Source organism: Pseudomonas sp. StFLB209, assembly GCF_000829415.1.
GTDB lineage: Bacteria > Pseudomonadota > Gammaproteobacteria > Pseudomonadales > Pseudomonadaceae > Aquipseudomonas.
On record NZ_AP014637.1, the window covers coordinates 5,845,785 to 5,902,820 of the forward strand.

Consider the following 57,036-nt stretch of genomic DNA (forward strand, 5'->3'; position numbering starts at 1 on the left):
CGGTGCTGCCCTCATGGGACACCTCGGCCTCGGCGGCCGGTACGTGACCGGTCGCGGTGAATAGCCGTGGGTCCGGGTGATCCGCCTGGGCCTGGTCGACGACAAACACTGCCGCGTTGTTGGGGCCATTGACCGACTCGCCAATCACCGGCTCCAGCCAGTCGGCGCTGAGGTTGCGCCAAGCGTAATGGACCTGCAGATCGACATGCACCTCCAGGCGGTACTCGTGAATCAGTTCACCGGCCCCCTCGCACGGCGCGCAGCGCACCTGGCCCTGGTCGCACGCCGTGCAGCGCACCACGCCACGGGCATTGCAGTCCGGGCATGGCGTGGTGCGCTGGCCGTGGCATTTGTGGCAGCGATCGGCAGGCAGCAGCCCGCCCTGACAACTGCAACGGTGATTGCCGTACTGGCCGGTCCCGCCACAGTAACCACAGCGACGCCGCTCGGGCTCATGGCCGGTGCCGGAGCAATAGTGGCAATGCAGATGACAGCCGCCCCGGCAACGAGCGCAACGCACTTCGGCATGCCCGGCGCAGGCGCTGCAGTGCACCACGCCGTGGCCGTTGCAGTCAGTGCACTGCTCACGGGTGCAGAAACGCTCGGCATCGACCGTCAACAGGACTTGGCCTGGCCTGCGGTAGTGGTCGACGTCGTTGCTCAGATGCTGGTAGATCAGCGGCCGGAAATGGCCCGGGTTAGCCAGCAACCGTTCACGCCGGGCCTGCAGCACCTGGTCCAGATAATCACGGTTGCAGTGTTCGCCGGTCAGTTGCCGAACCCGCCGCGAGGCCACCTGGCAACTGAGGGTCGAGGTGACGGTGTAGGTGACATCGGCCCTGTGTGGCCGGACCGCTGCGACCGTGAAAGGGGCCGCTGGCGCGACCCCGAAAGCATCCTGCGCCCTGGCGCGCAGCGCTGCGGCAATGGCATTGTCCGTGATGACCTGCATATTCATCCTTGATCCCGGTTGACGGCCGCACACCTTCGGTACGCAATCCGGACGCTTTGTCACTTGGGCGTAGAAAAAATTCCCCGCAAGAGTGCCGACTGCTTCACATAACTGCCGGTCAGCCAGGCTTGCGCTCGCTCTGTTCAGCGTTCAGTGCCGCCAGCGCGACCCGGCCTGCGGCCAGATCCCAGGCACCGGTTCCGACACTCTTGAACACCGCCGGGCGGGTAACGGCTTGCGGGCTGCGCAACGCCGCAGCCAATGAAATGACGGCTGACCAGTCGACCCCCGCGCGCAGCAAATCACCTGCCTCGACATGCGCCCCTGCCGGCTCATCAACATAGATCGCACTGCCATCGAGCGTGAGCTTGCCGATTTCGGCCATTTCCGGCTTGAACGCCCCTACGCCAATGACCAACCGGCCAGCGCGGGCCACCTGGTTGTAGATCGGCTCCAGGCTGGTGGTCAGCGTAATCACGACCTGCACCTGGTCCGGTACATCGGCCGGGCAAGGCTCAAGGTTGGCGCCCTCACTGCAGAAGGCAAGGACCTGCCGGGCGTCACGCCCTTTAACCCGGATTCGCGCATCGGGATATACGGCATTGAGGGCTTGAACGTGATAGCGCGCCTGCACGCCGGTGCCGTACAGCAGAATATCGGTGGGCGGATCAGGCAACAGGGTACGGATCGCCAACAGGCTGACTGCCGCCGTGCGCCGCCCGGTGACCTCCGGGCCGTCGAGCAGGCAGCGGATACGCCCGGTCGCGGCGTCACACACACTCACCGTGCCATGAATCGACGGCAGTTGCTGCTGCGCGTTATTGGGGTGCACATTAACCAGTTTGTGAATACCGATATCGGCCGCCGTGGCCGGCATGCTCAGCATCACCCCGCTGCCCATCGGCACCACCAGACGTTCGGGGCTGAGAATCTGACCGGCCTCCAGATGCTGCGCAGCCTGCGCAATGGCCTGGACCAATGCCGGGAAGGCCAGCAGTTGCGCCGTGCGCTCGCGGTCACAAACGATGACCGCGTTGCCATCGTCAGTTGCAGTTGCCGGGTTGCTCATCGAAATCCTCGTCGTCTGTGCCAATGGGGTGCCGATTACCGAAACCGGCCTTCAGGGTGCCAGCCACTCCTTGCGCCAGCCCCGCGCCAGCCGGCTGAACCGGGCGCGCTGGTGATAGCTGCCGGAAAGATCCAGCCACTCTACCCGGTCCACACTCACCGTCACGATACAGAAATGCTCGTCGCTGTCAGACTCTGGCTCTTCGCTCCAGGCTTCGGCGGGATCGTCCAGCACCGTGCCCGGCGGGCAAAAACGATTGAACAACTGTTTGCTCTGCGGCTTGAGGGTGTTCCAGATTTCGCGTTTGCGTTGCGGGTCAAACTGCACGCTGGCCCGGCCTTCCAGACGCAATTGCACATTGCGCTGGCCGTCGAAGGCCGATAACGCCACGAACGGATTGCGTAACAGCTCCTGGAATTTGTTCGAGCGGCGATCAATCCAGAACACCAGGGTTGCATTTTGACCGTCGGCTTCACGCAAGATGATGCTGCGCGAGCGGGGGCAGCCATCCACCCCCAGGGTCGCCAGTTGCAACAGCCGAAACGGCTGAGCACCCGCCTCCATGGGGGTGCTCAGTTCGCCCCAGATGCGATGTAGCAGGTCATAGAGCATCCATGGCCTCCACTGCGGGGGGTGGGCAGCCGCCACCCCGAGAAATTCAAATGCTGCGCATCAGCCCGCCATCCACCCGCAGGCTTTGTGCGGTGATATAGGCTGCACCCTCACTGGCCAGAAATGCAACGGTTGCGGCCACTTCTTCGCTTTTGCCGTAGCGTTGAAGGGGGACAGCGTCACGGCGTTCGTCGGTTTGCGGCAGGCTGTCGATCCAGCCCGGCAACACGTTGTTGATGCGAATATTGTCTTTGGCGTAGGTGTCGGCAAACAGCTTGGTGAACGCCGCAAGCCCTGCGCGCGCCACCGCCGATGTCGGGAACATCAACGCCGGCTCATCGACCCAGGCCGTGGAGATATTGATGATCGCGCCGTTGTGCTGTTGCTGCATGATCGGCGTCACTAGGCGAATGGCCCGCACGGCGTTGAGCAGATACACATCGACCCCCTTGTGCCAGTCCTCGTCGCTGATTTCCAGCAGCGGCGCGCGTGGGCCGTGGCCAGCGCTGTTAACCAGCACATCGATACGCCCCCACTGCTGCATCACCCGATCCACCAGGCGCTGCATGTCGGCGCTGGACTGGTTGCTGCCGGTCACGCCAACCCCGCCCAGCTCTTGCGCCAGCGCCTCGCCCTTGCCGGACGACGAGAGAATGCCGACCTTGAAACCATCGGCCGCCAGACGTCTGGCCGATGCCGCTCCCATACCGCTGCCGCCGGCCATTATGATTGCCACTTTCTGTTCAGTCATGCTGTCGCTCTCCGGATAGTCATCAAACTCTGAGCGTCAGCCTAGCACCGCGCCTTGCCGGCAGAGAGTCAGCAGAACACGCACAACCCGATAGTTTATCTACTGCCTTATCGCCCTGGCCTGCTCGCGCAACCAGGCCAGTACGGTCAGCAAGGTAGCGGGCTCACGCGCATGGCGCGGCCAGACCAGATAAAAACCAGTGTCCATCGGCAGGCTCTGTTCGAGCACCTGCACCAGCCGCCCGGCATCCAGATCATCCTGAATGAACGCCCGGGTCACCAATGCCAGGCCCTGCCCGGCCAGCGCAGCATCCACTGCCAGCGAAGTGCTATTGAAGCGCAGGTTCTTCGCCGCGCCTTGCAGCGGCTGGGCAAACACATGGGCAATAAACTGCGGCCACAGGTTATGGCCGTCATGCAGCCACAGGTAACGCTGCAACTGCGCCAGGTCTGCCGGCTGGCCCAGTTTGTCGAGCAACGCCGGGCTGCCGACCACGATAATGCTCTGTGCCACCAGTAATTCGGTATTGAGCCCTGGCCCGAACGGTGGGCGTCCGTAACGCACCGCCACATCGACGCCATCAGTGTGAAAGCGCGACAACCGCTCGGTGGCCAGCACCCGCAGGTCGATATCCGGATACGCTTCGGTAAACAACGCAATGCGCGGGATCAGCCAGCGCGAAGCAAAGCTCGGTGGCACGCTGACGGTGAGGTGGGCGGTGTCCGGGCGCAGCGCGTGCGTGGCTTCGACAATCAGTTCCAGGGCGCGGCGAATACTGGCGCCATAGCGCAGTCCGCCATCGGTCAACGCCAGGCCACGCGGCAACCGGTCGAACAGTTTCACACCCAGGCTGGTTTCCAGACCACGAATCTGCTGCGCCACCGCCGCCTGGGTTACCCCCAGCTCATCGGCGGCCAGACGAAAATTCAAGTGCCGCGCCGCCACTTCGAAGGCACGCAGGGCATTGAGCGATGGTAGCGAGGACAAAGCATCCGACATGGTAGAAAAACGTTCTGCAGGGCGACTGCTGACACGCTACCACAACAGCCCGCCAGCGGAGTCTCTGGCCTTTGATTACATCCGTGTAGCCAAAGGCTTACACGCGCTGGCGAATAATTGCTATTTGCCTGCCAGCGTGATGAGCCTATATTTGGATCCAACCACTGGCGAACAGGATGCTCGCCAGGATCAGGGAGGATCGACCGTGAAAGGATACTGCCGACAGGGAGTTGGAATGGTCTGGGACAAAAAACCCGCTTCGGCGGGTTTTTTATTGCCCGCAGAAAAGTGCCTGAAACAATCTGGCACTCCACCGCCATCGTTAATTATTCCACCTGACGCAATAAAGAACTGCCCACAACGCCTATTCCGCTAAAAACCCCGGTATTCCACACTGACCACACGGCTCGGGACTCTCCCCGCCCCGCTCACTCAGGAACCGGACCATGAAAATCTATCACCACCCGCTGTCAGGCCATGCGCACCGCGCCGTATTGTTCGCCGCGCTGCTGGGCGTGCCCCACGAACTGGTCGAGGTCGATATCAAGGCTGGCGGCCTGCAGCATCCCGACTTCCTCGCCTTGAACCCGTTCGGCCAGATCCCGGTGCTGGTGGATGGCGAACGGGTGATTGCCGACTCCAATGCCATTCTGGTTTATCTCGCCAAGAAGGCCGGGCGCAGCGACTGGCTGCCGGAAGATGCGCTGGGCGCGGCGCGGGTGCAGCGCTGGCTGTCGGTGGCCGCCGGCGAGCTGGCCTACGGACCCTGTGCAGCGCGGCTGATCACGGTGTTTGGCGCCGCCTTCAATACCGAAGAGGTCATCAACCGCGCCCATGTGTTGCTCAAGCGCCTGGAACAGCATCTGGCGACCCGCGACTGGCTGGCCGCCGAGCATCCGACCATTGCTGACGTTGCGATCTACAGTTATCTGGCCGGCGCACCGGAAGGCAACGTCGACCTGTCGGGCTACCCCGCCGTTGGTCGTCTGTTGCAGCGTATCGAAGCGTTGCCGGGCTTCGTGCCATTCACGCAAAGCCCGATCGGGCTGCGCGCCAACGTTTGACCCTGCCTGCTGCGCCTATCGGAGACGCGATCATGACCACCACACCCACCTTGCCGACCTGGCACGCGGGCGAAAAACTCATCCAGCAGCAGCTGGGTGTCGCTGAACGCATGGAAGAAGTGGGACGTCGTGTGGTGCGCGACTTCATGCCGGACCAGCATCGCGCCTTCTATGCGCAGTTGCCCTTCGTGGTGCTGGGCAGCGTGGATGCTCAGGGCAATGCCTGGGCCACGATGCTGGAAGGTCAGCCGGGCTTCATGGGCTCACCGTCCGCCAGCACACTGAACATCGCCGCACAACCCGCCGCCGCCGACCCGGCCGGCCAGGGCATGACCGACGGCGCAGCGGTGGGCCTGCTGGGCATTGAGCTGCACACGCGGCGGCGCAACCGGCTCAATGGCGTGCTCGGCACCACTGCTGCCGGCTTTCAACTGACGGTCGGCCAGAGCTTTGGTAACTGCCCGCGCTACATCCAGCTGCGCGATTTCAGCTTTGACCGTGATCCGGCAGCCGCCGATAGCGCTCAGGCCCAGCGGCTGACCGAACTGGACGTGGCGGCGCGCGCATTGATCGAGAATGCCGATACTTTTTTTGTCGCCTCCTACGCCGACCAGGACGGTCAACGCCAGGTCGATGTCTCGCACCGGGGTGGCAAGCCAGGCTTCGTGCACCTGGACGCTGACGGGAAGCTGACCATCCCGGACTTCAACGGCAACCTGTTTTTCTCCACCCTCGGTAACCTGTTGCTCAACCGCCAGGCCGGGCTGTTGTTCGTCGACTTTGCCAGCGGTGATGTGTTGCAAATGACCGGCGAGGCCGAGGTGATCTTCGACTCACCCCGGATTGCGGCCTTTCAGGGCGCCGAGCGGTTATGGACCTTTCGCCCCCGGCAGATCGTGCGCAGGGCCGCGGGCCTGGCGCTGCGCTGGAGGTTGCAGGATGACGCCTGGGCTGAGAGTTCGTTGCTGACCGGCGATTGGCAACAGACCGAACAACGCCTGCGCGCCGCCGAATACGCGACCCGCTGGCGAGCGCTGCGGGTGACGCGGGTGACTGACGAGAGCGCGTCGATCCGCTCGTTCGAGTTGCAACCGCTGGACGGTGGCGGGCTGTTGCCGCACCTGGCCGGCCAGTACCTGCCGATCCGGGTGCAGATACCGGGCACTGACGCACCGTTGATCCGCACCTATACCCTGTCGGTCGCGCCGTCGGACGGCCATTATCGGATCAGCGTCAAGCGCGATGGCCGGGTGTCGGGCTACCTGCATGATCATCTGCGCGAGGGCGACACCCTTGAAGCCCGCGCACCGGCTGGCGACTTCACGCTTGATCCAGCCAGCGAACAACCGCTGGTGCTGCTGGCCGCCGGGGTCGGTATCACGCCGATGCTGGCCATGCTCCGCCACCTGGTCTATGACGGGCTGCGTCGCCAGCGATTGCGCCCGGTCACGCTGCTCTATGCGGCGCGCAGCAAACACGATCGCGCCTTTGACCGCGAGCTGGCCGAATTGACCCACGCCGCGAAAGGCTCGGTAAAGCTGATCCGGGTGCTGAGCGATACCGGTGCTGCCCAAGCCGGCATCGACTATGAAGCCTATGGACGCATCGACATGGCGCTGCTCAGCCAGGTGTTGCCGTTCGGCGATTACCAGTTCTACCTGTGCGGCCCTGCCGGCTTTAGCCAGGCGCTGTATGACGGGCTGCGCGGCTATGGCATCGAGGATGAGCGCATCCATGCCGAAGCGTTCGGCCCCGGCTCGCTGCAGCGCAGCACACAGCAGTCTGCCAACGTCCCTGCCCGGCTGCCGCCTGCAACCACGTCGGTCAAGGTGATGTTCATGAACTCACAAAAAGAAGCGCGCTGGCAGCCCGACTCCGGGACCTTGCTGGAGTTGGCCGAGGCACGTGGCCTGGCACCCGAGTTCAGTTGCCGTGAGGGGCATTGCGGGACCTGCCGCACCCGTGTGCTCAAGGGTGATGTCACGTACCTCAAGGAGCCTCAAGCAACACTCAAGGACGATGAAGTGCTGATCTGCTGTGCGGTTCCGGCAGATCAACACACCCCAATCCAGCTTGCGCTATGACCTGTTCCATCCCATCAGGAGTTCAACCATGTCCCGTCCACCGCTGCCACCGTTCAACGAACAGACCGCCATCGAGAAAGTCCGCCTGGCCGAAGATGGCTGGAACAGCCGCGACGCCGCCAAGGTCGCGCAGGCCTATACCCTCGACACCCGCTGGCGCAACCGCGTCGAGTTCGTCAGCAACCGCAGCGACGCCGAAGCCTTTCTGACCCGCAAGTGGAATCGCGAGCTGGAGTACCGGCTGATCAAGGAACTCTGGGCCTTCAGCGGCAACCGCATCGCGGTGCGCTATGCCTATGAGTACCGCGACGACAGCGGCCAATGGTTCCGCGCCTACGGCAACGAAAACTGGGAATTTGCCGAAGACGGTCTGATGCGCGAGCGCCATGCGAGCATCAACGAACAACCGATCAGCGAAGCCGAACGCAAATTCCGCTGGCCACTGGGACGCCGCCCGGACGATCATCAAGGTTTGAGCAGCTTTGGTTTCTGAGCCTGCTCGCCTCCCTGAGCTGCGATAAGGAAGACCGATGGACCGTTGGCAAGCGATGCGCGTTTTTGTCAAAGTGGCGGAAACTCAAAGCTTCGCCAAGGCCGCCCGCCTGGTGCACATGAGTGCACCGGCGGTGACCCGCAGTGTTGCGGCGCTGGAAGAACTGATTGGCGCCCGGTTGTTCGTGCGCACCACCCGCTCGGTGAAAACCACCGAAGCGGGCCAGCGCTACCTGGACGATTGCCGCAGGATTCTCAGCGAGATTGCCGAAGCCGAGGCATCGGCCGCCGGGCACTACGCCGAACCTTCCGGCACCCTGGCAATCACTGCACCGGTGATGTTCGGCCAGATGCACGTATTGCCCATCGTGACCGCCTACCTCGATACCTATCCCGGCATGCGCGCCAGAACCTTCTTCATCGACCGCCCGGTCAACATCGTCGATGAGGGCATGGACGTGGCGATCCGCATCGGCCACTTGCCCGACTCAGGCTTCACCGCGATCCAGGTCGGCACCATGCGCCGGGTCATCTGCGCGTCGCCCGCTTATCTGCAGCGCCACGGCACCCCGCTGACGCCTGCCGATCTGAAGGAGCACCGAATCGTCGTCTCCGACAGTGCCTGGTCGTCACCGGAATGGCGCTTCGCATCCGCACAGCGTCTGCTAGTCACGCCCGCCTTGCAATGCAACACCAACGAAGCAGCGATTGCCACGGCCAGGGCCGGCTGGGGCCTGACCAAGATCCTGCACTACCAGATCGGCCCGGCGCTGCGCGAAGGCAGCCTGGAGATCGTGCTGAGCGACTTCGAAGAACCGCCAGTGCCGGTCTATGTCCTTTACGCACAAGGCCGCCACGCACCGGCCAAGGTGCGGGCGTTCGTGGACATGGCGGTGGCGCAGTTGCGAGGTCATCCACTGTTCAACTGACTCTGCCAGGATCGCAAGACCGTGGCTGACAAACGGATAGCCAAAGGCTTACACGCGGCAGAGAACAATTGCCATTTGCTCCGCCCGACGACAAGCCTATATTTGGATCCAACCACTGGTGAACAGGGAGCTCACCAGGATCAAGGACGATCGACCGTGAAAGGATACTGCCGACAGGGAGTTGGAATGGTCTGGGACAAAAAACCCGCTTCGGCGGGTTTTTTATTGCCTGCATGATGGCGCGCAAGGCCATCCAAGAGGATCATCGGGCGCTGCGAGCAATAGGCTCGTCCGTCCGAATTGAAGTTGCCGGCCAGCCGATGTCCTCTAATGAGAGCCAGCAAGAAACGTGCTCATGTCCTGCGTCCCTTGTGCGATGTTCAGTCACGGCCTGCTAACTCTTCAGCAACTCAGACAGTGTTTTTAAATCACTGCATGTTTATCGATGTACGAAATTTCATACACATCGCTCAAAAAGCCCCTACATCACAGCGCGTCTCGCCCCCCTTTGCAGCGGCGTCGCTACCCAAAAAAATCGAACGTGCAGCACACCGCTGCCCAATGGAGGAAAACCACATACTTTCTATCCGGGAGGGTACGTCATGAACTACAGTGCATTCGCAGCGACCTCTCTGCCGTCTTTTGTGATTACCCGTGCGTTCCCTTTGCTCGGTATTTCCACACTTTTCTCGCTGATTGCTTATACCGCCCCCGACGCGCTGGCGATCGTTTCTTACACGATTGCATTTTTTTCTATTATTGCTGCGACGATACCGGTGCTGCTATCCACAGTCAGCAACACCGTAGCAAGGATCAAAATAGACGCTGAAAAAATGGATGAGTTTTTCTCAGGCGGTTTTACCCTTTCGCTGGCGTTGGGCTTCATCGCTTGTTTGCTGTGCACCATTGCCTTGGCGATCGTTCTTCAGCTGCCGAGCGCCGAGATTCTAGGCAGTGCAACCCTGGTAAATCTATCGATCATTTATATTCCGGCCGCCACGCTTCTGCCAATCAACATCTTCTTACAGTCATTTTCCGAGGCGACCGGCAAAGCTCAACAATCGGCCAAATTGAAAACCCTGATCACGATAACCGGCATCATTTATCTGACCGCATCATTTTCTTGCTGCCCGCCAGAGCATTTTAAATACTACGCACTCGCTTACTTTCTAGTTACAGAAACGCTGTCACTCATCAGCTTTTTGAGCATCAACAAGGGCTATCGTCGCTTTTCAGTAAGCAACGCAGCCTGTGTGGCCTCCCCATTACTAAAAAAAGGGGCGGCCATTGCCGGAGGAATGATCGGGCAAAAAATATATTTCTTTCTAGTCGTGGAGCGGCTTGCAGCTACAAACTTAAGCCTCAACAAAGAGCTATCCGTCACGATGAGCATCATCACTCTGCTGACCATTCCGTCTCTGGCATTCAGTCAGGTGCATAGCATTTACACAAGCTCAGAGCTTTCAGAGAAAAAAAGCAACTACCGTCACGGACTGATCTGGACCGCCGCGCTTAGCACGACAATCACAGCCATAATCATTTTTACCGGCGAAAAAATCTTCAGCCTCTACAGTAACAACTCCGTCATCTATGATAAAAGCCTTGCATGGAGCCTCATAACCTTCACGAACTGCAGCGCTTTCCTGGCACTTGCAACAGGACACTTAAGAGCATTGAACCGCACCACCGCTCCACAATTAATAATCAACGCTCTTATGCTGGGAATGTTGATACCCATCGTCTACGCCATTAACTGGGATTATGAAAAAATAACATTACTTCTTCACCTACAGGCCTCAACGCTGGCACTGGCTTTTTTCATCCTGCACAGCCGAATCATTTCATTACAGAAGGCTAAACCTGTCATTGCTCCAGTTCGCCCCCCTCAACGGACAGTCCCGTGATGCTCCCAACCATCCAGGCAAGAAGGCATTGGCTGGCGTGTTTTCATTGATTGCCCTGACATCTCTCCCGCCCGAATCCATGGGGCGGGAAAGACTCAAGGTGATAGTGCAATGTCAGAGGTACTTCAACCAGGCAATATCCCGGCGTCGCGCCTTGAGCGTCGCGAACCAGCGCACCGCCGGGAACAGCGCCACGGCCAGCAGCACTGAGGCCAGCCACACCGCGCCCATGCCGTCGAAACCGAAGTACTTGCCCTGATTGGTGCCCCATAGCGCCACGGCCATCAGGTAGAGGACTTTCAGCACGTACAGGTGCAGCAGGTAGAAGAACATGGGTGCCGCGCCAAAGATCACCAACGGCTTGAGCCAGGCGCGCTGCTGCCAGCGTTCGAAGGCGATCAGGATCAGCAGACCGATGCCCAGGGTCAGGCTGATGAACAATAGCGACGGCGGGTATTTGGTGATGTTGAAGAAGCTCATCAGCGTCTGCACGCCGGTTTCGCCAACGCTCCAGGGTTTCTCGCCATAACCGTTGAGCAGACGCAGCAGTACAAACACCGTCAACAGGCCCAGGCCTGAGAACAGCAGCTTGCTGCGCCGGCTGGCGGCGTCTGCCTGGCTGGCAAACCACGGGCCGGCGGCGTAGCCCAGCGCGATAACGCCAATCCACGGCAACACCGGATACGAGGTTCTCAGACGCAGGTCTTGGGCGACTTCGATCCAGCCACGATCATGCAGGATTGCCCACGGTACATGCAGGGCCGACTCGATACCGAAGTGCAGGCCGTCGAGCAGGTTGTGACCCGCGACAATCAGTACCCCGAGGCCGATCAGCGCGGCACGCGGCAGGTAGACCAGCGCTGACAGGGCAATCATGCTCAGGCCGATGGCCCAGATCACCTGCAGGTAGATGACCGAAAACGGGAACTGGAAGGTCCAGGCGAAGTTGACCAGGGTGAACTCCAGCACCACCAGAAACAGACCGCGCTTGAACAGAAACGCCGACACATCACCGCGCCCGCTGTATTTTTCACCGAACAGAAACGCTGACAGGCCGGTCAGAAACACAAACAACGGCGCACACAGGTGCGCCAGAGTCCGACTGAAGAACAGCTCCGGAGCGGTGTTGGCGACGTCCATCGGGTCGCCGACCTGGCGATGCAGAAAGAAGGTTTCGCGCACGTGGTCCAGAAGCATGAAGAGAATGATCAACCCGCGCAGGGCGTCGATCGAGCGCAGTCTTGAAGCTGGCTTGGGGGCAACAACGGTGGTCATGAAGCGGTGATGTCCGTGGTAAGGGGTGGTGTGTGATGCCGTGTGGTTTACCCAGGAGCAGCCGGGCGGCGTGAAGTTCTCGCGGCTCAAGCCGCAGCTACAAATGATCGCGCTGATGCCGCTCGCGCAGCTCCTGGCGCTCTTTAGCCTCAATGCACAAACTGGCCGTGGGACGCAGCAGCAGGCGTTTCAGACCGATCGGTTCGCCGGTCTCGGCGCACCAGCCGAACTCGCCACGCACAAGCCGCTCCAGTGCCTCGTCTATCTTGTCGAGCAGTTTCTTCTCGCGTTCCAGCACCCGCAGTTGCCACTGGCGCTGCTCTTCGGCGGCGCCAATGTCGGCCAGGTCGCTGGCGGGTTGGTATTCTCGCAGGTCGATGAACTCGCTGGAAATCCGTGTTTGCAGTTCAGTGCGCTGGCTCATCAGCAGCTCACGAAAGAACGCCTGTTGAGTGCCATCCATGTAGCGCTCGGCCGGCTGGGCCAGCAGTTCCTGTTCAGTCATGGCAATGCCCCTGAGTCATCAGAATTCGTTTTGCAGCGCCTTGTAGCCGCGCACCAGGTCGATATTGGTCCGCGCTACGTCCTCCGAGAACTCCGAGGCCGACACGCTGACCGGCGGAAATTGACTCAGGTCGGTGGCCGGGCCGATCCGCGTGGTGGACGGCACGTAGAAACTGACCGGCAGGTCGCGGCCATCGACCACCGAGTTGTGGCGCACCACACTGCCGTCGCCGACCTTGCAGTTAAACAGCACGCTGTTGAAGCCAATGAACACCCGGTCGCCGACTTCACAGGGGCCGTGAACAATCGAGCGATGGGCGATGGAGCTGTATTGGCCGACGGTCACCGCCGCCCCGGACTTGGAGTGGATCACCACGCCGTCCTGAATATTGGAATTGGCACCGATGACGATCGGCTCCATATCGCCACTGGCATCCACCTCGTCGGCGCGGATGACCGCGTAAGGGCCGACGAACACGTTGTCCTGGATGATGACCTTGCCGCAGATGATCGCGGTCTTGTCGATGTAGGCTGACTCGGCAATGACCGGCAGGTGGCCGGACGGGTTCTTGCGGATCACGCGATTATCCTCAGGTCAGGTAGTTGGAGGTCTGGGCCACCGCATCGTGGGGATGCAGGCTTTCCAGGTGGCGCACGCTGACGCTGGAGGCCGCAAAGCGCCCTTCCAGGGCCTGCTGGATCTTGCGCGCGGCGTCTTCGACGTACATCAGGTTCTGCCCGTTGAGGCGCGCAAAGGCCTGCTCGTCGGCCCGTTTGACCGCGGTCTGCACCGGGGTACCGAGGGCACGCTCGGTGGTGTCGATCAGTTCCATCAGGCGCAGGCCGTCAGCCTGCTCGGGAATACGCACCTGCACCCGCGCCACACTGCGCTGGCTGTGCGGGGTGGCGTGGGAGCCGTTCTCGCGCAGCCATACCGCCACCTCGCCCGGGTCCAGCGCGGCCTGGTCGGCAAAGCGGGTGCGAAACGCCTCTTCGAGCAACTGCCGCGACAGCGCCGCCGAGCACGGGCAGGTCGATGAATAGCTCACCTCTACGGTCACGTCCAATTGCAGACGGCCTTTGCTCCAGACCGCTTCGAGCGTGGCCGGATAGGACTTCCAGCCGCTCAGGCCCGCTGTCACCAGCGCCGGGCGACGGCACAGCAGGCTGAAGGCCAGCCGCAACCGGGCGCGGCTGGAGCGACAGTCGGCATGACTCTCGACCATCGCTTCGAGCAGCGCGTACACGCTTTGCACCGTCAGGGTCTGTTGCTCGGCAAAGCCATCGAGCAAGCGATACAAGCGCGACATGTGAATGCCTTTGACGCTCGGATCGGCAAGCTCGACCTGCACGTCGGCACTGGCATGCAGTGGGTACTTCTGGCCGGGTTCATCCAGGCGCAGGGGCAGTTCGATGCCCTGCATGCCGACCCAGTCCAGAGGCATCAGAGCGGCGGAGATTTCAGTGAGGGCTACGTCGGGGAGGGAGCTGGTCATGATGGCGTACGTCTCGTTCAGGCCAGAGTTTACTCGGGCATCGGCCTGGGCCTGGCAAATTTGAAACAATATAACATCAAATTTAACAACCAAGTCACGCACTATCTTTTTCGCCTTTTCCTGCTCTCGTTCGCAAACGACCGGGTTAGACAGGTGCGCTGCGAATCACAGCCCGGCATACTGCCCGCCCTCAGTGCCTGAAACTCATCAGAAGGAACCGTGCCGTGGCCGTTATCCAGGCGATCCTGCCCATTTTCCTGTTGATCGTACTCGGCTACGGGCTGGGCCTGCGCAAGGTGATCGCCGGTGAAAATGCCAAGGCGCTGAGTACCCTGGCGTTCAAGCTGTTCATGCCCATGGTGCTGTTTACCGGGATGATCAAGGCACCGCTGCACGAGGGGCTGGACCTCAGCGTGCTGGCTGGGTATTTCGTACCGGCGCTGCTGATCTTCATCCTGATCAATCTGCTGAGCCACCGCTGGAGCCAGCGCCCCACGCCATTCGGCCTGACCGCGAGCTTTTCCAACAACATCCTGATCGGCATTCCGTTGGTAGGCTCGCTGTTCGGCCCGCCGGGGCTGTTGCTGCTGTTCACGGTAATCTCGATCCACAGCCTGCTGCTGTTCAGCTTCCACAGCCTCTACGAAACCGTTACCGGCTCGGCGGCGTTCAACGCACGCTCGCTAATTGCCAGCCTGGCCAACCCGATCATCATCGGCCTGTTGGCCGGCATGGCGGTCAATCTGTCGGGTTTGCATCTGCCGCTGTGGGCCGATCAGTTGAGCAACTGGCTGGCCCAGGCCGCCCTGCCCTGCTCGTTGCTGGTGCTGGGCGCCAACCTGTCCGGCTACCGCCTGACCCCGACCCGTGAGGCGCTGAGCATCACCTTCGCCAAACTGGTGCTGATGCCGCTGCTGGTGCTGTTGGCCTGCGTAGTGCTTGGTATCACGGGCATGCCGCGTGCGGTGTTGGTACTGATGGCCGCAGGACCCAGCGGGGTGAATGTGCTGGCCTTCGCCACGACCCAGCAAGACCGCCAGAAGACCAGCTCGGCGATTGCCCTGACCACACTGCTGTCGGTGGTGACCTTACCGCTGTGGATGGGGCTGGCGCACGCGCTGTAAGGAGCCAGCTAGTGGCTCTGCATACAGATTCCGACCGGCTGAACGCGACCGCCGCAGGAGCTGCTTTAGCAGCGAAGATATGTAGAGCGACACATATGTTCGGCTGATATAGGTCAATTCGCGGCTAAAGCCGCTCCTACGGGCACCGTGATCAGTCCGTCAAAATCACCGTGCAGAGCCAGCTAGTGCGCAAGGTAGCCGATCAACCGGGCAACGCTGTCGTGCAGCGCCCCGGAATTATCCAATAACCGCACATCCGGCGCTTCGGCCAGCAACTCGACGGCAAAGCGCGCATTGCGCTGCAAGCGCGCTTCGATTTCGGCCAGCGGCTCGCGGCCTCGGGCCAGCAGGCGCTGGCGCAGGATGTCAGGATCGACGGTAAGCAGGATCGCCAACAGATCGGGGTAGCGTTGCCGGGTGGCGTGCAGGTGGCCGCGTGAGCCATTGACCAGTACATCGTTGCCGGCCGCCAGCCACTGGTCTATTTCGATGGGGATGCCGTAATGCAGCCCATTGGCTTGCCAATCCAGGGCAAACGCGCCTTGGGCCTTGAGGTGCTGGAACTGCTCGACACTGACTGCCTCGGCGGCCTCGCCCACCGCTTCGGCAGAACGGGTGATGACCCGGCGTACTACCTTACAGCCGCGTGCTGCCAGGCTATCGCGGGCGGCATCGAGCAAACTGTCCTTGCCGGAGCCGGACGGCCCGATGAGATAGATCAACCTGCCCGGCATGCCCTGTCCTCTTGTACGATGATTCAAACGCGGCGAATGATAATCGCTGCGCAGCAGAATCCATAGTGCCCTGCTACTGAAGGTCACGGCCCGCTTTGCTTGCCAGGCACACTGATACGATCCTGCAAACGGGCCAGCTCAGCGTCGATGGCGCGCAATCGGGCTTTTTTCTGATCAACGCTCAGCGTGCTGGCCGCCACTTCAGTGCGCTGCTTGAACAACAGCAACTGGCGGATCGGTAGCAACTGATCGTTGTCCGAGGCAATGAACGAGGTTTGCTGCAGCCCTTTGAGCACCGCTTTTTCATGCTCGTTAGCGCCATAGCTCAGCAGGAAGCTGCGAATTTTTGCTCGGCTCGGCTGGCTCAGCGACGTGCGCCACAGGACCGGGTCCGAAGGGATCAACCGGGATTTCCAGATGATCTTCAACTGGCTCAGTTGCTCGGGATGGGTCAGTTGCAGGCGGTCCCAGTTTTCGCTGTTGAAGCTTGCGGCATCAAGTTTACCGTTGGCAACATCCAGCGCATTGGCTTCGTGACTCTGATTGACGGTGCGCTTGAACGCCTTGGCCGGGTCAACCTGCTGGCGAGCGAAAACGTAGTAACCGGGCACCAGATAACCTGAAGTCGAATTCAGGTCGCCGTTACCAAAGGTCAGTTGCGGTGCAAGGCGCAGCAAGTCGCCGACGTTATTGACCGGGCTGTCTTTACGCGCGATCAGCAGACCGTAATAACCAGGCATACCGTGTTCCATGGCGGTCTGGGCGAAAACCTCGGCACCGGAATGATCCACCGCCTCCACCGCAGCCATGTTCCCCAACCAGGCAACATCGATGCGCTGCGCCCGCATGCCTTCGATCAAGTGGGCGTAGTCACTGGCAAACACCGCCTCCACCGGCAAGCCCGTCTGGCGCGTCATGTCGTCGAGCAACGGCTGCCAGATGGCGTGCAGGTTTTCTCTGGACTCGGTGGACAGCAGGCCGAAGCGGATGGCTTGCTCCTGGCCGTGAGCGCTGGTCAGCAGACACAATGCCAGGCTAACGACAGACACCAGCAGACGCACTAGGCGGTGCAACATGCAGAGGCTCCCAAAATGACCAGCAGACTTGATGCCGAGCAGCCTGGCGGATGACAGGCTGCGGCCGCGCGGTGCAACGCAGTGTACCGCACCGCGCTTGTATCACAATTTGTTGCCAATTCAATGACATGCGCCTGCGATCAGCAATCGTTCAGGCGCTGCGGTTCAGATGCGGAACGAGCCTACCAACTGCTGCAAACGACGGGTCTGCTGCTCCAGCGAGTTGCAGGCCTGCAAGGTCAGCTTGAGGTTATCAACGCCTTGCTGGTTGAGGCTGTTGATATGGCTGATGTCCATGTTGATCGACTCGACCACCGCCGTCTGTTGTTCTGTGGCGGCGGCCACCGACTGGTTCATCTCATTGATCTCGTCGATTCGCTGAGTCACGCTGCCCAGACGTTCACCGGCGCGGTTGGTGATGTCGACACTGGACTCGCTGTGACGCTGGCTCGCCAGCATGGTCGTTACCGCGTCCCGGGCACCGGTCTGCAGTTCTTCGATCATGCCCTGCACTTGCTGCGCCGAGTCCTGGGTGCGGTGCGCCAGGTTGCGCACTTCATCGGCGACCACAGCAAAACCACGCCCGGCTTCACCGGCCCGCGCCGCTTCGATGGCGGCGTTGAGCGCCAGCAGGTTGGTCTGCTGGGAAATACCGGTGATCACTTCGAGAATCTGACCGATATTGGCGGTCTTGCCGTTAAGCGCCTCGATGCGCGCGCAGGACTCACTGATCTTGGCTGATAGCTCGTTCATCGCGCCAATCGATTGCTGCACCACCTGACGGCCGTCACCGGCCAGTTGGCTGGCGTCGCCAGACTTCTGCGAGGTCTGCGCCGCATTGCGGGCGATTTCCTGGGCGGCAGCCCCCAGTTCATTGATTGCCGCCGCCACGCTTTCGGTACGGTGCGCCTGCTCGTCGGAACTGCCAATCGATGAGTTGGAAGCCTGGACCACCTGATTGGCCACATCGCCCAGTTGCGCGGCGGTCGACGCCACTTCCCGGATCGAGGTGTGGATCCGCTCGACGAACTGGTTGAACGAACGCGCCAGCTCGCCGAATTCATCCTGGGAGGTGATATTCAGGCGCTTGGTCAGGTCGCCCTCGCCCGCCGCAATGTCACGCATCGCACTGCCCATCTGGTGCAACGGCTGCATCAGCACGCGGATCAGCAGCCCCAGAATCAAGATCACCGCCAGCACCACCACCAGCATCGCAGTGATGGCTGAGCTGCGGAATTCGCCGAGCATCGCATAGGCCGCGTCACGCTCCAGCACCAAGGCCACATACCAGCGGCTCGATGTCGGCCCTTCGACCGGGGTAAAAGCAATGATCTCGGCCTTGTCGGCCGACTCGATTTCGCTGACACCTGCCGCGACCTTCGGGGTGTTGTCCGGGTAGACCTCGCTGAGCGGTTTGAGCACCCGATTGGCGTCCGGGTGAATCAGGATCTTGCCGTCGGCGCTGACAATAAACGCATAACCATGACCGCCAAAGTTCAGCGAATTGATGGTCTTGCTGATGCTCTCCAGGCTGATGTCGGCCGCTGCAACACCGATCATTTGCCCTTGCTGGCTGACCGGGGTCGCAACGGTGACTACCAGTTTTCCGCTGGAGCTGGCGATGTAGGGTTCGGTCACGATGGTCTTGCCCGCGCCTTGCGCCGCCTTGTACCAACCCCGCGCACGTGGGTCATAGTCGGCCGGGCGGTTACCGGCGGGGATGGAGAACATCACGCCATCAGCGCCACCGAAGTAGCTCAACAGGAAGTTCTCGGTGTAGGCCGGCAGGTTGATTGCCCGGCGCAACTGCGCTTGTTCCTTGCCGTCAGCAGCGATCTGCTGGCCCATCGACTGCACCAGTTGGCCACGCCCCTCCAGCCAGGTCTGGATATTCTGGGTGGTCAATGTCCCCAACTGCTGCAATTCGCCCAGCACGTTGGTCTTCAATGTCTGCCGTTGCCGGTAGTCATTGACCACGATAAATACGGTAAACGCCACGCCCACGGTCAGTGCCGCCGCCAGCAGGATCTTCTTGCTGAAACCCAGACTTCTCATCATGTTGACTCTTTCCACAGGGCTGCATCAGGGAGGCAGGCACTTTTTTAAACAGGGGTGTTACCCGGCCAATCCTGCGGCACACAAGGTATAGGTATAACCGGTATAGAGCCCATAACGGCCTCTTGATATCACAGCAACGGCTGTATTTCATGACAAAACGTCCATCGGTCATGAAAAAGCCGCATGGCCTGCCAGCGCGTATGTTGCCTACCGGATGTTATCGGCATTGAAGCTGGGTTCTGCACCCGCGTGTGGATTGTTTCTCAACCTGACGCACGACCCGTGCAAGCCTGGAAATACTGACTATCGTTGCAATCATCCCGACGTGATGAGGATGCGCCCCATGGAGATTGAAAAACTGTTTGCCGACCTGCAGAGCCTGCCCAGCATCCCCAAGGTTGCCCAGGATCTGTTGCTGCAATTCGACAATCCTTCGTCCAACCTGGAAAGTGTTTCACGCAATATCGAAAAAGACCCGGTGATCTCCGCGAAGATCCTGCGGCTGGCCAACTCGGCACGGTTTCGCGGGTCGCGAGAATCGTCGAGCGTCGAAGATGCTGCCATGCGCCTGGGCTTCAATACCCTGCGTACACTGGTGCTGGCTTCAGCGGTAACCGGCGCGTTCAAGGCAGTGCCCAACTTCGATCTCAAAGGTTTCTGGCTGACCAGCTTTCAGGTCGCGGGCGTGGCCCGGCTGCTGGCCAAGCAAAGCGGCGCCGACGCCGAAATAGCCTTCACGTGCGGGGTGATGCACAACATCGGCGAGCTGCTGATCCAGACCGGCGCTCCGGCGGTGGCTGAACGTCTGAACAGCGCTGCAAGATCCGGATCGTCCGGCCGGGTGGCCAACGAGACCCTGCAACTGGGCTTCGGCTATCCGGAGGTGGGCGCAGAGTTGGCCAAGCGCTGGAACCTGCCCAAGGTGATTCAACAAGCCATCGCTTTTCAGGCCCGGCCCATGCAGGCACCCGACAACGCCCCGCTGCCACGGATCATCGCCCAGTCCATCGTGATTTCCGATGCCCTGAACGAACATGGCGGCCCGACCCCGCAAGCCCGCGAAGCGATCAGCGGCCCACTGTTCGAAGGCGTCGATCTGGACCGGTTGTTCGACAGCCTGCCGGCTGTGCTGGAGGCAGACAAGGCATTCGAGCAGTTGTTGAGCTGAGGCGCCGCTGAAGGAGCAGCCGGGCGGCGATCCGCAAAAGGGTTCCCGGCTGAAGCCGGTCGTAGAGCTATCAGATTCAGGCCCCTGCGGTCGGAACATGGCCATCAATCGATGCACCAACGTATAGACTGTGACGAATGTAGTGAGCAGTTCTCATTCGCAGGAGGCTATGGATGGCGACTCGCAGAGCCGTATTGGGTGGCATGGCGGTATTAGGGGCGGGTTTTCTGGTCAGCGGTGCCGGGCGCTTTGCGACGCCGCTCAATCCACCGTTGAGCGGTGCCCCGCCGCAGACCCGCGCTGTCCCGTCCAGCGCCGAGCCGTTGCCGGTGATCGGCATGGGCACCTCGGGCAGTTTCGATGTCGGCACCAGCCAGGCTGAACGCGATCCGCTGCGTGAAGTGCTGAAGACCTTTTTCTCCGGCGGCTCGACCCTGATCGACACGGCGCCCGGCTATGGCCGCGCCGAAACAGTGCTGGGTGACCTGCTTGCCGAGCTGGGCCTGCGTGACAAGGCGTTTCTGGCCACCAAACTGGCCGCGCACGGCCGCCAGGCAGGGCTGGCGCAGTTTCAGCGCTCTCTGGACGCGCTGCGCACCGACAAGGTTGAGCTACTTCAGGTGCACACGCTGCAGGACTGGCAGACCCAACTGGCGCTGATCAATGACCTCAAGGCCGAGGGCAAGACCCGCTACAGCGGAGTGACCCACTATCTGGAACACGGCCATGCAGAACTGGCAGCCGTGCTGCGCCAGAGCCGTCCGGATTTTGTTCAGGTCAATTATTCAGTGTCGACTCGCGGCGCGGAAAAAACCGTATTTCCGGTCGCCCGCGAGCTGGGCGTCGCGGTGCTGGTCAATCGGGCCTTCGATGATGGCAAGTTGTTCGCCCGCGTGCAGAACAAACCGCTGCCAGGCTGGGCCGCCGATGTGGGCATCATGTCCTGGGCCCAGGCGTTTCTGCGCTTTGCCCTGAGCGACCCGGCAGTCACTGCGGTGATTCCCGCCACTGGCCGACCGACTCGCCAGCGCGACAATTTGCTCGCCGGGTTTGGCGAGCCACTCAATGCTGCGCAGCGCCAGTCGCTCATTGACCTGATCGGCTGACCCATGCCCATTGCACTCGCTGCTCGTCTGCGCCGGCTATTGAATGTCAGACCCGGTGAAGAACGAGTCGTCAGTCTGGGCCTGGCCATGTTCATGCTGCTGTTCACCGGCTATTTCATGTTGCGCCCAGTGCGCGAAGTGATGGGGCTGGCCGGCGGGGTCGATAACCTGCAATGGCTGTTTACCGCCACCTTCATTGCCACCCTGGCCGCCCTGCCGCTGTTCGGCCTGCTGGCTTCACGATTGAGCCGCAGGTCGCTGCTCAGTGCGGTATTCGGGTTTTTCGTCCTCAACCTGCTGGCCTTTGCCCTGCTCATCCAACGCGATCCAGATAACGTCTGGACCGGGCGAACGTTCTATGTGTGGCTGTCGGTGTTCAACCTGCTGAGTATCTCGCTGGCCTGGAGCGTGCTGGCCGATGTGTTCAGCAGCGCGCAGGCCAGGCGGGTATTTGCCCTGATGGCCGGTGGCGCCAGTTTCGGCGGCCTGCTCGGGCCGCTGCTGGGCACTGTGCTGGTGGCGCCGCTGGGGCATGCCGGGTTATTGCTGCTGGCCGCCCTGCTCCTGGCTGGTAGCCTGCTGGCGGCCTTGAGCCTGCTGCGCTGGCGTGAGCGTGAGCCGTTGAACGAACAGCGCGCTGAGCAACGCGACAAACCGCTGGGCGGCAATCCGTTTGCCGGTGCCACGGCGGTGCTTCGCTCGCCGTTTCTGCTCGGCATTGCCCTGTTCGTGATCCTGCTGGCCAGCGCCAGCACCTTTCTGTACTTCGAGCAGGCGCGTATCGTTGCCAGCCATTTTCCTGACCGCACTACCCAGACCCAGGTGTTCGGCCTGCTCGACACGCTGGTGCAAAGCCTGGCGATCTTTACCCAGCTGTTTGTCACCGGGCGTATCGCCCAGAAGCTGGGGGTGACCGTCCTGCTGGTGGCGGTACCACTGCTGATCGCTGCCGGGTTCGTGCTGTTGGCGCTGTCGCCGGTGTTTGCGGTGTTCGCAGTGGTGATGGTGGTGCGCCGTGCCGGCGAGTACGCGCTGGTCAGGCCGGGCCGGGAAATGCTCTACACCGTGGTGTCTGCCGAGCAGAAGTACAAGGCCAAGAACTTCATCGACACCGTGGTCTACCGCGGCGGCGACGCGCTCAGTGGCTGGCTCAAGCGTGGCCTGGACCTGCTCGGTGAGCATCCGGCGCTGGCGATGTACATCGGCGCCGGGCTGGCATTGCTCTGGGCATGGGTCGGGTTGCGCCTGGGTCAGGCCCAGCGTCAGCGCGAAGGCAGCAGCATCAGCTACGCACCGCGCGATACAAAGCCCGAATCAGATCCGACTGGGTGATGATGCCCACCAGGCGCTGCTTGTCGTCGATGATCGGAATGTGCCGGTGACCGTTGTCGGAGAACACCGGCACCAGATCCAGCAGCAGCCGGTCGCTGCTCGACACCCGCACGGTGCGGGTCATGATCTGCCCCACGGTACGGACCTCATCGTGCTTTTTCGGCCGCACCAGGGTGCGCAGGCGCCAGGCGATGCCATCGTGCACGTCCAGGTCGATCTGGCCCATGAAATCGGCAACCGTGACAATGCCCAGCAAATGCTGCTGACGGTCGATGACCGGCAAGGCCTTGATACGTCGTTCCCGCATCAACGCCCAGGCTTCGCGCAGCGAGGTTTCCTGGCCGACGCTCAGCGGGTTCTGGGTCATGACATCGCGGCACCGCAGATCACCGACCGAGCGCTGAAAGTTCAGCGCTTCGACCTGCTCAAGGAGCACTTCCAGATCGTCGCGGCTGACGTCGAGGATCTGGTTGTAGCGGTCCAGCACCGCATCCAGATCAGCGCGATGCAAATGGGTCGGCGCCGCCTTGGCCGGCAGCGGCAGATGCGGCCAACTGCGCCCGGTGAGGTTGTTGTAGACCAGCCCGGCCAGCACCATCAGCAACGAGTCGATCAGCACCGGGCTGAAGGCGAACTCAAAGCGGTCGCACCCCATCAGCACCATCAGCAAGGCCGAGGCGCCACCGGGCGGGTGCAGGCAGCGCATCAACAACATCACGGCGATTGCCAGCCCCACAGCCAGCGCCGCGGCCAGGCTGGCATCGGGAATCCACTTGCAGCAGGCAATGCCGACCAGCGCCGACAGGGTATTGCCGCCCACCACCGACCAAGGCTGCGCCAATGGGCTGGCGGGCACGGCAAACACCAGCACCGCACTGGCGCCCAACGGGGCGACCAGCGCCAGAGCCAGCAGGCCGTGTTCATGGGCGGCGTTGCCGTTGAGCCAGAACGCGGCACACACAGCAGCCAGCAGGATACCCAGCGCCGCACCGGTGCTGGCGCGCAGTCGTTCAAGGGCATCAATGGCATGGGGTGCAGGCCAGAATGCACGCAAAAAAGCGCTCAGACGGGCACGCAAACGGGGCTCGGAGGGTGTGGTTTCGGACATTGGGCTCGGCAGTCTGCAAAGTCGGAAAACAGCCGCCAGTGGACCTGGCGGTCAGAATTTGAGCATCCGATGGTAACGCGGATTGCCTGTGAGGGCGAATGGCAAGGGGAAATTCAATTCAAGTTGTGTAGCCCGCGCATTCGCTGGCAACCGGAGCGCCGGTTGCCGACGAATGCAGCACAGGCAGTTATTTCAACTGCAGCCCGGTCAGCAGGGCCTTGTGAAAGCGCTCTGGCTCTTCCATCTGCGGGGCATGGCCCAGGCCCTTGAATTCGACCAGTTCGGCATCGGGAATCAGTTTGGCCACATCCTTGCCCAGTTGCTCATACTTGCCAATCTTCGCCTTGACCTCAGGCGGCGCGATATCGCTACCGATGGCGGTGGTGTCGCGGTCGCCAATCATCAGCACGGTCGGCACCTTGAGGTTGGCAAACTCGTGGTACACCGGCTGGGTGTAGATCATGTCGTAGATCAGTGCCGAGTTCCACGCCACGGCCTGCTTGCCAGGGCCGTTGAACAGCCCGGCGAGCATGTCTACCCACTTGTCGTACTCCGGCTTCCAGCGCCCGTCGTAGTAGGTTTTCTGCTCGTACTGGCGAATGCCTTCGGCACTGACTTTCAATTCCCGCTCATACCACTGGTCTACGCTGCGGTACGGCACGCCGACGGCCTTCCAGTCTTCCAGGCCGATGGGGTTGACCATCACCAGTTTGTCGGTCTGCTCTGGATACATCAGGGCAAAGCGGGTGGCGAGCATGCCGCCGGTGGAGTGACCGACCAGCGCCACCTTGTCGATGCCCAGCTGATCGAGCAAGGCGCGGGTATTGAGCGCCAGTTGCTGAAAGCTGTACTGATAATGGCCAGGCTTGCTGGAGGTGCAGAAACCGATCTGGTCCGGGGCGATGACCCGATAACCGGCCTCGCTCAGGGTTTTGATGGTCGCCTCCCAGGTCGCGCCGCAGAAATTCTTGCCATGCATCAGCACTGCCGTGCGGCCATTGGCTTTGGCGCTCGGCGCGACGTCCATGTAGCCCATTTCCAGTTTCTGGTTCTGCGACTCAAAGGCAAACTGCTTGAGCGGGTACGGGTAGCTGAAGCCTTCCAGACGTTCGCCGTAGCTTGGGGTGGCGGCCTGCACCACGCCGGGCAAGATGATGGCGGCCGCCAGGGCGGCGATCTTTGCAACCTGCATCGGACAACTCCTTTTTCTGGGCCTGGCGTTTGAGCGAAACCCGCACGCCAGACAGGTAGGTGAACCCGGCAATGTACCGGAGCAGGTCTGCACTGCGGCGGCAAAATGCCCTGCCATGCCGAAAAGTCCATTACAAAAGATTAATGCCCGATGCGGGCAGCCGCTGGACGCCGGGGCGGGTGGCTTCTTAGACTTGGCGGCGACTGACCGGCGTGTTGGGTCCGGCTGAAGGAATCCTCTCGATGAATCGTAACGAGCTGCGCAAGGCGGATATCAACCTGATGGTGGTATTCGAAACCCTGATGCAGGAACGCAATGTGACCCGTGCCGCCGAAAAGCTGTTTCTCGGCCAGCCGACGATCAGTGCCGCGCTCAACCGGCTGCGCAATCTGTTGGGCGACCCGCTGTTTGTCAGGGTCGGCCACCGTATGGAACCCACCGCCCGTGCCCACGAGATCCTCCGCCACCTGACCCCGGCACTGGACGCGATGTCCATGGCCTTGAGCCTGACCCGTGAGTTCGAGCCGGCGCAAAGCACCATGACCTTTCGTATCGGCCTGTCGGACGATGTGGAGTTCGGTCTGCTGCCTGCCCTGCTCCGCGCCCTGCGCCAGGAAGCGCCAAACGTCGTGCTGGTGGTCAAGCACGCTGACTACTGGAATATCTCCGAGCTGTTGATGTCCGGCGAAATCACCGTAGGCGTCTGCCTGACCCGCGATCTGCCGGCCAATGCCAAACGCAAGCGCCTGCGCAACTGCCAGCCAAGGGTGGTGCGCGCCGACTATTCGACCACGCCGATGAGCCTGGACGAGTACTGTTCACGGCCACACGTGGTGGTCTCGCATGTAGCCAGTGTCAGCAGCTTCGCCGATGAGTGGCTGGAAGCCATCGGCCGCAAGCGCCGGGTGGTGATGTCGGTACCACGTTTTACCAGCCTGCCCGCACTGCTGGCCGGCACTGACCTGATTGCCAACCTGTCGGACTTTACCGCCACGGCGATGAGTGAACTGGGCTTGCTGCGGGATGAGGCGCTGCCCTTCGAGACACCAGGGCTGGACCTGTCGATGAGCTGGCTGAGCGTGATGGACAACGACCCGGCCGAACGCTGGCTGCGCGAGCGGATCGAGGCGTTTATGGGGGAGCGGGGATAAAAGCTTCGCGTAGAAATGCTTCGCGGCTGAAGCCGCTCCTACGGGGTCAACCCGTGTAGGAGCGGCTTCAGCCGCGAATAGGTACAGCGCTAATGACGCGATGAATCAGCCGAAGCGACCGGTGATGTAGTCTTCAGTCTGACTCTTGCTCGGCTTGGTGAACATGGTGTCGGTGTCGCCATGCTCGATCAGTTCACCCAGGAACATGAACGCGGTGTAGTCCGAGCAACGTGCTGCCTGTTGCATGTTGTGAGTCACGATGATCACGGTGAACTGCTCTTTGAGTTCGGTGATCAACTGCTCGATACGACCGGTAGAGATCGGGTCCAGCGCCGAGGTCGGTTCGTCCAGCAACAGCACCTGCGGACGCAGGGCGATGGTCCGGGCGATGCACAAACGCTGCTGCTGACCGCCGGACAAACCGGTGGCGCTCTGCTTGAGCTTGTCCTTGACCTCATCCCACAGCGCGGCGCCGCGCAGTGCCTGTTCCACCCGCTCTTCCATCTCGCGACGCGAGAGTTTCTCGTGGTGGCGGATGGCGTAGGCGATGTTGTCAAAGATCGACATCGGGAACGGCACCGGCTTCTGGAACACCATGCCGACGTGGCTGCGCAGGCGGTTCATCGAGTAGCCAGGGTCGAGGATGTTCTCACCGTTGAGCAAGACTTCGCCACGCGCTTCCTGCTTGGGGTACATCGAGTAGATACGGTTGAACACGCGCAACAGGGTCGACTTGCCGCAGCCGGACGGGCCGATGATCGAGGTGATGCGCTTCTCGGGGATCACCATGTCGATGGACTTGAGCGACTTGTGATCGTTGTAGAAGAATTCCAGGCCACGTACCTGAATCTTGGTTTTTTCGTTCGCAAGAGAAAGAGTGTTCATCAGGACGCCTTATTGCGCAGAAGAATTAAGCGAGAAGCGAGGCTCAGCAGCAGCACGAACAGGGTCATGATCAATGCGCCAGCCCAGGCCAGGGAGTGCCAGTCGTCGTACGGGCTCATCGCGTACTGGAAGACCACCACCGGAACGCTGGCGATCGGTTTGAGCAGGTCGCTGCTCCAGAACTGGTTACCGAACGCGGTGAACAGCAGCGGCGCGGTTTCACCGGTGATCCGCGCCAGCGCCAGCAGCACACCGGTGACCACACCGGCCTTAGCGGCACGCAGCACGATCTGCAGGGTCAGCTTCCATTGCGGCACACCCAGCGCCAGCGCGGCTTCACGCATGGTGGTCGGTTGCAGTTGCATCATTTCGTCGGTGGTCCGTACCACCACCGGGATCACCAGCAGCGCCAGGGCAATAGCACCGGCGATGGCCGAGAAACCGACGGTGTGGCCGCTGAATTTGTTGAGCGGCAGGATCACCACGGTGTAGACGAACAGGCCCAGAACGATCGACGGCGCCGACAACAGAATGTCGTTGATAAAGCGCACCGCGTTGCCCAGTTTGGAGTAACGGGCGAACTCGGCCAGCCAGACACCGGCCATCAGACCGATCGGAGTACCAATGACCAGGCCGATCAGCGACATCAGGATGCTGCCGTAGAAGGCGTTGGCCAGACCGCCTTCGACACCCGGCGGCGGGGTCATGCTGGTGAACAGTTGCAGGTTCAGAGCACTGACACCTTCAACGATGGTGGTAATCAGGATCCATACCAGCCACAGCAGGCCGAAGCCGGTCGCGGCGCAGCTGAGCACCATGGCGATGTTGTTCTTGAGCGCGCGAACCCGGTACAGGTTCTCGTTGGCTTTCTTGTCGCTCATAGGCCCTCCTTGCGCGACAGGCGAGACAGCATCAAGCGGGCCAGAGCCAGCACGATAAAGGTCACAACGAAGAGCAAAAAGCCCAGCGCGATCAGCGCCGAACGGTGCAGGTCGGTGTAGGACTCGTTGAATTCGTTGGCGATGACCGAAGCAATCGAGCTGCTTGGCATCATCAGCGATGGGGAGAACTGGATCGCGTTACCCAGTACAAAGGTTACCGCCATGGTTTCACCCAATGCGCGGCCCAGACCGAGGAACACGCCGCCGACCACCGCCGAACGGGTGTAAGGCAGGACGATGTCCCAGACCACTTCCCAGGTGGTTCCGCCCAACGCATAAGCCGACTCCTTGAGAGTGGTCGGTACGGTGCGGAACACTTCCTGCATTACCGAAGTAATGAATGGAATGATCATGATCGCCAGGACGATACCGGCGGTCAGCATGCCGATACCCAGTGGCGGCCCCTGGAACAGCACCCCTACCAGTGGCAGCGAGCCCAGTACGTCGTTGATCCAGGGAGAAATATGTGCGGCCATGAACGGGCCGAAAACGAACAGGCCCCACATGCCGTAGATGATCGAAGGAATACCGGCCAGCAGCTCGATGGCCGAGGCGATTGGCATGCGCAACCATGGCGGTGCAACTTCGGTCAGGAAGATGGCGATACCGAAACTTACCGGTACAGCGATCAACAAGGCCAGAAACGAGGTCACCAGGGTGCCGTAGATCGGTACCAGGGCGCCAAACTTGCCTTCGTTGACGTTCCATTCAGTGCTGGTCAGGAAACCGAAACCAAAGGTTTCGAAAGCCAGCTTTCCACCCCATAGAGTAGATGCCGCGATACAGCCCAGCAGTATCAGTACCAGCATCCCCGAAGCCTGCAGGGTACGCCGGAACCATACGTCATGGCGATGATCGCGCTGGGCGCGCTTTTCGCTGTCGGACTCGGCAGCGGTAAGCTCGGCGGACAGGTATTGGGTGTTTTCAGTCATTTCGATCCACTCGCAAGGGAAAGCCCCCGTCACCAGCTTGCATGGCTGATGACAGGGGTGAGCTACAAACTTGAAGCGCTGTTACTTGAACTCGGCTTTCCAGTAGTTCTCTACACGCTCAACCAGCGACTTCGGCAGAGCGACGTATTCCAGCTCTTCGGCTTGCTTCTGGCCGTTTTCCAGGGACCATTTGAAGAAGTCAAAAGCAGCTTTGCTCTTCTCTTCGTTCTTGGCCTGCTTGTACATGATGATCCAGGTGGTGGCAGTGATCGGCCATGCCGCTTCACCCGGTGCGTTGGTCATGATCAGACCAAAGTCCTTGGCGCTCGCCCAGTCAGCGGTGTCAGCAGCGGCAGCGAAAGCCTTGGCGTCTGGCGTGATGAACTTGCCAGCGGCGTTTTTCAGCTGGGTGTAGGCCAGCTTGTTGGTGGTGGCGTAGGAGTGCTCTACGTAACCGATCGAACCTTTGATCTGCTTGACGTAAGCAGAAACACCTTCGTTACCCTTGCCGCCCACGCCCACTGGCCATTGAACGGTAGAGCCGAACTTCAGCTTCTCGTTGAATTCCGGGCTGACTTTGCTCAGGTAGTTGGTGAAGTTGTAAGTGGTGCCAGAGCCGTCGGAGCGACGAACAACGGTGATGGCGGTGTCTGGCAGGGTCAGGCCAGGGTTCAGCGCGACCAGCGCCGGGTCGTTCCACTTCTTGATTTCACCCAGGAAGATCTTGGCCAGCGACGGGCCGTCGAGCTTGAGCTTGCCGCTCTCAACGCCTTCAACGTTGACGATTGGCACGATACCGCCGATCACGCTAGGGAACTGGCCCAGGCCGGCAGCAGCCAGGTCTTCAGCCGACATAGGGGCATCGGAAGCACCGAAGTCAACGGTCGCGGCCTTGATCTGAGCGATACCGCCGCCCGAACCGATCGACTGATAGTTGATGCGGTTCTCGGAGTTCTTGCTGTAGTCCTGGGACCACTTGGAAATCACCGGAAAAACGAAACTCGAACCTGCGCCCGTTACGTCGACCGCGTGAGCCATGCCACTCAGGCAAAGCGAAGCGAGCAGGACAGACAAGCGTGTTTTAGTCAGCAGTGTCACGGGAATACCTCGATCCAGGAGAAAGTTTGGTGGTTACCAAGAAGGCCCGATGCGGATTTAAAACCTGAAATGTTTCTGTTTAATGACAAACAGTCGACATCGCGTGCCGCGCCCCGCTTTTTACTGCTTTCAAAGGCTGAAAAAAACTGCTGAAAAGCGCGTATCACCCCGTGTTTACGGGAGGTTCATGAGCAGCAGTCAATTTAGTGGCAAACCGCCAATACTCAGCGATAGCCGATAGCCATCTCTGTAGCAGAACTGTCAAAAACCTGTTTTTCGAGCATTTTCAGGACGGCAGCGGAGAGAGAAAAAGCAACGCTACACGCCGCCATTTATGGGGTGGTATTAATGCAGGTGCGGAGATTGGTCTACCGTTTGTCGGCTGGCATGGCACCTGGACACGACTGCCCATGCCCAACACATGTACGCCCTACCCCTACAGGAGTTAACACCATGACCATGCGCACGAACCGCCTGACTGCTCTGGCCCTTGCCGGCTTGTTGACTGCTTTTACCGGAGCCGCCATGGCCGGCTCCACCGGCCCGACCAACCCGGTCAATCCGAACGCCACCAAGCTGCCAGGCACTGATGCGGCACCGACCACTGACCGCAACAGTTCCAATACGCAAGGTGCCAAGACCACCCCACGTGAGTCCGGCACCGATGTGCAACACGGTTCGGATCACGGCAAAACCAGCCATGACAACCATGGCACCAGCACTCCGAAAGCCACCACGACGCCGTCCGGCAAACCTGTCGTGGAGTGACCTCTGGCGGGGCGAAGCACTGGCTTCGCCCGCCGCGTTGAAATGCTGCGAACTGACACTCGGGTCGCTTGCCAAGCCTGCGTGATAGCCCCGCGTGATAGCTATGACAAACAGGGCGTTTGCAGCGTCCCTTCCATCACCGGGATGGCGTCTGCCGCTCGTTGCACGTATTCATCGGCATTGAGCGCCCATTGCACGTAACACACCTGCACCGGCATATCGTGGCTGGCACAGAACTCAAGCCAGCGCAGCTGGTTGTCCTGCAAGCGGTCGCCGGGGCCTTTGACCTCGATCATTCGGTAGCGGCGCTGGTCCGGATAAAACTGGATCAGGTCCGGCATGCCGGCACGATTGGCCTTGATATCTTGCAGCAAGCGCTGGAACCACTGGCGCAAATGCTCGGCGGGCAGGCACAGCAAGGCCAGCTCCAGCAGCTCCGGGGTCAGTACGTTCCAGAACACGAAGGGCGACTGCAAGCCAAACTTGCTGCGGTAGTGGTCACGAATGATCGCTTGCCAGGCATCGGAATCAAGCGCCGCCAGGCAGGCATCGAATAACGGCATGCGACGCGCATGAAAATCCGGGCTGTGCAGGTCGCTGGGGCCAGTATGGAAAGGATGAAAGAATGCGCCCGGCAGCGGCGCGAAGATCGCCGGCCAGCACAGCAGGCCAAACAATGAATTGATCAGGGTGTTCTCGACGTAATGCACCGAGGCGCCCTCCTCGGCCAGATGCCTGCCAGCCAGGTGCTCTACACTCAAACCGGGTTCCGGCGGCAGGTTCAAGTCGATACGCACAGGCTCACGCGCCTTGGTCCGGCGCTCGACGGTCAGCCCGAGCTTGCGCTGCAGGCGCGGCAGCACACGTTGCAGGTGCTGGACCTCGGCGTCACTTTCCGGCGCGCTGCGGGCCAGTTCGAGCAGCACCATGGCCTGACTGTACTCAGCGCTGCGCTCCAGCACCCGGATACGCCGCGAACGCGCACCGGGATAGTCACACCCGGCATATACCGCCAATGCCAGCGGCCAGTCTTGCAGGCGCTCGGCCTGCTGACCGATATGAAACAGCAACTTGTTGCGGCGCATGCGCAACCACGCATTGTCAGTGTCGATGGCCAGCGCGCGCTCAGCCAGATCAGCGAGCACCTCGCCCAGTTCCAGCGCTTCGCGGCAGGCATGCAGTTGCAGGCACACGTCGATATCGGCGCGGCAGACAATGCCGCGCGAGTCCTGGGAAAAATCCACCGTCTCGTAGCGATACACGCCCAGGTCGGCGAGTACGAACTCCGACCATTGCTGGTGCAGGTTGCCGAAGTACAGCAGCCGCAGGCGATCGCACACCGGCATGATGGTCAGGCTCAAAACCTGGTCATCAAGCTGCGGATACCAGCAGGCCAGTGGTTGTGCCTGCGAATGAACCGGCAGCAGTTGCTCGAGCCACTGGCTCTTGCGCTGCGCGCCCTTGATGGGGTGGGCCTTGAAGCAATCTGCCAGTTCATCCTTGCGCAACAGGCCGAACACCTGCTGGAGATCCAGCGCAGGCTCAACATCGATCCAGCCGAGCTCCAGTAGCGGCTGCACGGCCAGAAGCGTGTCACCCAGCTCGGCATAATCGAGTTTGCTGGCGCGAAACAACACCCCTTTGCGCATCACCATGCGCACCAACAGCCCCTGAGCACTGACCGGCAAGCGGGCAAAGGCTTCGATGAAACGGCGCTCCTGCTGGTCGAGCAGGTCGTCATAGCGCAGCGTGATCCAAGCCAGCACCTGCTGGAAGTTGACCAGGTAATACAGCGGGTTATCGAGAGGCGAGCTGTTCACAAGCGGTATCGGGCAACGATGGAAATGGCACCAAGGATACTGGCTATTTATACACAATGCAGCCGGCTACCACTCGGCCCGATCAGTGGCAAGACGCCCGTCAGCCTGTCATCCTTGCACGATGCCCACCGTTGAGGAACGCCATCATGCCTGCACCGCTGATCTATCTGGCCGGCTTCGATGTGTTCCGGCGCAACCCGATTGAACACGGCCGCTACCTCAAGGATCTGTGCGCCGCCCACGGCATGCAGGGCTTGTACCCGTTCGACAACCAGGTCGAACCGGGGCTGGCGCCTCAGCAAACCGCCCAGCTGATCTATCAGCAGAACATCGGCATGCTGCAACGCTGCACCGCGGTGCTGGCCAACCTCAATGCCTTTCGCGGCCTGGAGCCGGACTCCGGAACCGTATTCGAGATCGGCATGGCGGTCGCGCTGGGCAAACCGGTGTGGGCGTACTGCAAGCCGCTGGTGCCCTTGCGCGAACAGGTTGCCCACGATCAACAAGGCTATGACCAGCAAGACCTGCTGGTCGAAGACTTCGGCCTGCCGCGTAACCTGATGCTGGCCTGCAGCTGGGTCGGCGTCAGCACCAGTGTCGAGCTGGGTGCTGAAGCGCTGGCCCGTTACCTGAGCCGGACCGGCAGCTTCAGTTGACTGAGGAGGAGCCGATATCGCCCGTGTCCAGCTTGTCAGCGTCAGCAAAATCGTCCAGGCCGAGCAAGTCTGGGTCGAGGTAGATTTCAGCGTCCGGGTCTTCGTCGGCGTCGGCATCGTTCAATGGCGAGCGGTCACCGCCGAAGTGCAGCTCAAGGCGAATCAGGGCCGGATGGGGAAATGGGCAGTCCATGGCGGGGCTGGCGTGGTACATCGTGTTCATGCTCCTGTGTGTAACGTCTCAAGCAATTGTTATATCAGCAAAATCAGGAGCGCGCGCGCGGCGCGGCGGCAAAATTTCGGGTAAATCTGTTCGATGCTCAGGATTCAGGTCCTGATCACGCCCAACTGAGAAAATCCCGGCCATGGTCGCGCAACAGCGCCAGCATGTCCTGCGCCGCCGGCGTCTGATAAGCGCCACGCCGCACGGTCACCCCGACGGTACGCTTCATGGTCGCTTCGCTGATCGGCACCACCCGCAAGTGCTGCATGTTGTGGCCATATTCGACACTCTCCCGGGCAATGAAGCTGAGCAGGTGGCTCTGGGCAATCAGGCCGGGCAACAGTGAGATGGAATTGGCCTCGATCTGTACCACCGGCAGCGGCAGGTTGTGGGCGGCGAACGTGGCGTCCAGCCATTTGCGCGACGACACGCCAATCGGCGGCAGGACCCAGCGGTAGTCACACAGGTCACGCATCTGCAAGGCACTGTCGAACACCGGATGCTGCGGGCTGGCAATCACCACCAGTTCGTCGTCGAACACCGGAAAACTGATGAGCTGTTCGCTGTCGGGAATCAGCGAGCAGATGATCATGTCCAGTTGCCCTTCGTTAAGCGCCTCGCGCTGCAGGTCGTCCTGGCCGATCACCAGCTTGAAGGTCAGGTCCGGGGCGCGCTGTAACAGCGCCTGGGTCAGCTTGGGCAACAGGTGTTCGGCCATGGTCGCCGCGCAACCTACGCGGATAGTGCCAACCAGGCCGCTGGCAAAATCGCGCACTTCCCGTTGCGTCTGGGCGATGCTCAGTTGCAACTCCTTGCCGCGGGCCTTGAGCAGCTCACCGACCGGGGTGAGCTTGATGCGTCGCCCATCACGCTGGAACAACCGGGTACCGAAGGACTCTTCGAGACGCTGGATGCTTTTGGTCAGTGCCGGCTGGCTGCGGTTGAGCTTCTCCGCCGCCCGGCCCAGATGCCCCAGCTCTGCAATGGTTTCGAAATACGTCAGGTCGCGCAGGTCCATAATCGATCAACAATAGTTATAGATTCATGATTATTAGAAAATAGACTTGATGATTTCAAGCCCGGATAATTGCCGCATCTGATCCGCAATGGATCGCGTCATCTGCCTGGGAGAATCCTCTTGCCTCGCGCCGCCTCACTCGCGCTACCCGCCCTTCCCGCCCCGGCCCAATGGGTCGCCCTTATTCTTGCCGCCGGCCTGGCCGGTCAACTGTTCAGCGCCGCTCATGTGCCGGCCGCGTTGTTTCTCGGCCCGATGCTGGTTGCCATCGGCTTTGGCGTTGCCGGCGCCAGCATTCGCCTGCCCAAAGCGCTGTTCCAGCTCGGCCAGGGCACCGTCGGGGTGATGATCGCCCACGCCATGAGCCTCAGCGTGTTGCTGATGGTCTTGCAGGACTGGCACATCATGTTGCTGGGCACCCTGCTGACCGTGTCGCTGAGCGCCGTGGTGGGCCTGGTACTGGTGCGCTATGCCGGGATCCCGAGCCACACCGCCGCGTGGGGGACCTCGCCCGGTGCGGCCTCGGTGATGGTTGCCATGTCGGAAGACCACGGGGCTGACCCGCGAGTCGTGGCGACCATGCAGTACGTGCGGGTGGTGCTGGTGGTGATGGTCGGTGCCCTGGTCAGCCACTGGCTGGGCGCTTCGGTGGGCGGTGCGCAACTGCAGGCCAGCGCCAGTCAGGCGCAAGGCCTGAATCTCACTGACATCGCGTTGAGCCTGGCGGTCATCGGTGCGGGGGTCTGGCTGGGCTCACGGCTGCCGGCCGGGGTATTGCTGGTGCCGCTGCTGCTGGGGACCGCGTTGCAATTGTCCGGGGTGTTACAGATCGCCCTGCCCGGCTGGCTGGTTGCCTTCGGCTATGGCGCAATCGGCTGCTATGTCGGGCTGCGCTTTGACCGGCCAACGGTGCTGTATGTCTGGCGCCATCTGCCGATGATGTTGCTGGCTTCGCTGCTGCTGATTGCACTCTGTGCGCTGTCGGCGTGGCTGATCGCCGTATGGCTGGACAAGGATTATCTGTCGGTGTACCTGGCGACCAGCCCCGGCGGGCTGGATGCCATGGCGATCATCGCCATCGATACCCATGCCGATGTGGGGTTCGTGCTGGCGATGCAGACACTGCGGTTGTTCGGCGTGATTCTGACCGGCAGTTTTCTGGCCAGACAGGTGATTCGCTGGAGTGGCCGGCCGTAGCAGCTGCTTCAGCAGCGAAGGCTTCCCGGCTAAAGCGGATCGCCGCCCGGCCGGTCCTACGAAATCCGTGTTTGCTGGGTGACAGCGAGGCGGCGGGCGATCTCCTACACCGCTCCCTTCCCTGCCAGCCCACTGGCCAGGCTCGGTGCCAGGGGTCGCAGCGGCAGCAACACCGCCTGATAAGCGTGATACAGATCCGGTTTGCCCTCCCAGATGATCGCTGCCGGCCGGTTGAGCTCATCCAGTTCGTGATGCCAACTGCCGTGTTCATAATCCATCAGACGTGTCTCATTGAACTCCCAGAACCGCCGGTACCACTGCTCGAAGACTTCCTCACCAGTGTGTTGCAGTAAGGCGGCCGCAGCAGCAACGGCCTCGCAATGAGTCCAGTGCAGACGCTGGCGGATCACCGGGCGGCGTTGCTCATCCAGGGTGTAAACGATGCCGGGGGCGCCATCGACCTGCCAGCCGTGCCGGCAGGCGCTGTCGAACAGTTCACGGGCATGTTTGGCCAGCCAGCCGGGAGCGTTGCAGCGTTCGCGTAGCAACGCCGCCTCAAGGTGCAGCAACAGCCGCGCCCACTCGAAGCCGTGGCCCGGCGTGGTGCCATACGGGCGAAACGGGTCGGCCGGGTTGTCGCGGTTGTAATCCGGTAACGGCTGCCAGGTGCGGCTGAAATGCTCGATGACCTGAAAGTCATTGGTCGCAGCATGCTGATGGATCAGCCGTTCAATAATGCGCAGCGCACGATCGAGCCATTGCGCATTGCCTGTAACGTCGGCCAGGGCCAGAAACGCTTCAGTGCCGTGCATGTTGCTGTTGGCACCGCGATAGTGCTCTTCATGCTGCCAGTCGCGGGAGAAGGATTCACACAGCGCGCCCTCTGCTTCGCTCCAGAAGCGCTCAACGATCACCGCCTGCACCTCGTCGAGCAATGCCTGGGCCCCAGGCCGGCCGGCGACAACGGCCGAGCTGCCCGCCAGCGCCACAAAGGCATGCAGGTAAGCCTGTTTGTCTGAGTTGCCGCCCTCATCCAGCGGCGCATCGAACCAGCCGCCGTGCAACTCATCGCGCAGCGGCCCCAGCAACGCGGCCAGGCCGTGGTCGATGAGGTCGGCAAATCCGGGAATACCCTGGATATGCGCCAGCGAAAAACAATGGACTAACCGGGCAGTATTGAGGGTCTGGGCACGGGCGCCGACCATCAGCCGACCATAGTCGTCCAGATCACCGAAACCGTTTTCGAGCCGAGCCGCTCTGGCAAAGCCCAGCAGGCGCCTGCCTTCCTGGCCGAGCCATTGCTGATGGGTGGGGGTGTGCAGCCAACTGCTGAAGGTGTGCGCGGTGCGATGCTTGTCCATGACGCTGTGGCCCTCCTCAACCTGAGGGGCACCTCTAAAAACTACCCGCTGGCTGGACGCCTGCGGCGCTACGCGCGCCATCGCTGCGTTAAAACCAGGCTCAGGATGCTCATTTACAGCCGTAAAGTCGAGCGCGACTCCGACCGTTCCTCGCCTGTTTTTGCCTTGCGCTGACCGCCTCGCCTACGTTTTTAGAGGCACCCTGACGATGGTCAGGCTGGGGATGGAGCACCTGACCGACCGGGGCCATCATGCGCGCCCTGGCCGGTCACGAGCAAGCCGTCAGACTTTGAACCGCGCGACCACCTGACTGAGATCACCGGCCAGGCGCGACAGCTCGTTGCTCGACGCGCTGATCTGGTTGGCGCCCTGGGTCGATTGCATCGACAGGTCACGAATGTTGACGATGTTGCGGTCGACTTCGCGCGCCACTTGCGCCTGTTCTTCCGCAGCGCTGGCGATCACCAGGTTACGTTCGGAGATCTGATTGATCGATTGGGTAATCTCGCTCAGCGAGTCACCGGCGCCCTTGGCCATTTCCAGCGTGGTGCCGGCTCGCTCGCGACTGGTGAGCATCGACTCCAGCGCCTGGGCCGAACCATTGCGCATGGCGTTGACCATGGCGTCGATTTCCAGCGTCGACTGCTGGGTGCGATGGGCCAGTGCCCGCACTTCATCGGCAACCACCGCGAAACCACGGCCGGACTCACCGGCCCGCGCAGCTTCGATGGCCGCGTTGAGCGCCAACAGGTTGGTCTGCTCGGCGATCGAACGAATCACGTCCAGAACCTTGCCGATGTCCTGGGACTGATCAGCCAGGTTCTGCACCAGGGTCGAGGTGCTTTGCACGTTATCGGTCAGGGTCTGGATCGACTGCACGGTGTCCAGCACCCGTTGCTGACCGGCCTTGGCCGACGCGCTGGAATGGTTGGACGCATCGGAGGTGGACACCGCATTGCGCGCCACCTCTTCCACCGCCGAGGTCATCTCGTTGACCGCCGTGGCGGCCTGGTCGATCTCGGCGTTCTGCTGATGCAGGCCGCGGTAGCTGTCTTCGGTCACCGAGTTCAGTTCGGTGGCCGCTGAAGCCAGTTGGGTGGCGGAGCTGTTGATGTGCTGCATCGCCGAACGCAGGTTGTTCTGCATCTGCTGCAAGGCACGCTGCAGACGAGTGACCTCATCTTCGCCGTCAACCACGATGTCATGGGTCAGGTCGCCGTCGGCCACATGTTCGGCGGCGCGCACCGCGCTTTCCAGCGGTCGCACGATGCCACGGGTCAGCCACAAGGCCAGGGCGATGGTGGCCAGTGCAGCGATCACCACGAAAAGGATGACGATATTGCGCGACCTGTAGTACTGCGCTTCGGCAGCCTGGCCTTCGGCTTCAATCTTTTTGGTGTAGTAATCGCCAAGGTCGGCCAGTTGCTTGCCAGAACCATCAACGATGGTCTTCATGTCCACCTGCAGCAGCTTGTTCAGGCCAGCCAGGTCTTTCTGCGCGGCCAATACAAAGGAGCGGTCAAGCCCTTCGCGGTACTGGTTCTGGGTGGTGCGAAACTGGTCGGCGAGCACCTTTTCTTCAGGGGTGTCGACGAACTTGTTGAGTATCTCGAGCTTGCCGTCCAGATCTTTCAGACGGGTGTCCATCTGGCCCTTGTAGGTACTGACATTGGCAGGGTCCTGGTCCAGGGCCATGCGCAGGGAGATCGTGCGGATGCGCAGCATGATTTCACGGATGTCAGAGACCGCGCGCATGCTCGGCACCCAATTGGTTTCAACAGCAACTTCGCTTTCACGGATGGTCTGCATCTGCGCCAGGGCAAACCAGCCAAGCAGAGCCACAAGCAGAGAAATCAAGGTAAAACCCAGTCCCGCACGGCGGGCGATGGTCAGATTGCGTAGATTCATGGCTACGGCTCTTTGTTATGGAATGGCAGGTCATTGGCGGTTGTCGGACAACCCCATCTCGCTATCGGCCTGCCGAACCGCATCTTGAGCGCCTTCTGCCATCATTTGTTACATGTGTTTCAGTCGCTGGACACAGTATTATTATCAGACCGCAGGGTGCGGCCGGGCGGCGATCCGCTGTAGGAGCGGCTTTAGCCGCGAAGGATTTAGCCGCGAAGGCTTCCCGGCTAGAGCGGATCGCCGCCCGGCCGGTCCTACGAGGTCCGTATTTGCTGGGTGACAGCGAGGCGGCGGGCGATCTCCTACCGGCTGGCCAGGTTCCACAACAGTGCCAGGTCACGTGCCCGATCATGCAGCAGGCCGGGCGCATTGCGGCAGGCTTCGTCCAGGCTCATGGGGCCGCTGGCCAAGGCGAATGCGGCATGAATGCCATGCGCGTACAACTGCTCGTAGCCTTCACCGAGGGTGCCGGCCAGGACAATCACCGGTACATTGTGGCGCGCCGCGAAGCGCGCCACGCCCAGCGGTGTCTTGCCGCGCAGGGTCTGGGCATCGAACCGCCCTTCTCCGGTGATCACCAGGTCAGCGCCTTGCAGCGCCTGCTCCAGACCGGTCAGCTCCGCAACCACCTCGACCCCTGGGCGAAAGCTGGCCTGCAAGAACGCCTTGGCCGCAAACCCCATACCGCCCGCCGCACCACTGCCGGGGCTGTCACGCAGGTCACGACCGAGCACCTGTGCACAGTGATCGGCGTAATGCCCCAGCGCAGCATCAAGTGCCAGCACCTGTTCAGCATCAGCGCCTTTTTGCGGGCCAAAGGTGTGCGACGCACCGTGCGGGCCGCACAGCGGGTTGTCGACATCAGCGGCAATCTCGAAACGCACCTCGGCCAGCCGTGGGTCCAGGCCGCTCAAGTCGATCCCGGCCAACTGCGCCAGCGCCAGACCGCCTGGCGCCAGCGGTTGCCCGGCCTGATCGACAAATGCCACCCCCAGCGCCGCCAGCATGCCGCTGCCGCCATCGTTGGTCGCGCTACCGCCAATGGCCAGAATCACCCGTTGCGCACCGGCATCCAGCGCCTGGGCGATCAACTGTCCGGTGCCGTAGGTGCTGGTAATGCGCGCATCACGCTGTGTCAGGCTCAGCAATTGCAGACCGCTGGCGGTGGCCATCTCGATGATCGCCGTGCGGCTTTCGGCCAGCCAGCCCCAGTGCGCCACCACCGGCTCACCGAGCGGGCCGCTTACCCGTGCACTCATCAATTGCCCGTTGCACGCCTGCAGCACCGATTCAATGGTGCCCTCGCCACCATCGGCCATCGGGCAGATACGCAACCGGGCCTGCGGCCAGACCTCGCTCAGGCCAGCAGCGATGGACTGGGCGACGGCCTGGGCGCTGAGGCTGTCTTTGAACGAGTCGGGGGCAATGACGATTTTCATGAGGCAACTCCTGTTCTTGTGCACGCATCTTGGCATCCGGGCCGCGGCTTTACCCCGGTCCGGCGCACAACGCTGCGCGCGCCCGACCAGTCATTTGCACAACACCTGCACCTGACGGCCCAGATACAGGCGCAACAGGTCGTGGGTGCGATACGGGTCACAACCGGTCAGTTCGGCAATTTTGTCCAGCCGATAACGCAGGCTGTTGCGATGAATGCCCAGCGCTTCGGCACACACCTGGCTTTCTCCGCTGTGCTCGAACCAGCGATCCAGGGTGTCGAGCAACGCCGGTTGTTCGTGCAAGGGCGCGACCGTCTCTGCAATGCCCTGCGCCAGCCAGTCCTGCCGATGACGCCAGAACAGCAACGGCAGGCGCAGACTCTGCAACGGTAACAGCCGCTGGGTCGGACGAATCTGGCTGGCATAATCGAGCGACTCGTGCAGCGCGGCGCAGGCCTGGCGCAAGTCGGCCAGGTCCGGCGACAACTCGGCATAGGCCAGGCGCTGGATCGGCCAATCCTGCTCCAGCCAGTGGCCAAACCCAGGATCACGCTCTGCCGGATGGCAGCAGTACAACAAGGTTGGCTCGCGCAGGCAGCACCAGCTGTGTGGGTAGCGGGCATGGAGCCGGGCGATCAACGGGTGGTGCAGCTCCAGCGGCTCACTCAGTTGCAGCAGCAGCGCCTGACGCGGCAGTTGCGGCTGCAGGCCCAACTGGCGGGCTTCGTCCACCAGGCTGTCAGGGCAGTCGCCCCATAACAGCCGGGCCAGCAATTGCTCGCTGCGTTGTTGACGCCATTGCCGGTCGCTCTGCTGGCGGCGCTGCTCCATCAGCATTTCGGCGGTCATTTTCACCAACTCGCCGTAGACCCGGACCCGCTCCGGGTCACCCGTGATGCCCAATACCCCGACCAATTGATGGTCGAGCATCAGCGGTAGATTAACGCCCGGCTTCACCCCACCCAGGCGGCTGGCCGCGTCGCTGTCGATTTCCACCGTCTGGCGGCTGGCCAGAACTTGTTGCGCGCCTTCATGGCGGGTACTGATGCGCTCGGGGTCACCACTGCCAATGATGATGCCCAGATAATCCATGACATTGACGTTATGCGGCAAAATCGCCATGGCCCGGTCGACAATGTCTTGGGCCAGGGCGCGATCAAGGGCGAACATGGCAGACTCCAGAATGGCACCTACCAGAACGGCACCAAGGGGTAGATACATTTTGTTGAATTTATTTCTGCCAATGAGTGTGCCTGAAACTGGAGCCCTGCGCGAAGGGCGTGGCACAGTCGCGGTTGCACACCGCCCTGTTGAAGGTTGCCTGCCTTGATCCACTCTCACCTGCCCATTGTGCTTTGCGCCCTGGCGCTGCAGGCTTGCGCCTCCCGGCTCGACGAGCCGCCGGCGACCGGCTTCGACAGCTACCGCCAGCAGACCCTGCAACTGATCGAAAACCACCGGGTGTTCCAGACCGCCGACCGCACCGCCGAGCTGAACTGGAACGCTCCGCAACAGTGGCGCCCGAACGGCACGCCCAAAGGCGGTGTGCTGCTGGTGCACGGCCTGGGCGATTCTCCCTGGTCGTTCCACGACATTGGCCGCACCCTGGCCGATCAGGGCTACATCGTGCGCACGGTGCTGCTGCCCGGCCACGGCACCCGCCCGCAAGACATGCTGAACGTCACCCTGGCGCAATGGCAGCAGGTGGTCCGCGAGCAGGCCGCGCAATTGTCGCGGGAGGTGCCCAAGGTGTACCTGGGCGGCTTCTCCACCGGCGCCAACCTGGTCCTGGACTACGCCTACCAACACGACGACATCGCAGGGCTGTTGCTGTTTTCTCCGGCGTTTCGCTCTGACAGCGCCTATGTGTGGGTGACGCCGTGGATCAGTTGGGTACGGCCGTGGCTGGCAGAACCCGACGACGGGGTACGACCGATGCAGACCCCGGTGCGTTACCTGAATGTGCCCACCAATGGCTTTGCCCAGTTCCATTACAGCAGCGTGCTGGCTCGCCAGCGTCTGGAGCAAAAGCCGTACGGCAAGCCGGTGTTCATGGTCATCACCGAACACGACTCAGTGCTCGACACCCGGTATGTGCTCGACAGTTTCAACCAGCGCTTCACCCATCCGGGCAGTCGCCTGGTGTGGTACGGGACAAGCCCGCAAGCCGCGCCGCAAAACCCACGGGTACTGGCGCGCAACGACTATTTGCCGGAACTGCACATCAGCCAGTTTTCTCACATGGGCCTGCTGTTTTCCCCCGACAACCCGCTCTACGGCCCGCAGGGCAGCCAGCGCATCTGCTGGAATGGTCAGCCACTGCCGGACATGGCCCGCTGTATGGCGGGCGAGCCGGTGTGGTATTCGGACTGGGGCTATCAAGAACCGGGCAAGGTCCACGCACGTTTGACGTTCAACCCGTACTACCAGTGGCAGTCGCAGGTGATGCTCAATGTGCTCGGCCAATAGGCTCGCTACTCCAGCGGCACCAGCCGCTCACGACTGTTGCTCAGGTGGGTCCACATCGCTGCGCGGGCGGCATCCGGATCCTTGCGGCGAATCGCACTGAGCAACGCTTCGTGCTCCAGGTTGGCCAGATAACCGTGAGGCACCAGCTTGTTGCCGGCACGCTCACTGCTGGCAATCCGGGTGCGCGGGATGATCGCACTGCCCAGATGCTGCATGATTTCGATGAAGTAAGGGTTGCCGGTGGCCTCGGCAATCAGCATATGAAAGCGCTTGTCGGCCTCGACGCAACTGTCGTCCTTGGCCAGTAGGTCCTGATAATCATCCAGCGCCTGGCGCATCGCCGCCAGTTGCTCATCGGTACGGCGCAATGCCGCCAGCGCCACGGCCTGGGTCTCAAGGCCAATGCGCAGCTCGATGATGTCACGCACCCGTGAGGCGGTTTCGACCTTCAGGCGCAGCCCGGTCTGGTCTTCACGCTCCAGCACAAAAGTGCCCTTGCCCTGATGGGTAACCACCAGGCCTGAGGCCTGCAGCTTGGAAATCGCCTCGCGGACCACGGTGCGACTGACCCCGTGTTCGCGAACGATTTCGTTCTCCGATGGCAGCTTGTGCCCCGGCGGGATCTTGCCGAGCAGGATGCGCTGGCTCAACTCGGTGACCAGATCGGTGGCCAGACTGTGTTGCCGGCGCTTGGGCGCGGTCGCGTGATTTTCTTGCATTAAGCCATCCAGACACGGGTTGTACTTTTTCCGGCGTAAGCGACCGGGCGAACACGTCGATTACTTCAGTTTTGCACGCAGTAATCGGGCGGATGATACCACCGGGCCGTGGTCACTGGTCGCCAACACGCCAAACTGAACTTGTTCAACTTGTTAGACAAGTTACCGGTAACGTGTTTTTCCGAAATTCCACAGCCTGAATTTTTTGTTATCCGACGAAATTTTTATCAGCGCCTAAAACCCGCAAAAATACTGATAAAAACCAATAAATCACATACAAAAACCAGAAAAACACCTAAAACCCATTCATCACGATCAACAAATTCCGCTCACGACAGTGCTTGCGCGCCAAATTTCAGCTTGTATGATGACCGACAAAGCAGGCGACGACTTGCTCCAAACCCGCATAAAAATAACGAGTGGGAGAAAACTCAAGTGAGTACATCCAATCCCGGTGTGACCAGTGGCCTGGATCCGGTTCTGCAATCGGCCATATCCAAAGTCAAACGCCACGTGCTGCCGCTGTTCGTGATCATGTTCATCGTCAATTACATTGACCGGGTGAACATTGGCTTCGTGCGTTCGCACATGGAAACCGACCTGGGCATCGGCGCTGCCGCCTACGGTTTTGGTGCTGGCTTGTTCTTCATCGGCTACGCGCTGTTCGAAGTACCCTCTAACATGCTTCTGCAAAAAGTCGGCGCCCGTGTGTGGCTGACCCGCATCATGCTCACCTGGGGGATCATTGCCGCGTGCATGGCCTTCATCCAGAACGAAACCCACTTCTACATCCTGCGTTTCTTGCTGGGCGTGGCCGAGGCCGGCTTTTTCCCCGGTGTGATCTACTACTTCACCCGTTGGCTGCCGGGCGCCGAACGTGGCAAGGCGATTGCCATTTTCCTTAGCGGTTCGGCCATTGCATCACTGATTTCCGGCCCGCTGGCCGGCCTGCTGTTGCAGATCAACGGCCTTGGCATGAAAGGCTGGCAGTGGATGTATTTCATCGAGGGCATGTTCTCGGTGGTGCTGTGCTTCTTCGTCTGGTTCTGGCTGGACTCCAAACCCCACGACGCCAAATGGCTGAGCCGCGAAGAACAGGATGCACTGGTGGGTGCCATTGACGCCGAGCAGAAAGCCCGCGAAGCCGCCACGCCCATCAAGCCGTCGCTGGGCCAGTTGCTCAAAGACAGCCAGATCGTGCTGTTCTGCCTGATCTACTTCCTGATCCAGCTGACCATCTACGCCGCGACCTTCTGGCTGCCGAGCATCATCAAGAAGATGGGCAGCCTCACCGACTTCGAGGTCGGGATGTTCAACTCGCTGCCATGGCTGCTGTCGATCGTCGGCATGTACGTCTTCGCCACCCTGGCCGGTAAATGGAAACGCCAGCAGGCCTGGGTGGCGGCCGCACTGCTGATCGCGGCAGCCGGCATGTTCATGTCCACCACCGGCGGGCCGATCTTCGCCTTCGTCGCCATCTGTTTTGCAGCGCTGGGCTTCAAGTCGGCGTCGTCGCTGTTCTGGCCGATTCCGCAGGCGTATCTGGATGCCCGTATCGCCGCTGCGGTGATCGCGCTGATCAACTCGGTGGGCAACCTGGGCGGTTTCGTGGCACCGACCACCTTCGGCATTCTGGAACAGCAAACCGGCTCGATCCAGGGCGGGCTGTACGCCCTGACCTTCACCTCGATCCTGGCTGCCGTGATCGTATTCGCCGCCCGCAGCACACCCAAGCCCGGCGCCACGCCAGTGGCTGAAATCAAGCCCTCGGCCAGTCACTGACTGGCCTGCGCCACCCCGCACACCGACAAGAAACAGAGGACCCGACCATGACTCAGCAGACCTCCGGCAAAACCCCAGTCATCACCAGCCTGCAAGTGGTGCCCGTGGCAGGCCATGACGACATGCTGCTCAACCTGAGCGGCGCCCATGGCCCGTACTTCACCCGCAACATCCTGATTCTCAAGGACAGCGCCGGCAACACCGGCGTGGGTGAAGTACCCGGTGGTGAAGCCATTCGCCAGACCCTGGAAGATGCCCGCAGCCTGCTGGTGGGCAATGGCATCGGCACCTATCAGAAGATGCTCAACGACGTGCGCAAGGCCTTCGCCGAACGCGACGCGGGCGGCCGCGGCCTGCAGACCTTCGACCTGCGCATCACCATCCATGCCGTGACGGCACTGGAAGCCGCGCTGCTCGACCTGCTCGGCCAGCACCTGGAAGTGCCGGTCGCCGCCCTGTTGGGTGAAGGCCAGCAACGCGATGCGGTGGAAATGCTCGGTTATCTGTTCTATGTCGGTGATCAGGATCAGACCAACCTGCCCTACCGCCGTGAGCAGGACGCCGACAACGAGTGGTTTCGCGTGCGTCACGAAAAGGCCCTGACCCCCGAAGCGGTGGTGCGCCTGGCCGAGGCCGCCCACGCCCGCTATGGTTTCAAGGACTTCAAGCTCAAGGGCGGCGTATTGCGCGGCGACGAGGAAATCGAAGCCGTCACCGCGCTGGCCGAACGCTTCCCTGATGCGCGCATCACCCTGGACCCGAACGGCGCCTGGTCACTCAAAGAAGCCATCCGCCTGTGCCGCGACCAGCACCATGTACTGGCCTACGCCGAAGACCCATGCGGCGCGGAAAACGGCTACTCCGGCCGCGAAGTGATGGCCGAGTTCCGCCGTGCCACGGGCCTGCGCACCGCCACCAACATGATCGCCACTGACTGGCGCCAGATGGGCCACACCATCCAGTTGCAATCGGTGGACATCCCGCTGGCCGACCCGCATTTCTGGACCATGCAAGGCTCGGTACGGGTCGCGCAGATGTGCCACGAATGGGGCCTGACCTGGGGCTCGCATTCCAACAACCACTTCGACATCTCGCTGGCCATGTTCACCCATGTCGGCGCGGCGGCCCCTGGCGAAATCACCGCGTTGGACACTCACTGGATCTGGCAGGACGGCCAGCGCCTGACCAAAGAGCCGTTCAAGATCGAAGGCGGCAAGGTCGCGGTACCGAACAAACCGGGCCTGGGCGTCGAGCTGGACATGGACCAACTGCAAAAAGCCCATGAGCTGTACAAGAACATGGGCCTGGGCGCCCGCGACGACGCGGCCGCCATGCAGTTCCTGATTCCGGGCTGGACGTTCAACAACAAGCAGCCTTGTCTGGTGCGTTGATCGACATCGTTATCCTGTAAAACCCCTGGCCACACCGCTGGCAACCGGCGCACAACCCCCTTGTGCGCCGTTTTTTATTGCTCGGCAGGCCGGGCTGTTAAATCCAATACTGTTCGGTTAGGCGCTGTATATCTCTGTGGGAGCTACCCTGGTATGGGCGGCACTCCGACGAAGAGGCCTTTAAAGTTACAGCAACGGCTGCGAATGCACCGCCGTCTTCGCGAGCAAGCTCGCTCCCACCCTCGCTCCCACCGGGGGCATAAAACACCTGATTGAACCGCCGTCTTGTTAAATCCCATCATGAAGATGGCTAAAGATTTTGTGAAATCAATTCACTGTCTTCACCCGACCGACCGCCCTAGAATAATTATCGATTATTTATTCTTCTATCGCCCCTGCAAAACGGCTAGTCCCTGAACATCAGGAACCGGATTCAGGTTTGCGTCAGGCATCAGGACACCCGATCAAAATGAGTAACGCGCTGACATTTGCGATTAAAAGCACATGTTTCGACGAGCATTATCAACCGTCGGACAACACCCGCATCACCACTAACTTTGCCAACCTGGCGAGAGGCAACAGCCGCCAGGAGAACTTGCGCAACACCCTGCAGATGATCGACAACCGTTTCAATGCGCTGGCGCAACGGGATAATCCTGGCGGCGATCGTTATGCTGTGGGGCTTGAGATCATTTCCGTTGAATTGAACCTCGGCATTGAAGTCAGCCCGCCTCTGCCGCTGATTGAAGTACTGAAAACGACCATCGTAGATCGGCATACTGGCGAGCGCATTGCAGGCATTACCGGCAATAACTTCTCCTCTTATGTTCGGGACTATGACTTCAGTGTCGTGCTACCGGAGCACAACAAACATCATCCCACCGCCAGCACACCCGATAACTTCGGCAGGTTGCACGGACAGTTATTCAAGTGCTTCATCAACTCGGACGTTTATAAGGAAAACTTCAACAAACCACCGGTCATCTGCCTGAGTGTATCAAGCAGCAGAACCTATCACCGAACTGAACACCAGCACCCGGTACTGGGTATTGAATATCAGCAAGATGCCTATTCGCTGACGGATGAATACTTCAAAAAAATGGGCTTGCAGGTGCGCTATTTCATGCCACCGAACAGCGCCGCGCCGTTGGCGTTCTATTTCACCGGTGACTTGCTGGGCGACTACACCGATCTGGAACTGATCAGCACCATCAGCACCATGGATACCTTCCAGAAAATCTACCGGCCTGAAATCTACAACGCCAACTCGGCCGCCGGTCAACACTACCAGCCAAGCCTCAAGCATCAGGATTACTCGCTGACCCGCATCGTGTATGACCGCGAAGAACGCAGCCGGCTGGCGATCGAGCAAGGACGGTTTGCCGAGGAGCACTTCATCAGGCCCTACCAGGCCGTGCTTGAGAGGGTGTTTACAAAATAGGCGAACGAAGGCAAGACAAGGCGAAATCGGGCGAAAAAGCGCAGTGTACATAAGTACATGAGCATTTTGAGGTCGATTTCAACGCAGTATTGCCGAGTGCAGCCATTTTGTAGACACCCTCTGAGCAGTGGTGCTCCCAGTACACGCTTTGACTCGCCCCCCTGCCGTTGAATAAAACAAGGTCATCCATCATGAAAAAGCTGCTCCCAACCTCAACCGCCGGCAGCCTGCCCAAACCCTCCTGGCTGGCCCAGCCCGAGACACTTTGGTCGCCCTGGAAACTCCAGGGTGATGAACTGAGCGAGGCCAAGCAGGATGCGTTGCGCTTGTCGCTGCATGAGCAACAGCAGGCCGGTATCGATATCGTCAGCGATGGCGAGCAAACCCGCCAACACTTCGTCACCACCTTTATCGAGCACCTCAGCGGTGTCGATTTCGAGAAGCGCGAGACGGTCAGAATCCGTGACCGTTATGACGCCAGCGTCCCCACGGTGATCGGTGCAGTGGAGCGGCAAAAGCCGGTGTTTGTCGAAGACGCCAGGTTCCTGCGCCAGCAAACCCGCCAGCCGATCAAATGGGCGCTGCCAGGCCCGATGACCATGATCGATACGCTTTATGACAACCACTATAAAAGCCGGGAAAAGCTGGCCTGGGAGTTCGCCAAAATTCTCAATCAGGAAGCCCGGGAACTGGAAGCGGCGGGGGTGGATATCATCCAGTTCGATGAGCCCGCCTTTAATGTGTTCTTTGACGAAGTCAATGACTGGGGCGTGGCCACTCTGGAGCGGGCCATTGAGGGCCTCAAGTGTGAAACAGCGGTGCATATCTGCTATGGCTACGGTATCAAAGCCAATACCGACTGGAAAAAGACCTTGGGCTCGGAATGGCGCCAATACGAAGAGGCTTTCCCCAAGCTGCAAAAGTCCGCTATCGATATCGTCTCGCTTGAATGCCACAACTCCAGGGTTCCCATGGATCTGATTGAACTGATTCGTGGCAAGAAGGTGATGGTCGGTGCCATCGATGTGGCCAACCATGCGATCGAAACCCCCGAAGCAGTCGCCGACACCCTGCGCAAGGCCCTGCAGTTTGTGGACGCCGACAAACTCTACCCGTGCACCAACTGCGGCATGGCTCCGCTGCCCCGCCAGGTTGCCCGAGGCAAGCTGCAAGCGTTGAGTGCCGGCGCAGAGCTTGTTCGAAAAGAACTGTCCGGCCTGTACTGAACTGCATCCGGACACGATGTCGGGTTGCAGCCTTTATGAAAGACGAAGCAGCGATCACGGCTTAACTCACTGCTCCCATTGTAGTTCTGCTCATGATCGATTTGAGACACCTGCGTACCCTTGATGCGCTGCGCGAAACCAACAGCATGCACAAAGCCGCCGAGCGCCTGCATCTGACCCAGTCAGCCCTGTCGCATCAGTTCAGGGAGATGCAAGAGCGCATTGGCGTGCCACTGTTCGTGCGCAAGTCCAGGCCGGTGCGCTTCACCAGCGCCGGCCTTAAGCTGCTGCAACTGGCAGACCAGGTTCTGCCGTTGATCCGCACCACCGAGCGCGACCTGGCACGGCTGGCCGGAGGCACGGCCGGGCGGCTGCACATCGCGATCGAATGCCACAGTTGCTACCAATGGCTGATGCCCTGCGTGGATGAGTTCCGCAGTGCCTGGCCAGAGGTTGAGCTGGACCTGGCCTCGGGGTTTTCGTTTGCGCCGTTGCCGGCGCTGGAACGCGGCGATCTCGACCTGGTGGTGACCTCCGACCCGATAACCCTGCCCGGGATTACCTACGTGCCGCTGTTCGGCTACGAAGCCCTGCTGGCCATCGACAAGCACCATACCCTGCGCGAAAAGCCCCATCTGGAACCTGACGACATCGCCAGCCAGACCCTGATTACCTACCCGGTCGAACGCAACCGTCTGGATATCTTTACCCGCTTCCTTGATCCGGCCGACGTCGAGCCCGCCCAAGTACGAACCTCAGAGCTGACCGTGATGATGATGCAGCTGGTTGCCAGCGGACGCGGTGTTTGCTGCCTGCCGAACTGGGCGGTACACGAGTACACCTCACGCGGTTATGTTATCGCCAAACGGCTGGGCAAGAAGGGCTTGCAGGCCAGTCTGTTTGCGGCCGTGCGCAGCGACATGCTCGAAGTGCCTTACGTGCGCGATTTTTTGCTCACCGCCAAAGATATTTCGTTTGCGACGCTGGAGGGGGTCAATGCGCTGCCGGAAGCTCGCAGTGCCCCCTGATCGAAACCCGTCTGACCATTGTGTGGCAATGACCCAAGCGCTGTATGACGAAAACCAGAGTGATCTGTATCTATCAGCAAAGCGACCTGATCGTTACTGTGCAGCTCCCCCTGCATGAATGAGGTTGTCATGGAACTGAGTGCTATCGATTTTGGCACCACCGACTGGTCACGCATCGAAGCTACCGCACACCCGGGAGAAACCGGCACGGCGTACTGGCGCACCTGCCAGTTCGGCAGCGTCCGGGTCCGGATGGTCGAATACACAGCCAATTACCTGGCCGACCACTGGTGCAGCAAAGGGCATATCCTGCTGTGCCTTGAAGGTCAGTTGGAAACCGAACTGGAGGATGGCCGCACCTTCACCCTGTTGCCGGGCATGAGCTATCAGGTCGGCGACAATGCAGAAGCACACCGCTCTTCCACCACTGCCGGTGCCCGACTCTTCATCGTCGACTGAGCCAACGGGGGTTCAGACGGGTATTTCTAGCGATCCCTGAACCCGCCTCGCTGGTTGCAGAAGCTCTGGGCATAGATGATCAACATTGACGCCATGCACGGCAGCGCCGCATTGGGCTTTGGCATCAAGATGCAGACGCCTGGCCTTTAACGGGCGGCATAACCATTCAACACAGAAAACTCACACCGACGTCAAACGCGCCAGTTGCTCGGCTGTCGGAAAGCCCAACGTGCGGTAGCGCTCGGGATAGCCCTCTTCCAGCGCCAGCCATTCACTCAACTGCGCTTCGACATCATGCCAGGCGACGACTTTGGCGTTGGGTTCACCGTCCGCGACCGGCTCGACCAGTGCAACCCGATCAGTCTTGGGCAACAGGCTGGGTACGCCTTGGGTCCAACTGCACAGGGAGATGGTCTGGCCATCATCGGGCAGTTCGAAGATCTGGTAAGAGGCGACGAACACATCGTTGTGGGTCTGTTCGTTGATCTGGTCGAGCAGCGCTTTCTGATTGTGTTGACATCCTCCCCGCCCTAAAGGGCGGGGATTCCCACAACTGGACGCTCATGCCCGAGCGCGAGAATGTTCTTTGCGGCGTTGACGTCGCGGTCGTGGGTGGCACCGCACCCACAACAAGTCCATTCCCTTATTCCAAGCCCTGCGATACCTCTCGGCCTCGAGTCCGGCAATTGCTTGCAGCTCGAACAGGTTTGGGTGGTGTTTCTCTCGCTAACAACCTTGAAAACCGTGCCTGCGTGATCGCATTTGTATTCCAGCATGGTTTTCAATTGGCCCCAGCCGGCGTCCAGCACCGACTTGGCCATCCTGGTTTTCGCGAGTTTCAGTGAGTTCACATCGCCCACCACAATGACGCCACAACGCGCGACCAGCGCGTTGCTGAACTTGTGCAGGGCATCCTTGCGGCGGTTCGCAATTTTGGCGTGAATCGCCCGCACACGGGCCTTCTTGCCGGCGCGCTGGGCCGTGCCCAGGGCTCTCTCCAGATCCCGGTAGAACCTGCCGCTTTCAAGGCGATCACCGTCGCTGCAGGTGGCCGTGGTTTTCAGTCCGAGGTCGATCCCCACTGCATCCTGGCCTGGCGATAACTGGCGATCGACCTCGACCACGACGTTGAAATACCAGCGTCCACGGCTGTCCTCGTTGAAGCTACCGGACCTGAATTTAAAGCCCGCCAGGCCGTAGCTGTCCCAGACCTTGAAGTGCTGTCTGTTGAAGACGACCTGGCCGTTTTTCCAGACAGCCGCGCCGGCCTTGAGGGGCACCCAGCCCAGGCTGCGCCGAGCGCCGCCCGAGCAGCGCCAGCGGAGCTGGCGCTTTTTGAACTGCTTGCGCCGTGTGACATATTCGTCGGCAACAGCCTGCACCGATTGGCTGTGCAGTCCCAGGTCCTTGCCGGCCCCGTTGGTGTACTTGTGAATGTCGAACGCCGACAGAAAACGACCATGCTCACGAATCGAGCGACTGCTCAACTCGTTTACGTAGTTCCACACAAAATTCACAGCACGAGAAGCTTCACGCAGCTGCGCTGCGTGCTTATCCCGCACTCGAACCTTGAGGGTTTTGGTCGCTTTCATTTCAGTCATGAAACACAGGATGGGGCGGTTTTAGGGATGTTAACCCCTATGACCGCTTCGCGGTGCCGCTTTCATCCCCCACCTGAAGGAAGGGGCTTTTCGCGGCAGCTTGGCAAGGCCTGGCGTGCATGCAGGTCATTGACGGCCACTTGCGCAAACAGGGCATCACCCAGCGCCCTGGCGGCCAAGGGAATCCGCAGGGTGTCACTGACAACATTGGCAGCGCTCTGCCAGGGTTGCCGGTCCGTTGCAGGGGCGGCCGGTTCAGCGAGCATGTCGATCCCCTGGATCATCGTCTATCTATAAAAAGACGAGTGATACGCCCGCTCGCCGCCTACCGCCTGTCGATTTTCAGTGTTTCAGTACCTCCAGCCCCATTTGCCAGAAGTCCGCTTCCAGCCGCGAGGCGGTGGCAAAGATGCCGGTCAATTGAGCAAAACGCTGCTCGGTCATGCTCCGCGCCGCCAATTGATCGAGGTGACGGCGGGCATCAGCCGCGACCTGCTGATAACCCTGGCTGGCGTATTCACCGATCCAGTCGACATACGGATGCTCGCCCAACGCGTCGACACCCTGAGGCGCCAGGGCGCGGCCGATTTCTGCGTAGCCAATCACGCACGGCGCCAGGGCGACGTGCAGTTCCAGCAAGTCACCGGCGGCGCCGCAGTCGAGTACGTAACGGGTATAGGCCACGGTCGCCTGATGCTCGGGGGCGGCGTCCATAACCTGGCGGCTGATGCCCCAGCGGTCGCACAGGCGCACGTGCAGCTCGGTCTCGTTGAGAATCGCCGCCAGCCCGGCCTGGGCCGCACGAATGTCGTCGATGCTGCGGCTTTTATAAGCGGCCAGCGCCCAGGCGCGGGCGAACTGGATCAGGAACAGGTAATCCTGAATCAGGTACTGGCGAAAGGCAGCCTGGGGCAAGGTGCCGGCGCCCAGTTGCTGGACGAAGGCGTGTTCCACGTAGCTGCGCCATTCGGTGCAAGCCGCGGTTTTCAGGCGGGCGAAGATATCCATGGTTCAAGCCTCGGTGGCGTAAGCAGCGTCGAAGAACTCACGCTCCAGGCGCACCGCGCGCAGGAAGAAATCCCGGGTGACGGTTTGCTCGGCGGGACCGACGCGGTCCAGTTCGCTGCGCAGGAATGCGACGAAATCGCGGAAAAACGGGTTGTCGTGCAGGGTGATCCACTCAGCATGCACAAAGCGCGGCGGCAACGGTTGTTGTGCCCTGCTCGCCCAGTCCAGATACGACCACTCGGCGACGTTGAGCACCGCCAGCGCCGCCGCATAAGAACGGGTCGCCGCCGCTTCGCGCATGATTGCCTTGAAGCCCGCCGTGGCCGGCGCATCAGGCGGGTCCTGGCGCTGCGGTTCGGTGATGCCGAGGGCTTCGAAGCAGCGCAGGAAGTAGGTGTTTTCCTCACCCGAAATCATCCCGGCAAAACGCCCCAGGCGCAGGCGCGACTCGAAGTTGTCAGCCGTGGCAATGGCGGCACCGAGCAGGGTCAGGAAGCTGTCGAGAAAGCGATGGTCCTGGATCAGGTAACGACCCATGACCTGATCGTCGAGGGTGCCGCTGCACAGTTGCTGGACAAAGCGATGCTGCACAGTGGCAGACCAGTCAGGTTCGCTCTGTTGGCGCAGGGTTTCGGTAAAGCGCTCGCTCATGGTGCTGGGCTCTCTGTGAAGATGGAAACACTGAGGCCGGCGTAAAGGCAGGAGTTGATGGGCGGCTGGCAGACTCGTGAAAAGCCCGCGCTCCGGCGCATCGGACCATCCCTTCGCCGGCATGATCCGGATCAGGTTCGAAGGGTCATCGCACTGCATCAACGATTTCTCAGCCCGTGCCCGGGCTCCCCTTGGTGGTGAGCATCTATACAGGAGATGAGACTGGTTGTCATCCAGCTGGGCAAATGGCGTGGTTCATCTGCACTTGCGCGTACCGCAACGTAGCAGTTGGTAACGTCGCACCGCTCTATGGAACCGATCTGCCTGCCAGCACTTGGTGAACCGGGGCTCTCTCGAAACATGGCATGGTTATCGCTTTTCGAATAAAGACATTATTGTTGAACAATCAAGCCGTCCGCCGAGGTCCAGCATGTACAAGGATTACCCCGCCGCCTACCAGGTCAGCAAAGGCTCCGCGTTGCAGGTCGACAAGCCGTTTTATGAGCGCATTCGTGACAGCACAGGCAGCCGCACGCTGATCGAACAGTTCGAGGTGCCGATCCGCACCGGTCGCGCCTGGAAGGTGCCGGCCGGTCATGTGTTTCGCATCACCACCCCGGTCGGCCCGCAGGTCGGCGACTTCAACGTATGGAATGCCAACGACCCGCGCGAGCGGATGTGGGCGGCGCGTACCCGTCAGTTGCAGGGTGCCCATGTGAGCACCCATGACCGGCTGTGGTCGAACCTGCCGTTTCTGCGGCCGCTGGTGACCATCACCGACGACAGCTTGGCCGGTTACGGTATCGACGAACACGGCGGGCGCCTGCACGATCTGCTCGGCACCCGCTGCGACCCTTATGTGAACCGCATGCTGACCGGCGAAGACTTTCATCACCATTGCCACTCCAACCTGACCCGCGCTGTGCTGCCCCACGGCCTGACCGAATTCGACGTGCATGACGTGCTGAACATCTTCCAGTGCACCGGGCTGAACCATGACGACATGTACTTCATGAAAGCCTGCCCGGCGCAAAAAGGCGATTATCTGGAGTTGTTTGCCGAGATCGACCTGCTGTGCGCGCTGTCGACCTGTCCGGGTGGTGACCTGTCGCTACCGATGTGGGGCCCGGATGCCCAGGACCCGCTGAGCGTGTGCCGCCCGCTGGGGGTGGAGATCTATCGCCTGGACGCGGACTTGCTGGCAGGCTGGGAATCGCCAAAGCGCGCTGCCTATAACGGTAACCACGGCTTGCTGATTCCCAAGGCCGAGTGGGAAAAATAGCCTGTGGTCTGTCGCAACCCCGCAGGAGCAATGCCTATCGGTTAAGGGCGGTCATTGTGGGAGGCGCCGGCCGGCCCCTCCCACACGTCAGCATAAGGCAGGAAAAATCAAGTTATCCTCCTTAACTGATCGGCATTACCCCGTAGGAGCTGCTTCAGCAGCGAACAGCATTACAGTGTCCGCTTTCCCGACTGAAGCGGATCATCTCCCTGCCGGTCTACAGCAATGCCAGCACCCCATGCCTTCACCCAGGAACCCGCACCATGAACACTCCACTTTTAAACTGCGACATCGGCGAAAGCTTCGGCGCCTGGACCATGGGCCGTGACGCCGAGGTCATGCCGTGGATCGATTGCGCGAATATCGCTTGCGGTTTTCATGCCTCTGATCCTTCGACCATGCGCAAGACCGTGGCCCTGGCGCTGAGCCATGGGGTGACCATCGGCGCGCACCCGGCCTACCCTGACCTGGTCGGTTTCGGCCGCCGCTCGATGAGTTGCTCACCGCAGGAAATCGAAGACCTGCTGCTGTACCAGATCGGTGCGCTGGAAGGCATTTGCCGCGCTCAGGGTGGCCGGGTGCAGTACGTCAAACCCCACGGCGCGCTGTACAACGACATGATGCGTTCCGAGCCGCAATTGCGCGCGGTGTTCAAGGCGTTGGCCGGTTACGGTGGGGATCTGCGGCTGATGCTGATGGCCTCGCGCAACAACGACACGGCGTTGAACCTGAGCGCTGAGTACGGCGTGCCGCTGTGGTTTGAGGCGTTTGCCGACCGTGCCTATGATGCCGACGGCCACCTGGTGTCACGCAACCTGCCCGGTGCCGTCCACCACGAGGCAGAGAAAGTCATCGTTCAGGCCCTGACCCTGGCCCGTGGCGAGGCGCTGACCGCCAGTGACGGTAGCGCCTTGCAATTGCGGGTCGATACTCTGTGTGTGCATGGCGACAACGACAGCTCGATCAATGCCGTGCGGCGGATCCGCGAGGCCTTGCAGGCGCTGTCCTGACGCAACGGCTTACCAGAGCGCGATGTCGTAGGTCAGGTAAAGCCGATTGCTGTCGCGGCCGCGAGAAAAGTCGGCGCGGTACACATAGTTGCGCAGCTTCACACCCAGGCCTTTGAAGCTGCCGTCGGGCACGGTGTAGGCCAGCTCGATATCGCGCTCCCACTCGGCCTGCCCGGCACTGCCGGACTTACCGTTATCGCCGCTCAGGTAGCGGGTCATGAAGTTCAAGCCTTTGATGCCGGCAGCGCTGAAGTCGTAGGCATAGCTGAGCATCCAGGTCTTTTCATCCTCCTGGATGAACTTGCCGATGCCGACGTTACTGAACGAGTAGACGGTCGCGCCATTGACGAACGGCAGGCCGGCATCGCCGCTCAGTTTCTGATAGCCGGCCCCCACGGTGTGCCCGGAATGGCTGTAAGCCAGCTGCCCGCTGTACAGGCGATTATCGATCCGGCCCTTCCAGGCATGCCCGCTGTCACGGCTGTCGAACACCCGCAGATCAGTGTTCAGTGAGCCACCGGCCAGCGGCAACTGGTGCTGTAC

The 57,036-nt window shown here is 61.1% G+C and carries 55 protein-coding genes, 2 pseudogenes and 1 riboswitch (2 of these 58 running past the window's edge); of the genes and pseudogenes, 23 read left to right on the top strand and 34 right to left on the bottom strand.

Going from position 1 to position 57,036, the window contains the following annotated elements; all coding sequences use genetic code 11:
* From PSCI_RS25980 to PSCI_RS26000, 5 genes are all read right to left on the bottom strand, one after another.
* On the bottom strand, nt 1–952 hold the 5' portion of the coding sequence (locus PSCI_RS25980) for a hypothetical protein (protein WP_045492557.1). The gene continues 887 nt to the left of window position 1, outside the view; only the first 952 of its 1,839 coding nucleotides appear in the window; the start codon lies at nt 950–952; its stop codon lies beyond the left edge, outside the window.
* A gap of 118 nt (nt 953–1,070) precedes the next feature.
* The gene (lhpI, locus tag PSCI_RS25985; protein WP_045492560.1) at nt 1,071–2,021 is read right to left on the bottom strand and encodes a bifunctional Delta(1)-pyrroline-2-carboxylate/Delta(1)-piperideine-2-carboxylate reductase; all 951 of its coding nucleotides are present in this window, start codon (nt 2,019–2,021) and stop codon (nt 1,071–1,073) included.
* Nucleotides 2,022–2,072: 51 nt separating this feature from the next.
* On the bottom strand, nt 2,073–2,633 hold the full coding sequence (locus PSCI_RS25990) for a pyridoxamine 5'-phosphate oxidase family protein (RefSeq protein ID WP_052483541.1): 561 nt from the start codon (nt 2,631–2,633) through the stop codon (nt 2,073–2,075).
* Nucleotides 2,634–2,679: 46 nt separating this feature from the next.
* Complete coding sequence (locus PSCI_RS25995; protein WP_045492563.1) at nt 2,680–3,384, bottom strand: SDR family oxidoreductase; 705 nt, start codon at nt 3,382–3,384, stop codon at nt 2,680–2,682.
* 99 nt (nt 3,385–3,483) lie between these two features.
* Complete coding sequence (locus PSCI_RS26000; protein ID WP_045492566.1) at nt 3,484–4,383, bottom strand: LysR substrate-binding domain-containing protein; 900 nt, start codon at nt 4,381–4,383, stop codon at nt 3,484–3,486.
* Here PSCI_RS26000 and PSCI_RS29340 point away from each other — a divergent pair.
* The 6 genes from PSCI_RS29340 to PSCI_RS26025 all read left to right on the top strand — a co-directional run bounded on the left by PSCI_RS29340 (nt 4,382) and on the right by PSCI_RS26025 (nt 10,856).
* Nucleotides 4,382–4,759, top strand: a complete 378-nt coding sequence (locus tag PSCI_RS29340) for a hypothetical protein (protein WP_144403341.1) — start codon at nt 4,382–4,384, stop codon at nt 4,757–4,759. The two genes, PSCI_RS26000 and PSCI_RS29340, sit on opposite strands and share 2 nt — an antisense overlap.
* Before the next feature lie 70 nt (nt 4,760–4,829).
* Nucleotides 4,830–5,447 (top strand): glutathione S-transferase family protein, encoded by a 618-nt coding sequence (locus PSCI_RS26005; RefSeq protein WP_045492569.1) that lies wholly within the window; start codon nt 4,830–4,832, stop codon nt 5,445–5,447.
* Between the two features lie 32 nt (nt 5,448–5,479).
* Entirely contained in the window at nt 5,480–7,531 is a 2,052-nt protein-coding gene (locus PSCI_RS26010) for a 2Fe-2S iron-sulfur cluster-binding protein (protein WP_045492573.1), read from the top strand.
* A gap of 28 nt (nt 7,532–7,559) precedes the next feature.
* Nucleotides 7,560–8,024 (top strand): nuclear transport factor 2 family protein, encoded by a 465-nt coding sequence (locus PSCI_RS26015; protein ID WP_045492576.1) that lies wholly within the window; start codon nt 7,560–7,562, stop codon nt 8,022–8,024.
* 37 nt (nt 8,025–8,061) lie between these two features.
* Complete coding sequence (locus tag PSCI_RS26020; protein ID WP_045492580.1) at nt 8,062–8,952, top strand: LysR family transcriptional regulator; 891 nt, start codon at nt 8,062–8,064, stop codon at nt 8,950–8,952.
* Nucleotides 8,953–9,554: 602 nt separating this feature from the next.
* A complete protein-coding gene (locus PSCI_RS26025) occupies nt 9,555–10,856 on the top strand; it encodes a hypothetical protein (protein WP_045492583.1) in 1,302 nt (433 codons plus the stop codon).
* Between the two features lie 114 nt (nt 10,857–10,970).
* On the opposite strand, the gene PSCI_RS26030 is transcribed toward PSCI_RS26025, so the two are convergent.
* From PSCI_RS26030 to folE2, 4 genes are all read right to left on the bottom strand, one after another.
* Complete coding sequence (locus PSCI_RS26030) at nt 10,971–12,131, bottom strand: DUF1624 domain-containing protein (protein ID WP_045492586.1); 1,161 nt, start codon at nt 12,129–12,131, stop codon at nt 10,971–10,973.
* A gap of 97 nt (nt 12,132–12,228) precedes the next feature.
* Nucleotides 12,229–12,636 (bottom strand): RNA polymerase-binding protein DksA, encoded by a 408-nt coding sequence (gene dksA, locus PSCI_RS26035; protein ID WP_045492589.1) that lies wholly within the window; start codon nt 12,634–12,636, stop codon nt 12,229–12,231.
* Between the two features lie 18 nt (nt 12,637–12,654).
* Nucleotides 12,655–13,215: a gamma carbonic anhydrase family protein gene (locus tag PSCI_RS26040; protein WP_045492592.1), complete on the bottom strand. Its 561-nt coding sequence runs from the start codon at nt 13,213–13,215 to the stop codon at nt 12,655–12,657.
* Nucleotides 13,216–13,225: 10 nt separating this feature from the next.
* The gene (gene folE2 / locus PSCI_RS26045; RefSeq protein ID WP_045495008.1) at nt 13,226–14,131 is read right to left on the bottom strand and encodes a GTP cyclohydrolase FolE2; all 906 of its coding nucleotides are present in this window, start codon (nt 14,129–14,131) and stop codon (nt 13,226–13,228) included.
* A 224-nt stretch (nt 14,132–14,355) separates the two neighbouring features.
* On the opposite strand from folE2, the gene PSCI_RS26050 reads away from it, so the two are divergent.
* Nucleotides 14,356–15,255: an AEC family transporter gene (locus PSCI_RS26050; protein ID WP_045492595.1), complete on the top strand. Its 900-nt coding sequence runs from the start codon at nt 14,356–14,358 to the stop codon at nt 15,253–15,255.
* A 182-nt stretch (nt 15,256–15,437) separates the two neighbouring features.
* Here the strand turns inward: PSCI_RS26050 and phnN are convergent, their stop codons facing one another.
* The 4 genes and pseudogenes from phnN to PSCI_RS30345 form a co-directional block, all read right to left on the bottom strand.
* A complete protein-coding gene (gene phnN / locus PSCI_RS26055) occupies nt 15,438–15,989 on the bottom strand; it encodes a phosphonate metabolism protein/1,5-bisphosphokinase (PRPP-forming) PhnN (RefSeq protein ID WP_045492598.1) in 552 nt (183 codons plus the stop codon).
* 83 nt (nt 15,990–16,072) lie between these two features.
* On the bottom strand, nt 16,073–17,065 hold the full coding sequence (phnD, locus tag PSCI_RS26060; RefSeq protein WP_045492601.1) for a phosphonate ABC transporter substrate-binding protein: 993 nt from the start codon (nt 17,063–17,065) through the stop codon (nt 16,073–16,075).
* 165 nt (nt 17,066–17,230) lie between these two features.
* Nucleotides 17,231–18,061, bottom strand: a complete 831-nt coding sequence (locus PSCI_RS30340) for a methyl-accepting chemotaxis protein (protein WP_442965484.1) — start codon at nt 18,059–18,061, stop codon at nt 17,231–17,233.
* Between the two features lie 27 nt (nt 18,062–18,088).
* Nucleotides 18,089–19,123 (bottom strand): annotated as a pseudogene (locus PSCI_RS30345) (HAMP domain-containing protein); the annotation flags it as partial.
* A gap of 343 nt (nt 19,124–19,466) precedes the next feature.
* Here PSCI_RS30345 and PSCI_RS26070 point away from each other — a divergent pair.
* From PSCI_RS26070 to PSCI_RS26080, 3 genes are all read left to right on the top strand, one after another.
* Nucleotides 19,467–20,291 (top strand): HDOD domain-containing protein, encoded by an 825-nt coding sequence (locus PSCI_RS26070; RefSeq protein WP_045492607.1) that lies wholly within the window; start codon nt 19,467–19,469, stop codon nt 20,289–20,291.
* Nucleotides 20,292–20,464: 173 nt separating this feature from the next.
* Entirely contained in the window at nt 20,465–21,397 is a 933-nt protein-coding gene (locus tag PSCI_RS26075; RefSeq protein WP_045492610.1) for an aldo/keto reductase, read from the top strand.
* 3 nt (nt 21,398–21,400) lie between these two features.
* Entirely contained in the window at nt 21,401–22,729 is a 1,329-nt protein-coding gene (locus PSCI_RS26080; RefSeq protein WP_045492614.1) for an NTP/NDP exchange transporter, read from the top strand.
* On the opposite strand, the gene PSCI_RS26085 is transcribed toward PSCI_RS26080, so the two are convergent.
* Nucleotides 22,680–23,837, bottom strand: a complete 1,158-nt coding sequence (locus PSCI_RS26085; RefSeq protein WP_084710143.1) for an HPP family protein — start codon at nt 23,835–23,837, stop codon at nt 22,680–22,682. The two genes, PSCI_RS26080 and PSCI_RS26085, sit on opposite strands and share 50 nt — an antisense overlap.
* A gap of 187 nt (nt 23,838–24,024) precedes the next feature.
* Complete coding sequence (locus PSCI_RS26090; protein ID WP_045492617.1) at nt 24,025–25,029, bottom strand: alpha/beta hydrolase; 1,005 nt, start codon at nt 25,027–25,029, stop codon at nt 24,025–24,027.
* Nucleotides 25,030–25,271: 242 nt separating this feature from the next.
* Between PSCI_RS26090 and PSCI_RS26095 the strand changes: the two genes are divergently transcribed.
* A complete protein-coding gene (locus tag PSCI_RS26095) occupies nt 25,272–26,180 on the top strand; it encodes a LysR substrate-binding domain-containing protein (protein ID WP_045492620.1) in 909 nt (302 codons plus the stop codon).
* A gap of 105 nt (nt 26,181–26,285) precedes the next feature.
* Here the strand turns inward: PSCI_RS26095 and pstB are convergent, their stop codons facing one another.
* From pstB to pstS, 4 genes are all read right to left on the bottom strand, one after another.
* On the bottom strand, nt 26,286–27,065 hold the full coding sequence (gene pstB / locus PSCI_RS26100) for a phosphate ABC transporter ATP-binding protein PstB (RefSeq protein ID WP_045492623.1): 780 nt from the start codon (nt 27,063–27,065) through the stop codon (nt 26,286–26,288).
* Complete coding sequence (pstA, locus tag PSCI_RS26105) at nt 27,065–27,946, bottom strand: phosphate ABC transporter permease PstA (protein ID WP_045492626.1); 882 nt, start codon at nt 27,944–27,946, stop codon at nt 27,065–27,067. The genes pstB and pstA overlap by 1 nt, the downstream gene beginning before the upstream one ends.
* The gene (gene pstC / locus PSCI_RS26110; protein ID WP_045492629.1) at nt 27,943–28,938 is read right to left on the bottom strand and encodes a phosphate ABC transporter permease subunit PstC; all 996 of its coding nucleotides are present in this window, start codon (nt 28,936–28,938) and stop codon (nt 27,943–27,945) included. Before pstC ends, pstA begins: the two co-directional genes overlap by 4 nt.
* Nucleotides 28,939–29,019: 81 nt before the next feature.
* On the bottom strand, nt 29,020–30,036 hold the full coding sequence (gene pstS, locus PSCI_RS26115) for a phosphate ABC transporter substrate-binding protein PstS (RefSeq protein ID WP_045492632.1): 1,017 nt from the start codon (nt 30,034–30,036) through the stop codon (nt 29,020–29,022).
* Between the two features lie 453 nt (nt 30,037–30,489).
* On the opposite strand from pstS, the gene PSCI_RS26120 reads away from it, so the two are divergent.
* On the top strand, nt 30,490–30,804 hold the full coding sequence (locus PSCI_RS26120) for a hypothetical protein (protein ID WP_052483543.1): 315 nt from the start codon (nt 30,490–30,492) through the stop codon (nt 30,802–30,804).
* 101 nt (nt 30,805–30,905) lie between these two features.
* On the opposite strand, the gene PSCI_RS26125 is transcribed toward PSCI_RS26120, so the two are convergent.
* Nucleotides 30,906–32,624 (bottom strand): VRR-NUC domain-containing protein, encoded by a 1,719-nt coding sequence (locus PSCI_RS26125; protein ID WP_045492635.1) that lies wholly within the window; start codon nt 32,622–32,624, stop codon nt 30,906–30,908.
* Nucleotides 32,625–32,770: 146 nt separating this feature from the next.
* On the opposite strand from PSCI_RS26125, the gene PSCI_RS26130 reads away from it, so the two are divergent.
* Nucleotides 32,771–33,280, top strand: a complete 510-nt coding sequence (locus PSCI_RS26130; protein ID WP_045492638.1) for a nucleoside 2-deoxyribosyltransferase — start codon at nt 32,771–32,773, stop codon at nt 33,278–33,280.
* Here the strand turns inward: PSCI_RS26130 and PSCI_RS26135 are convergent.
* Both PSCI_RS26135 and PSCI_RS26140 read right to left on the bottom strand, forming a co-directional pair.
* Nucleotides 33,273–33,494, bottom strand: a complete 222-nt coding sequence (locus PSCI_RS26135; RefSeq protein ID WP_045492641.1) for a hypothetical protein — start codon at nt 33,492–33,494, stop codon at nt 33,273–33,275. The two genes, PSCI_RS26130 and PSCI_RS26135, sit on opposite strands and share 8 nt — an antisense overlap.
* 124 nt (nt 33,495–33,618) lie before the next feature.
* On the bottom strand, nt 33,619–34,521 hold the full coding sequence (locus tag PSCI_RS26140; RefSeq protein ID WP_045492644.1) for a LysR substrate-binding domain-containing protein: 903 nt from the start codon (nt 34,519–34,521) through the stop codon (nt 33,619–33,621).
* Nucleotides 34,522–34,641: 120 nt separating this feature from the next.
* Between PSCI_RS26140 and PSCI_RS26145 the strand changes: the two genes are divergently transcribed.
* A complete protein-coding gene (locus PSCI_RS26145) occupies nt 34,642–35,718 on the top strand; it encodes an AbrB family transcriptional regulator (RefSeq protein ID WP_045492647.1) in 1,077 nt (358 codons plus the stop codon).
* A 104-nt stretch (nt 35,719–35,822) separates the two neighbouring features.
* Here the strand turns inward: PSCI_RS26145 and PSCI_RS26150 are convergent, their stop codons facing one another.
* The 5 genes and pseudogenes from PSCI_RS26150 to PSCI_RS26165 form a co-directional block, all read right to left on the bottom strand.
* Entirely contained in the window at nt 35,823–37,079 is a 1,257-nt protein-coding gene (locus PSCI_RS26150) for a D-mannose isomerase (protein ID WP_045492650.1), read from the bottom strand.
* Nucleotides 37,080–37,361: 282 nt separating this feature from the next.
* Entirely contained in the window at nt 37,362–38,225 is an 864-nt protein-coding gene (locus PSCI_RS30350; protein WP_442965485.1) for a methyl-accepting chemotaxis protein, read from the bottom strand.
* A pseudogene (locus PSCI_RS30355) lies at nt 38,220–38,987 on the bottom strand (MCP four helix bundle domain-containing protein); the annotation flags it as partial. The pseudogene PSCI_RS30355 and the gene PSCI_RS30350, both read right to left, overlap by 6 nt.
* A gap of 302 nt (nt 38,988–39,289) precedes the next feature.
* The gene (locus PSCI_RS26160; protein ID WP_045492656.1) at nt 39,290–40,426 is read right to left on the bottom strand and encodes a glycerate kinase; all 1,137 of its coding nucleotides are present in this window, start codon (nt 40,424–40,426) and stop codon (nt 39,290–39,292) included.
* Between the two features lie 90 nt (nt 40,427–40,516).
* A complete protein-coding gene (locus PSCI_RS26165; protein WP_045492659.1) occupies nt 40,517–41,596 on the bottom strand; it encodes a sugar diacid recognition domain-containing protein in 1,080 nt (359 codons plus the stop codon).
* 156 nt (nt 41,597–41,752) lie between these two features.
* Here PSCI_RS26165 and PSCI_RS26170 point away from each other — a divergent pair, with 156 nt between their 5' ends.
* Complete coding sequence (locus PSCI_RS26170) at nt 41,753–42,895, top strand: alpha/beta hydrolase (protein ID WP_084710145.1); 1,143 nt, start codon at nt 41,753–41,755, stop codon at nt 42,893–42,895.
* Between the two features lie 5 nt (nt 42,896–42,900).
* Here the strand turns inward: PSCI_RS26170 and PSCI_RS26175 are convergent, their stop codons facing one another.
* Nucleotides 42,901–43,614 (bottom strand): FadR/GntR family transcriptional regulator, encoded by a 714-nt coding sequence (locus tag PSCI_RS26175; protein ID WP_045492662.1) that lies wholly within the window; start codon nt 43,612–43,614, stop codon nt 42,901–42,903.
* 435 nt (nt 43,615–44,049) lie between these two features.
* Between PSCI_RS26175 and PSCI_RS26180 the strand changes: the two genes are divergently transcribed.
* The 6 genes from PSCI_RS26180 to PSCI_RS26205 all read left to right on the top strand — a co-directional run bounded on the left by PSCI_RS26180 (nt 44,050) and on the right by PSCI_RS26205 (nt 50,941).
* Nucleotides 44,050–45,396, top strand: a complete 1,347-nt coding sequence (locus PSCI_RS26180) for an MFS transporter (protein ID WP_045492664.1) — start codon at nt 44,050–44,052, stop codon at nt 45,394–45,396.
* Nucleotides 45,397–45,443: 47 nt separating this feature from the next.
* The gene (gene gudD / locus PSCI_RS26185; RefSeq protein WP_045492666.1) at nt 45,444–46,787 is read left to right on the top strand and encodes a glucarate dehydratase; all 1,344 of its coding nucleotides are present in this window, start codon (nt 45,444–45,446) and stop codon (nt 46,785–46,787) included.
* Between the two features lie 469 nt (nt 46,788–47,256).
* Nucleotides 47,257–48,228 (top strand): DUF1852 domain-containing protein, encoded by a 972-nt coding sequence (locus PSCI_RS26190; protein ID WP_045492669.1) that lies wholly within the window; start codon nt 47,257–47,259, stop codon nt 48,226–48,228.
* Nucleotides 48,229–48,419: 191 nt separating this feature from the next.
* On the top strand, nt 48,420–49,454 hold the full coding sequence (locus PSCI_RS26195; protein WP_045492672.1) for a methionine synthase: 1,035 nt from the start codon (nt 48,420–48,422) through the stop codon (nt 49,452–49,454).
* Between the two features lie 92 nt (nt 49,455–49,546).
* Nucleotides 49,547–50,482: a LysR family transcriptional regulator gene (locus PSCI_RS26200; RefSeq protein ID WP_045492675.1), complete on the top strand. Its 936-nt coding sequence runs from the start codon at nt 49,547–49,549 to the stop codon at nt 50,480–50,482.
* Between the two features lie 129 nt (nt 50,483–50,611).
* On the top strand, nt 50,612–50,941 hold the full coding sequence (locus tag PSCI_RS26205) for a DHCW motif cupin fold protein (protein ID WP_045492678.1): 330 nt from the start codon (nt 50,612–50,614) through the stop codon (nt 50,939–50,941).
* Nucleotides 50,942–51,121: 180 nt separating this feature from the next.
* Here PSCI_RS26205 and PSCI_RS26210 read toward each other — a convergent pair whose 3' ends face one another.
* From PSCI_RS26210 to PSCI_RS26230, 5 genes are all read right to left on the bottom strand, one after another.
* Nucleotides 51,122–51,403, bottom strand: a complete 282-nt coding sequence (locus PSCI_RS26210) for a hypothetical protein (RefSeq protein ID WP_045492681.1) — start codon at nt 51,401–51,403, stop codon at nt 51,122–51,124.
* 68 nt (nt 51,404–51,471) lie between these two features.
* Complete coding sequence (locus tag PSCI_RS26215; protein WP_045492684.1) at nt 51,472–52,533, bottom strand: RNA-guided endonuclease InsQ/TnpB family protein; 1,062 nt, start codon at nt 52,531–52,533, stop codon at nt 51,472–51,474.
* Between the two features lie 71 nt (nt 52,534–52,604).
* On the bottom strand, nt 52,605–52,808 hold the full coding sequence (locus tag PSCI_RS26220; protein WP_144403343.1) for a hypothetical protein: 204 nt from the start codon (nt 52,806–52,808) through the stop codon (nt 52,605–52,607).
* 76 nt (nt 52,809–52,884) lie between these two features.
* Complete coding sequence (gene tenA, locus PSCI_RS26225) at nt 52,885–53,550, bottom strand: thiaminase II (protein WP_045492690.1); 666 nt, start codon at nt 53,548–53,550, stop codon at nt 52,885–52,887.
* 3 nt (nt 53,551–53,553) lie between these two features.
* On the bottom strand, nt 53,554–54,201 hold the full coding sequence (locus PSCI_RS26230; protein ID WP_045492693.1) for a TenA family protein: 648 nt from the start codon (nt 54,199–54,201) through the stop codon (nt 53,554–53,556).
* A gap of 91 nt (nt 54,202–54,292) precedes the next feature.
* Nucleotides 54,293–54,403: riboswitch (TPP riboswitch) on the bottom strand.
* Between the two features lie 228 nt (nt 54,404–54,631).
* On the opposite strand from PSCI_RS26230, the gene PSCI_RS26235 reads away from it, so the two are divergent.
* The gene (locus PSCI_RS26235) at nt 54,632–55,483 is read left to right on the top strand and encodes an urea carboxylase-associated family protein (RefSeq protein ID WP_045492695.1); all 852 of its coding nucleotides are present in this window, start codon (nt 54,632–54,634) and stop codon (nt 55,481–55,483) included.
* 263 nt (nt 55,484–55,746) lie between these two features.
* Nucleotides 55,747–56,493: a 5-oxoprolinase subunit PxpA gene (locus PSCI_RS26240; protein ID WP_045492698.1), complete on the top strand. Its 747-nt coding sequence runs from the start codon at nt 55,747–55,749 to the stop codon at nt 56,491–56,493.
* A gap of 9 nt (nt 56,494–56,502) precedes the next feature.
* Here PSCI_RS26240 and PSCI_RS26245 read toward each other — a convergent pair whose 3' ends face one another.
* On the bottom strand, nt 56,503–57,036 hold the 3' portion of the coding sequence (locus PSCI_RS26245) for an OprD family porin (protein WP_045492701.1). It continues 720 nt past the right edge of the window; 534 of the gene's 1,254 nt are visible here — the last part of the coding sequence; its start codon lies off the right edge, out of view — the gene reads right to left on this strand; it ends in the stop codon at nt 56,503–56,505.

Coding starts and splice junctions, on each gene's coding strand:
- PSCI_RS26070 (WP_045492607.1), top strand. CDS start 19,467: ATGGAGATTGAAAAACTGTTTGCCGACCTGCAGAGCCTGCCCAGCATC.
- phnD (WP_045492601.1), bottom strand. CDS start 17,065: ATGTTGCACCGCCTAGTGCGTCTGCTGGTGTCTGTCGTTAGCCTGGCA.
- PSCI_RS26140 (WP_045492644.1), bottom strand. CDS start 34,521: ATGGACCTGCGCGACCTGACGTATTTCGAAACCATTGCAGAGCTGGGG.
- PSCI_RS26095 (WP_045492620.1), top strand. CDS start 25,272: ATGAATCGTAACGAGCTGCGCAAGGCGGATATCAACCTGATGGTGGTA.
- PSCI_RS26220 (WP_144403343.1), bottom strand. CDS start 52,808: ATGCTCGCTGAACCGGCCGCCCCTGCAACGGACCGGCAACCCTGGCAG.
- PSCI_RS26195 (WP_045492672.1), top strand. CDS start 48,420: ATGAAAAAGCTGCTCCCAACCTCAACCGCCGGCAGCCTGCCCAAACCC.
- PSCI_RS26005 (WP_045492569.1), top strand. CDS start 4,830: ATGAAAATCTATCACCACCCGCTGTCAGGCCATGCGCACCGCGCCGTA.
- pstA (WP_045492626.1), bottom strand. CDS start 27,946: ATGAGCGACAAGAAAGCCAACGAGAACCTGTACCGGGTTCGCGCGCTC.
- PSCI_RS26135 (WP_045492641.1), bottom strand. CDS start 33,494: ATGTACCACGCCAGCCCCGCCATGGACTGCCCATTTCCCCATCCGGCC.
- PSCI_RS26015 (WP_045492576.1), top strand. CDS start 7,560: ATGTCCCGTCCACCGCTGCCACCGTTCAACGAACAGACCGCCATCGAG.
- PSCI_RS26010 (WP_045492573.1), top strand. CDS start 5,480: ATGACCACCACACCCACCTTGCCGACCTGGCACGCGGGCGAAAAACTC.
- phnN (WP_045492598.1), bottom strand. CDS start 15,989: ATGCCGGGCAGGTTGATCTATCTCATCGGGCCGTCCGGCTCCGGCAAG.
- PSCI_RS26025 (WP_045492583.1), top strand. CDS start 9,555: ATGAACTACAGTGCATTCGCAGCGACCTCTCTGCCGTCTTTTGTGATT.
- PSCI_RS26080 (WP_045492614.1), top strand. CDS start 21,401: ATGCCCATTGCACTCGCTGCTCGTCTGCGCCGGCTATTGAATGTCAGA.
- PSCI_RS26150 (WP_045492650.1), bottom strand. CDS start 37,079: ATGGACAAGCATCGCACCGCGCACACCTTCAGCAGTTGGCTGCACACC.
- PSCI_RS26200 (WP_045492675.1), top strand. CDS start 49,547: ATGATCGATTTGAGACACCTGCGTACCCTTGATGCGCTGCGCGAAACC.
- PSCI_RS25990 (WP_052483541.1), bottom strand. CDS start 2,633: ATGCTCTATGACCTGCTACATCGCATCTGGGGCGAACTGAGCACCCCC.
- folE2 (WP_045495008.1), bottom strand. CDS start 14,131: ATGACCAGCTCCCTCCCCGACGTAGCCCTCACTGAAATCTCCGCCGCT.
- tenA (WP_045492690.1), bottom strand. CDS start 53,550: ATGGATATCTTCGCCCGCCTGAAAACCGCGGCTTGCACCGAATGGCGC.
- PSCI_RS26130 (WP_045492638.1), top strand. CDS start 32,771: ATGCCTGCACCGCTGATCTATCTGGCCGGCTTCGATGTGTTCCGGCGC.
- PSCI_RS26090 (WP_045492617.1), bottom strand. CDS start 25,029: ATGCAGGTTGCAAAGATCGCCGCCCTGGCGGCCGCCATCATCTTGCCC.
- PSCI_RS26085 (WP_084710143.1), bottom strand. CDS start 23,837: ATGTCCGAAACCACACCCTCCGAGCCCCGTTTGCGTGCCCGTCTGAGC.
- PSCI_RS26160 (WP_045492656.1), bottom strand. CDS start 40,426: ATGAAAATCGTCATTGCCCCCGACTCGTTCAAAGACAGCCTCAGCGCC.
- PSCI_RS26165 (WP_045492659.1), bottom strand. CDS start 41,596: ATGTTCGCCCTTGATCGCGCCCTGGCCCAAGACATTGTCGACCGGGCC.
- PSCI_RS26230 (WP_045492693.1), bottom strand. CDS start 54,201: ATGAGCGAGCGCTTTACCGAAACCCTGCGCCAACAGAGCGAACCTGAC.
- PSCI_RS26120 (WP_052483543.1), top strand. CDS start 30,490: ATGACCATGCGCACGAACCGCCTGACTGCTCTGGCCCTTGCCGGCTTG.
- pstB (WP_045492623.1), bottom strand. CDS start 27,065: ATGAACACTCTTTCTCTTGCGAACGAAAAAACCAAGATTCAGGTACGT.
- PSCI_RS30350 (WP_442965485.1), bottom strand. CDS start 38,225: ATGCAGAACAACCTGCGTTCGGCGATGCAGCACATCAACAGCTCCGCC.
- PSCI_RS29340 (WP_144403341.1), top strand. CDS start 4,382: ATGGTAGAAAAACGTTCTGCAGGGCGACTGCTGACACGCTACCACAAC.
- dksA (WP_045492589.1), bottom strand. CDS start 12,636: ATGACTGAACAGGAACTGCTGGCCCAGCCGGCCGAGCGCTACATGGAT.
- PSCI_RS26020 (WP_045492580.1), top strand. CDS start 8,062: ATGGACCGTTGGCAAGCGATGCGCGTTTTTGTCAAAGTGGCGGAAACT.
- PSCI_RS25995 (WP_045492563.1), bottom strand. CDS start 3,384: ATGACTGAACAGAAAGTGGCAATCATAATGGCCGGCGGCAGCGGTATG.
- PSCI_RS26030 (WP_045492586.1), bottom strand. CDS start 12,131: ATGACCACCGTTGTTGCCCCCAAGCCAGCTTCAAGACTGCGCTCGATC.
- pstC (WP_045492629.1), bottom strand. CDS start 28,938: ATGACTGAAAACACCCAATACCTGTCCGCCGAGCTTACCGCTGCCGAG.
- PSCI_RS26240 (WP_045492698.1), top strand. CDS start 55,747: ATGAACACTCCACTTTTAAACTGCGACATCGGCGAAAGCTTCGGCGCC.
- PSCI_RS26190 (WP_045492669.1), top strand. CDS start 47,257: ATGAGTAACGCGCTGACATTTGCGATTAAAAGCACATGTTTCGACGAG.
- lhpI (WP_045492560.1), bottom strand. CDS start 2,021: ATGAGCAACCCGGCAACTGCAACTGACGATGGCAACGCGGTCATCGTT.
- PSCI_RS26205 (WP_045492678.1), top strand. CDS start 50,612: ATGGAACTGAGTGCTATCGATTTTGGCACCACCGACTGGTCACGCATC.
- PSCI_RS26235 (WP_045492695.1), top strand. CDS start 54,632: ATGTACAAGGATTACCCCGCCGCCTACCAGGTCAGCAAAGGCTCCGCG.
- gudD (WP_045492666.1), top strand. CDS start 45,444: ATGACTCAGCAGACCTCCGGCAAAACCCCAGTCATCACCAGCCTGCAA.
- PSCI_RS26175 (WP_045492662.1), bottom strand. CDS start 43,614: ATGCAAGAAAATCACGCGACCGCGCCCAAGCGCCGGCAACACAGTCTG.
- PSCI_RS26075 (WP_045492610.1), top strand. CDS start 20,465: ATGGCGACTCGCAGAGCCGTATTGGGTGGCATGGCGGTATTAGGGGCG.
- PSCI_RS26000 (WP_045492566.1), bottom strand. CDS start 4,383: ATGTCGGATGCTTTGTCCTCGCTACCATCGCTCAATGCCCTGCGTGCC.
- PSCI_RS26215 (WP_045492684.1), bottom strand. CDS start 52,533: ATGAAAGCGACCAAAACCCTCAAGGTTCGAGTGCGGGATAAGCACGCA.